This is a genomic window from Micromonospora sp. NPDC005172 (assembly GCF_040608555.1).
Classification (GTDB): domain Bacteria; phylum Actinomycetota; class Actinomycetes; order Mycobacteriales; family Micromonosporaceae; genus Micromonospora.
Genome location: NZ_JBEXIL010000047.1, coordinates 1 through 49,494, shown reverse-complemented (window position 1 = coordinate 49,494; position 49,494 = coordinate 1). Strand labels below are relative to the sequence as shown.

38 protein-coding genes are annotated in these 49,494 nt (G+C 72.7%); 23 read left to right on the top strand and 15 right to left on the bottom strand.

The genetic code is table 11. The features are described from left to right. Positions 1-123 precede the first annotated feature (123 nt). Both erpA and ABZV06_RS25790 read right to left on the bottom strand, forming a co-directional pair. Positions 124-492, bottom strand: a complete 369-nt coding sequence (gene erpA, locus ABZV06_RS25795; protein ID WP_355236393.1) for an iron-sulfur cluster insertion protein ErpA — start codon at positions 490-492, stop codon at positions 124-126. 159 nt (positions 493-651) lie between these two features. Beyond that, positions 652-1,791 carry a glycerate kinase gene (locus tag ABZV06_RS25790; protein WP_355624726.1) on the bottom strand — a complete coding sequence of 380 codons (1,140 nt, stop codon included), beginning with the start codon at positions 1,789-1,791 and terminating at the stop codon, positions 652-654. 68 nt (positions 1,792-1,859) lie between these two features. Between ABZV06_RS25790 and nadA the strand changes: the two genes are divergently transcribed. The 6 genes from nadA to ABZV06_RS25760 all read left to right on the top strand — a co-directional run bounded on the left by nadA (position 1,860) and on the right by ABZV06_RS25760 (position 12,196). Then, entirely contained in the window at positions 1,860-3,035 is a 1,176-nt protein-coding gene (gene nadA / locus ABZV06_RS25785) for a quinolinate synthase NadA (protein WP_355624724.1), read from the top strand. A gap of 212 nt (positions 3,036-3,247) precedes the next feature. Beyond that, a complete protein-coding gene (murA, locus tag ABZV06_RS25780) occupies positions 3,248-4,603 on the top strand; it encodes a UDP-N-acetylglucosamine 1-carboxyvinyltransferase (protein ID WP_124820727.1) in 1,356 nt (451 codons plus the stop codon). A 65-nt stretch (positions 4,604-4,668) separates the two neighbouring features. Beyond that, positions 4,669-5,313 (top strand): DUF3043 domain-containing protein, encoded by a 645-nt coding sequence (locus ABZV06_RS25775; protein WP_355236383.1) that lies wholly within the window; start codon positions 4,669-4,671, stop codon positions 5,311-5,313. 159 nt (positions 5,314-5,472) lie between these two features. After that, positions 5,473-6,033: an XRE family transcriptional regulator gene (locus tag ABZV06_RS25770; protein ID WP_355624722.1), complete on the top strand. Its 561-nt coding sequence runs from the start codon at positions 5,473-5,475 to the stop codon at positions 6,031-6,033. Between the two features lie 374 nt (positions 6,034-6,407). Then, on the top strand, positions 6,408-11,153 hold the full coding sequence (locus tag ABZV06_RS25765; protein WP_355624721.1) for a WG repeat-containing protein: 4,746 nt from the start codon (positions 6,408-6,410) through the stop codon (positions 11,151-11,153). Between the two features lie 44 nt (positions 11,154-11,197). Continuing rightward, complete coding sequence (locus ABZV06_RS25760; RefSeq protein ID WP_355236374.1) at positions 11,198-12,196, top strand: aldo/keto reductase family protein; 999 nt, start codon at positions 11,198-11,200, stop codon at positions 12,194-12,196. Positions 12,197-12,260: 64 nt separating this feature from the next. Here the strand turns inward: ABZV06_RS25760 and ABZV06_RS25755 are convergent, their stop codons facing one another. Together ABZV06_RS25755 and ABZV06_RS25750 are read right to left on the bottom strand one after the other, a co-directional pair. After that, entirely contained in the window at positions 12,261-13,058 is a 798-nt protein-coding gene (locus ABZV06_RS25755) for a site-2 protease family protein (RefSeq protein WP_355236371.1), read from the bottom strand. Beyond that, positions 13,058-13,258, bottom strand: coding sequence for a hypothetical protein (locus ABZV06_RS25750; protein ID WP_196918986.1), 201 nt, complete (start codon positions 13,256-13,258; stop codon positions 13,058-13,060). The genes ABZV06_RS25755 and ABZV06_RS25750 overlap by 1 nt, the downstream gene beginning before the upstream one ends. 189 nt (positions 13,259-13,447) lie before the next feature. Here ABZV06_RS25750 and ABZV06_RS25745 point away from each other — a divergent pair, with 189 nt between their 5' ends. From ABZV06_RS25745 to ABZV06_RS25735, 3 genes are all read left to right on the top strand, one after another. Beyond that, positions 13,448-15,409 (top strand): bifunctional adenosylcobinamide kinase/adenosylcobinamide-phosphate guanylyltransferase, encoded by a 1,962-nt coding sequence (locus ABZV06_RS25745; RefSeq protein ID WP_355624719.1) that lies wholly within the window; start codon positions 13,448-13,450, stop codon positions 15,407-15,409. After that, entirely contained in the window at positions 15,399-16,172 is a 774-nt protein-coding gene (locus tag ABZV06_RS25740) for an adenosylcobinamide-GDP ribazoletransferase (protein ID WP_355624717.1), read from the top strand. The genes ABZV06_RS25745 and ABZV06_RS25740 overlap by 11 nt, the downstream gene beginning before the upstream one ends. A gap of 67 nt (positions 16,173-16,239) precedes the next feature. Continuing rightward, positions 16,240-17,535 (top strand): DUF2314 domain-containing protein, encoded by a 1,296-nt coding sequence (locus ABZV06_RS25735; protein ID WP_355236361.1) that lies wholly within the window; start codon positions 16,240-16,242, stop codon positions 17,533-17,535. A 142-nt stretch (positions 17,536-17,677) separates the two neighbouring features. Here ABZV06_RS25735 and gcvT read toward each other — a convergent pair whose 3' ends face one another. Continuing rightward, the gene (gcvT, locus tag ABZV06_RS25730; RefSeq protein ID WP_355624715.1) at positions 17,678-18,820 is read right to left on the bottom strand and encodes a glycine cleavage system aminomethyltransferase GcvT; all 1,143 of its coding nucleotides are present in this window, start codon (positions 18,818-18,820) and stop codon (positions 17,678-17,680) included. Between the two features lie 162 nt (positions 18,821-18,982). On the opposite strand from gcvT, the gene ABZV06_RS25725 reads away from it, so the two are divergent. Further along, on the top strand, positions 18,983-20,557 hold the full coding sequence (locus tag ABZV06_RS25725; protein WP_355624713.1) for a leucyl aminopeptidase: 1,575 nt from the start codon (positions 18,983-18,985) through the stop codon (positions 20,555-20,557). A 45-nt stretch (positions 20,558-20,602) separates the two neighbouring features. Here the strand turns inward: ABZV06_RS25725 and ABZV06_RS25720 are convergent, their stop codons facing one another. Continuing rightward, positions 20,603-20,932 carry a hypothetical protein gene (locus ABZV06_RS25720; protein WP_355241531.1) on the bottom strand — a complete coding sequence of 110 codons (330 nt, stop codon included), beginning with the start codon at positions 20,930-20,932 and terminating at the stop codon, positions 20,603-20,605. A gap of 178 nt (positions 20,933-21,110) precedes the next feature. Here ABZV06_RS25720 and lpdA point away from each other — a divergent pair, with 178 nt between their 5' ends. Next, positions 21,111-22,502 carry a dihydrolipoyl dehydrogenase gene (lpdA, locus tag ABZV06_RS25715; RefSeq protein WP_355624711.1) on the top strand — a complete coding sequence of 464 codons (1,392 nt, stop codon included), beginning with the start codon at positions 21,111-21,113 and terminating at the stop codon, positions 22,500-22,502. Positions 22,503-22,568: 66 nt separating this feature from the next. Further along, the gene (gene sucB, locus ABZV06_RS25710; RefSeq protein WP_355624709.1) at positions 22,569-24,413 is read left to right on the top strand and encodes a 2-oxoglutarate dehydrogenase, E2 component, dihydrolipoamide succinyltransferase; all 1,845 of its coding nucleotides are present in this window, start codon (positions 22,569-22,571) and stop codon (positions 24,411-24,413) included. 67 nt (positions 24,414-24,480) lie between these two features. Here sucB and ABZV06_RS25705 read toward each other — a convergent pair whose 3' ends face one another. Continuing rightward, on the bottom strand, positions 24,481-25,416 hold the full coding sequence (locus ABZV06_RS25705; RefSeq protein WP_355624707.1) for an SDR family NAD(P)-dependent oxidoreductase: 936 nt from the start codon (positions 25,414-25,416) through the stop codon (positions 24,481-24,483). A gap of 106 nt (positions 25,417-25,522) precedes the next feature. Here ABZV06_RS25705 and ABZV06_RS25700 point away from each other — a divergent pair, with 106 nt between their 5' ends. The 3 genes from ABZV06_RS25700 (at position 25,523) to ABZV06_RS25690 (ending at position 28,084) form a co-directional block, all read left to right on the top strand. Next, on the top strand, positions 25,523-26,131 hold the full coding sequence (locus ABZV06_RS25700; RefSeq protein WP_355241521.1) for a helix-turn-helix domain-containing protein: 609 nt from the start codon (positions 25,523-25,525) through the stop codon (positions 26,129-26,131). Positions 26,132-26,176: 45 nt separating this feature from the next. Next, on the top strand, positions 26,177-27,514 hold the full coding sequence (locus tag ABZV06_RS25695) for a low temperature requirement protein A (RefSeq protein ID WP_355624705.1): 1,338 nt from the start codon (positions 26,177-26,179) through the stop codon (positions 27,512-27,514). Between the two features lie 84 nt (positions 27,515-27,598). Then, a complete protein-coding gene (locus ABZV06_RS25690) occupies positions 27,599-28,084 on the top strand; it encodes a hemerythrin domain-containing protein (RefSeq protein ID WP_355624703.1) in 486 nt (161 codons plus the stop codon). A gap of 99 nt (positions 28,085-28,183) precedes the next feature. Here the strand turns inward: ABZV06_RS25690 and ABZV06_RS25685 are convergent, their stop codons facing one another. Then, complete coding sequence (locus ABZV06_RS25685; RefSeq protein WP_355241512.1) at positions 28,184-28,570, bottom strand: MerR family transcriptional regulator; 387 nt, start codon at positions 28,568-28,570, stop codon at positions 28,184-28,186. Positions 28,571-28,629: 59 nt separating this feature from the next. On the opposite strand from ABZV06_RS25685, the gene ABZV06_RS25680 reads away from it, so the two are divergent. Continuing rightward, entirely contained in the window at positions 28,630-29,616 is a 987-nt protein-coding gene (locus ABZV06_RS25680) for an aldo/keto reductase (RefSeq protein WP_355624701.1), read from the top strand. A gap of 178 nt (positions 29,617-29,794) precedes the next feature. After that, positions 29,795-30,694 carry a TIGR01777 family oxidoreductase gene (locus ABZV06_RS25675; RefSeq protein ID WP_355624699.1) on the top strand — a complete coding sequence of 300 codons (900 nt, stop codon included), beginning with the start codon at positions 29,795-29,797 and terminating at the stop codon, positions 30,692-30,694. 162 nt (positions 30,695-30,856) lie between these two features. Here the strand turns inward: ABZV06_RS25675 and ABZV06_RS25670 are convergent, their stop codons facing one another. Continuing rightward, positions 30,857-32,104 carry a PHB depolymerase family esterase gene (locus tag ABZV06_RS25670; RefSeq protein ID WP_355624697.1) on the bottom strand — a complete coding sequence of 416 codons (1,248 nt, stop codon included), beginning with the start codon at positions 32,102-32,104 and terminating at the stop codon, positions 30,857-30,859. A 211-nt stretch (positions 32,105-32,315) separates the two neighbouring features. Between ABZV06_RS25670 and ABZV06_RS25665 the strand changes: the two genes are divergently transcribed. Further along, complete coding sequence (locus ABZV06_RS25665; protein ID WP_355624695.1) at positions 32,316-34,142, top strand: DUF2079 domain-containing protein; 1,827 nt, start codon at positions 32,316-32,318, stop codon at positions 34,140-34,142. Positions 34,143-34,204: 62 nt separating this feature from the next. After that, positions 34,205-34,846 (top strand): lipoyl(octanoyl) transferase LipB, encoded by a 642-nt coding sequence (gene lipB / locus ABZV06_RS25660; RefSeq protein ID WP_355241494.1) that lies wholly within the window; start codon positions 34,205-34,207, stop codon positions 34,844-34,846. Positions 34,847-34,890: 44 nt separating this feature from the next. Here lipB and aspS read toward each other — a convergent pair whose 3' ends face one another. Then, positions 34,891-36,177, bottom strand: a complete 1,287-nt coding sequence (aspS, locus tag ABZV06_RS25655) for an aspartate--tRNA(Asn) ligase (protein ID WP_355624694.1) — start codon at positions 36,175-36,177, stop codon at positions 34,891-34,893. A 444-nt stretch (positions 36,178-36,621) separates the two neighbouring features. Here aspS and lipA point away from each other — a divergent pair, with 444 nt between their 5' ends. Further along, positions 36,622-37,617: a lipoyl synthase gene (gene lipA / locus ABZV06_RS25650; protein WP_355241488.1), complete on the top strand. Its 996-nt coding sequence runs from the start codon at positions 36,622-36,624 to the stop codon at positions 37,615-37,617. A 233-nt stretch (positions 37,618-37,850) separates the two neighbouring features. Here the strand turns inward: lipA and ABZV06_RS25645 are convergent, their stop codons facing one another. After that, entirely contained in the window at positions 37,851-38,399 is a 549-nt protein-coding gene (locus tag ABZV06_RS25645; RefSeq protein WP_355624692.1) for a hypothetical protein, read from the bottom strand. A 456-nt stretch (positions 38,400-38,855) separates the two neighbouring features. On the opposite strand from ABZV06_RS25645, the gene ABZV06_RS25640 reads away from it, so the two are divergent. Next, entirely contained in the window at positions 38,856-39,539 is a 684-nt protein-coding gene (locus ABZV06_RS25640) for a DUF4191 domain-containing protein (RefSeq protein WP_355241481.1), read from the top strand. A gap of 61 nt (positions 39,540-39,600) precedes the next feature. Here the strand turns inward: ABZV06_RS25640 and ABZV06_RS25635 are convergent, their stop codons facing one another. Then, complete coding sequence (locus tag ABZV06_RS25635; RefSeq protein ID WP_355624690.1) at positions 39,601-39,999, bottom strand: RDD family protein; 399 nt, start codon at positions 39,997-39,999, stop codon at positions 39,601-39,603. Between the two features lie 260 nt (positions 40,000-40,259). On the opposite strand from ABZV06_RS25635, the gene glnA reads away from it, so the two are divergent. Then, the gene (gene glnA, locus ABZV06_RS25630) at positions 40,260-41,684 is read left to right on the top strand and encodes a type I glutamate--ammonia ligase (protein WP_355241476.1); all 1,425 of its coding nucleotides are present in this window, start codon (positions 40,260-40,262) and stop codon (positions 41,682-41,684) included. Positions 41,685-42,029: 345 nt separating this feature from the next. Here the strand turns inward: glnA and mptB (ABZV06_RS25625) are convergent, their stop codons facing one another. Both mptB (ABZV06_RS25625) and mptB (ABZV06_RS25620) read right to left on the bottom strand, forming a co-directional pair. Beyond that, positions 42,030-43,541: a polyprenol phosphomannose-dependent alpha 1,6 mannosyltransferase MptB gene (gene mptB, locus ABZV06_RS25625; RefSeq protein ID WP_355624688.1), complete on the bottom strand. Its 1,512-nt coding sequence runs from the start codon at positions 43,539-43,541 to the stop codon at positions 42,030-42,032. Positions 43,542-43,555: 14 nt separating this feature from the next. After that, entirely contained in the window at positions 43,556-44,956 is a 1,401-nt protein-coding gene (gene mptB, locus ABZV06_RS25620) for a polyprenol phosphomannose-dependent alpha 1,6 mannosyltransferase MptB (RefSeq protein ID WP_355241470.1), read from the bottom strand. Between the two features lie 44 nt (positions 44,957-45,000). On the opposite strand from mptB (ABZV06_RS25620), the gene ABZV06_RS25615 reads away from it, so the two are divergent. Beyond that, positions 45,001-46,608, top strand: coding sequence for a hypothetical protein (locus ABZV06_RS25615; RefSeq protein ID WP_355624686.1), 1,608 nt, complete (start codon positions 45,001-45,003; stop codon positions 46,606-46,608). Positions 46,609-46,613: 5 nt separating this feature from the next. Here ABZV06_RS25615 and ABZV06_RS25610 read toward each other — a convergent pair whose 3' ends face one another. Continuing rightward, positions 46,614-49,490, bottom strand: coding sequence for a bifunctional [glutamine synthetase] adenylyltransferase/[glutamine synthetase]-adenylyl-L-tyrosine phosphorylase (locus ABZV06_RS25610; RefSeq protein ID WP_355624728.1), 2,877 nt, complete (start codon positions 49,488-49,490; stop codon positions 46,614-46,616). Between the last annotated feature and the right edge of the window lie 4 nt (positions 49,491-49,494).

Below are 49,494 nucleotides of genomic sequence, written 5' to 3'. Positions count from 1 at the left end.
AAACCACAACCCGAAAAACGATATCATAATACGTGTTAGTGTTTTAAAGAGGTGTGCACTCCCGATGACGACGGGGCAGTCCCGTGGGACTGCCCCGTCGTCAGTGGTGCGTGGTGCGCGACCTTAGTTGAACGAGTCGCCGCAGGCGCAGGAGTTGCCCGCGTTGGGGTTGTCGATGGTGAAGCCCTGGGCGTCGATCCGGTCGGCGAAGTCGATCGTCGCGCCGGCCAAATAGGGGGCGCTCATCCGGTCGACGACGACCTCGACGCCACCGAAGTCGGTGACGACGTCACCGTCGAGCGAGCGCTCGTCGAAGAAGAGCTGGTACCGCAGGCCGGAGCAGCCGCCCGGCTGCACCGCGACCCGGAGCCGCAGGTCGTCGCGGCCCTCCTGCTCGATCAGGGCCTTGACCTTCTGCGCCGCGACGTCGGTGATGACGACGGAAGTAGGGGCCTGGGCCTCGGTCGACTCGGTCTGCGCTGGCGTGGTCACGTGGAAGTCTCCCTGCGCGGTCTTGGGTCCGGACGCACTGGCCAACGTCGCGCGCCGTCCAGTGATTCCCGGTTGTGGTCCAGTTCCGATCGTACGCCGCCCCGGCCGGACGTACCCGCGTGGCGGGACCCTCGCCCCAGGTGGGGCGGTGACGAGCGCTCAGCGGCTCCACTGCCGGGCCAGTCGGGCGCCCAGCTCGCGCAGCCCGTCCGCGGGACGGCTCAGCGCGGCGTCGAGCCCGCCGGCCGCCTCGCCGCCGAAGTGCTCCACCAGGCTGTACGCGTCGGTCACACCGGCCGAGGCAGCCTCCCGCCGGCCGGTGCTGACCTGGCCGGCGACCACCACGCAGGGCACCCCACGGTCCCGGGCGGCCCCGGCCACCCCGGCGACGACCTTGCCGCGCAGCGACTGGTGGTCGAAGGACCCCTCCCCGGTGATCACCAGATCGGCGGTGTCGAGGGCGGCGTCCAGCCGGACGGCACGGGTGACCAGACCGATGCCCGACTCGCAGGTGCCACCGAGCGCGAGGATGGCCGCGCCGAGTCCGCCGGCCGCCCCGCCGCCGGGCAGCGCGCCCAGCCCCTCCGGGCAGCCGGGCAGGTCCCGTTCCAGCACCGCCGCGAAGCGCTCCAGGGCGGCGTCGAGCAGCAGCACGTCGGCCCGGTCGGCGCCCTTCTGCGGGCCGAAGACGTTGCTCGCGCCGTGCAGGCCGAGCAGCGGGTTGTCCACGTCGGTGGCGGCGACCAGCCGGGCGTCCCGCAGCCGGGGTACGCCGTCCAGCGCGTCGACGGCGGCGAGCGCCGCGCCGCCGTACGGCAGGGCCGCGCCGGCGGTGTCGAGCGGTGTCACACCCAGGGCGGCCAGCATGCCGGCGCCGGCGTCGTTGGTCGCGGAGCCGCCCAGCCCGATCACCACCGTCCGGGCCCCGCTCTCCACGGCGGCGGCCACCAGCAGACCCAGGCCGTACGACGTGGTGGCCTTCGGGTCGCGCTCGGCGGCGGCGAGCAGGTGCAGTCCGCACGCCTGGGCGCTCTCCAGGTAGGCGGTCGCGCCGTCGGCCGTGAGCAGGATCTCACCGGCCGCCGGTCGGCCCAGCGGGTCGACCGTCGACACCGGCAGTCGCCGACCGCCGAGCGCCTCGGCGAGCACCTGGACGAAGCCCGGCCCGCCGTCGGCCAGCGGCCGGATCAGCAGATCGTCGCCGTCGGTCACGCTGCGCCAACCGGCGGCAACCGCGGCGGCGACCTCCGGTGCGGGCAGGGTGCCGGCGAACTTGTCCGGGCAGAGCAGCACGCGCATGCCGAGCAGTGTGGCAGCCCACACCGAGCGGAGCTGCGGCGCGCTCGCGCTGTGGGACCATGGGCTACGTGACTTCGACCTGGGTGGAACCCTCCAACACGGCGACGGCTCTGCTGCTGCTCGGTCGGGGCAGCGACCCCGACACCGAGCGCGGCGTCGAGTGTCCGGGCGACCTTCCGGCGCCCAGCGATCCCGACCTGGTGGCCCGCGCCACGGCGGCGAAGGCGGAGCTGGGCAGCAAGGTCTTCGTGCTGGGGCACCACTACCAGCGCGACGAGGTGATCCAGTTCGCCGACGTGACGGGTGACTCGTTCAAGCTCGCCCGCGAGGCGGCGGCCCGTCCGGAGGCGGAGTACATCGTCTTCTGCGGCGTGCACTTCATGGCCGAGAGCGCCGACATCCTCACCACGGACACCCAGCGGGTGATCCTGCCCGACCTGGCGGCCGGCTGTTCGATGGCGGACATGGCCGTGTTGGGCCAGGTCGAGGCCGCCTGGGACACGCTGACCGAGCTGGGCATCGCGGATGCGACCGTGCCGGTGACGTACATGAACTCGTCGGCGGACATCAAGGGTTTCGTGGGCCGCAACGGCGGCGTGGTCTGTACGTCGTCGAACGCCAAGCGTGCCCTGGACTGGGCGTTCGAGCAGGGCTCGAAGGTGCTGTTCCTGCCGGATCAGCACCTGGGCCGCAACACGGCGGTGCTGGAGATGGGCATGTCGTTGGACGACTGCGTGCTCTACGACCCGCACAAGCCCGGTGGCGGGCTCACCCCGGAGCAGCTGCGCGACGCCAGGATGATCCTCTGGCGGGGGCACTGTTCGGTGCACGGCCGGTTCACCCTGGAGAGCGTCAACGACGTACGGGAGCGGGTGCCCGGGGTCAACGTGCTGGTCCACCCGGAGTGCCGGCACGAGGTGGTCACGGCCTCCGACCACGTCGGCTCGACCGAGTACATCATCAAGACGATCGAGGCGGCGCCGGCCGGCTCGGCGTGGGCTCTGGGCACCGAGCTGAACCTGGTCCGCCGGCTGGCCCTGGCGCACCCGGACAAGCAGATCATGTTCCTCGACAAGGCGGTCTGCTACTGCTCGACGATGAACCGGATCGACCTGCCGCACCTGGTGTGGGCGCTGGAGGAGCTGGTCGCGGGCCGGGTGGCCAACCAGATCACGGTGGACGCCGACACGGCGCACCACGCGCGGGTGGCGCTGGACCAGATGCTCGCCCTCCCCGGAGCGTGATCACGATAAGTGACGTCACTGGTACACAAAAGTGCCGGATCACCGATTAATGCCACACACGCCGGTCTGACCGAGTCCTTTTTCGTCACCGAGGGCTATGCTGCCGAAGCGACGACGCGAGCGGGCCGTTTCGATATGGCCGCATCCGGGGTAGCGACAAGGTTCACGCTCCCCACCATCAACACAGCAGCACCGAAGCGCTGGAGGTTGCGTTGACCGACGACGTCCTGGTCGTGCACGGAGGTACTCCGCTCGAAGGGCGGATCCGCGTGCGCGGCGCGAAGAACCTGGTTTCGAAGGCGATGGTCGCCGCACTGCTGGGCGACAGCCCGAGCCGGCTGTTCGACGTGCCGAAGATCCGAGACGTCGAGGTGGTCCGGGGTCTGCTCGGTCTGCACGGCGTCAAGGTGACGGACGGTGCCGAGGACGGCGAGCTCGTCTTCGACCCGGCGAACGTGGAGAGCGCCAGCACGGACCAGATCAACGTGCACGCCGGTTCGAGCCGCATCCCGATCCTGTTCTGCGGGCCGCTGCTGCACCGGCTGGGGCACGCGTTCATCCCGGACCTGGGCGGCTGCCACATCGGCCCGCGTCCGATCGACTTCCACCTGCAGGCACTGCGGGAGTTCGGCGCGACGGTCGAGAAGCGGCCCGAGGGTCTGCACCTGTCCGCCCCGAACGGGTTGCACGGCACCAAGTTCGCCCTGCCCTACCCAAGTGTCGGGGCCACCGAGCAGGTGCTGCTGACCGCGGTCATGGCCGAGGGCGTCACCGAGCTGCGCAACGCCGCCGTGGAGCCGGAGATCATCGACCTGATCTGCATCCTGCAGAAGATGGGCGCGATCATCAAGGTCCACACGGACCGGGTGATCGAGATCCAGGGCGTACCGAAGCTGCACGGCTACACCCACCGGCCGATCCCGGACCGGATCGAGGCCGCGAGCTGGGCCGCCGCCGCGCTGGCCACCCGTGGTCACGTCGAGGTGCTCGGCGCGCAGCAGGCCGACATGATGACCTTCCTGAACATCTTCCGGTCCGTCGGCGGCGAGTACGAGGTCACCGACGCCCGCGCGCCGAAGCTGGGCGACCCGGGTCAGGAGGGTGGCATCCGCTTCTGGCACCCCGGCGGCGAGCTGAACGCCGTCGCGCTGGAGACCGACGTACACCCGGGCTTCATGACCGACTGGCAGCAGCCGCTGGTCGTGGCCCTGACCCAGGCCCGCGGCCTGTCGATCGTGCACGAGACGGTCTACGAGCAGCGGCTCGGCTACACCGAGGCGCTGAACTCGATGGGCGCCAACATCCAGGTCTACCGGGACTGCCTGGGCGGCACCCCGTGCCGCTTCGGCCGGCGCAACTTCAAGCACTCGGCAGTCATCGCCGGGCCGAGCAAGCTGCACGCCGCCGACCTGGTCATCCCGGACCTGCGGGCCGGTTTCAGCCACCTGATCGCGGCGCTCGCGGCCGAGGGCACCTCCCGGGTGTACGGCGTCGACCTGATCAACCGGGGCTACGAGGACTTCGAGGCGAAGCTCGCCGACCTGGGCGCGCACGCCGAGCGCCCGTAACCTCTCGCACCAATCGTTCGGCCCGACGGCTCCAGGTCCGCGTTGCGACCTGGAGCCGTCGCCCGATGCACCGCGATGTGCACCGGGCGCGGACCGTTGGCTACCCTTGCCCCGTGCCGTCGCTCTTTCGCCGCAAGTCCACCGACCTCGTCGACGAGGCCGTCTCCTCGGTGACCCCCGAGGAGACCGCCGCCGATCGTTCCCGCGGCTACACCCCGGCCAAGGGTCGGGAGACGCCGAAGCGGCCCACGGTCGGTCGACGACCGGCCGGCCCGAGCCGTCCCCTCACCAAGGAGGAGGAACGGGAGCGGCGTCGCCAACTGCGGGCGGAAGCCGCGGCGGATTTCCGCCGCGAGGGTGGCCCCCGCGACCGCGGCCCGGAGCGGCTGCTGGCCCGCAACGTGGTCGACTCCCGTCGTACCGTCGGCACCTGGTTCTTCGGCGGCGCGCTGATCGTGCTGATCGGCTCGAACGCGGCGATGCCGCCGGTGGTCCGGTTGATCTCCAACGTGCTCTGGGGCGCTCTCGCCCTGGGTGTGGTCGTCGACTCGCTGCTGATCTGTCGCAAGATCGGCAAGCTGGTCCGGGAGCGCTTCCCGAAGACCGACCAGCGGATGGGCTCGCTCTACCTGTACGCCGTGATGCGGTCGATCACCTTCCGGCGGATGCGCACTCCGGCGCCCGCGGTGAAGCTCGGCGACAAGGTCTGATCCCGGCGCGCCGGCGCGGCCCTGGCCGCGTTGGGGGCACAGGACGTCGGGAAACGTCCGGGCAGCGGCCGTTCGTTGTACCGTGCGCGTAGTCCAGCACTGTGCACAGGTCGCCCGTTGTTCGTGACCGCGAACGATGATCCAGTGGAGCGAACACGCATGCCCGGAGAACCGGCTGCCCCGTCGGCCAGCATCGCCGCCGCCCTGCGCCGCGAACGCGAGCGCAGCGGTGTCTCGCTGACCGAGTTGGCCGCTCGGGCGGGGGTCGCCGAGTCCACGCTCCTCGAACTGGAGGCGGGCTCCGGCAACCCGAGCGTGGAGACGCTGTGGGCGATCGGCGTGGCGCTGGGCGTACCGTTCAGCCGGCTCGTCGAGCCGACGGCCGACGACTTCCGGGTGATCCGTGCCGGCCAGGGGCCCCGGGTCGGCTCCGAGCAGGCCGACTTCACCGGAACGCTGCTCAGCGCCGGAACGTCGCAGGCCCGCCGGGACATCTACCTGATCGAGTTGGAGCCCGGCGCGGTCCGGGAGGCGGACGGACACACTCCGCACAGCGTCGAGCACGTGGTGGTGGCCGCCGGGCGGCTCCGGGTGGGACCTGAGACCGGCGTGGTCGACCTCGGTCCGGGTGACTACGCGACGTTCGCCGGCGACACCCCGCACCGGTACGAGGCGCTGGTCGCCGGGACCTTCGCCGTCCTCGTCATGGAGCATCCCTGACCCGATGCCCTGGTCCGTCCCGTCGGTGGGTGGGGTATCGTCGTAGCTCAGATTCGGTTATCGACCTAAATGTCCGGAACCATGGGATAACGTTTGCGCCCGTAGCCGGTGCCACAGTGGCGGTGAGCGAGTCCGCGCCGTTACCCTCCATCCGCAGCCACGCCCTGCCGGAACGGGCGACCCGACCGGCACGCGAGGCCCCAGCGCGACAATGTGCAACGAGGTGACAACGCCGTGAGCGAGCGGACGCGAGCCGGCCACCGGAGCGTGGCAGGCGGCGACCGGACGCCCAGGCGGCAGCAGGGCGGGAGCGCGGACACCTCACCGTCGACGGGGAGCGGCCGAGCGGTCGGGTGTGGCGACGGGCTCGCCGGATGAACGGCCGCTACACCGACCGGTGGCGGGACCCGAACGAACCGTCCTGGGTGGTCGAACCGACCACCGAATGGCAACCCCAGTTCCCCGGCCAGCGCTATCCCGGCGACATCGGCGCCACCCACCAGCCCCCACCGCCGCGCGGACGGGCGAGCGCGATCGGTCGTGCCGAGGTGCCGCCGCTCGCACCCACCCGTCCGGACGGCACCTACCTCGGCCGATCCTGGGCCGACGAGCCTCCGGCCGAGCCCGACGGCCGCTGGCGGGCGGACGACGAGCCGGGCGAGTCCTACGGCTGGCCACGTGGCGACGAGCGGACGACCGACGGCTCCCGCAACGGCCGCTCCGAGACCGCGTACTACGACCACGAGCCGTACCGCCGGCCACTTCCCGAGCCGCCCCGTCGGGAGGAGCGCCGCTCCTCCGAGTCGGACCGGCGTACCGCCTGGTCCGACCGACGCGCCGCCGACGACCGGGTGCCCGGCCGCGAGGCCGCCTGGCACCGCGAACAGCCCGCTTCCGAGGGGTACGACAGCCGCCGGCGCCGACCCGAGCCGGCCGACCGGGACCAGGCGTACCCGATGGCGCCGCCGGTCTCCCCCGGGCCGTACTCCCCGGCCGCGCGCAACGATCCCGGCTGGGTGACCGAGCCGGACGAGCCACCGCGCCGACGGGGCACGCCGGATCGACCGCCCGTCGGCCACGAGCGACAGCCGGGTGACGGGTACGGCTCCCGACCGGCCCGGAGCCACGACGGCCGCCAGACCGACGGCCGCCCCACCGACGGCCGCCCCACCGACGGCTGGGCCGCCGAGGGTGCCGGCCAGTGGGCGCCCATCGACAGCCGCTCCCGCTCCCGCTCCGACGGTCAGCCCGACCGCCGCCCCGACGACCTCCGCCGCTCGGAGCGCCGCTCCGACGACACCCGACAGCCGGAGCGCCGCTCCGACGACACCCGACAGCCGGAGCGGGTCGTCGCCGACGACGCCCGCCGCGCGGGACGCTGGGCCGACGAGGCTCGCCGGTCGGAGCGGGGCGTCACCGATGACCGGTCGCGGGTGGAGGGTGGTCCCGGTGCGCCCACCGACCGGCAGCGTCGGCCGGAGGACGGATTCGGGCCGCCCCAGACCTCCGAGGGCGGACGGCGACGCCGCCCCGAACCGGAGCCGCCGGAGCAGTCCCGCCGCGACGACGAGCGCCGCCGCCCCGACGTCGACCCGCACCGCCAGCAACCCCGCGAGGCGGCGGCCCGCGCCGAGGCGTACCCGGACCGTCGCCCGCGCGAGACCACGAGGCCGGAGCCGTACCGCGACGAGGCGTACCGCGAGGGCCGGCCGCAGCCCGACTCCCGCTCGGGTGGCGGTCTGCCCTGGCCGCCGCCCGGCCCGGTGCATCCCGACCGCACCCGGGAGCCGGGCTACCGGCCCGAGCCACACCGCGACCCCGAGCCGCGCGTCGGCTCGCGGCCCCCGGCCGGCCCCGCGCGGCCCCCGGCGGAACCGCCCCGGTACGACGAACGGCAGGCGCGCCCCGCCGCGAGCGCATCGCCCACCTACAGTCGGGCCACACCGGTCCCGCCCACACCTGTCTCCCCCGCCACGCCGGGCACCGGCCGGACGGCTCCGGTTCGCCCGGTGCCGCCGGAGCGCCCGGTGTCCCCCGCCGCTCCCGGACGGGACCGGCCCGTCTCGCCCGCCCCCGCCGACCACGAGCGGCGACCCTCGACGTCGTCCACGCGCTCCGAGCACGACTGGCCGGTGTCAGCCACACCGGTGTCCCCGGCGGCGGACGTTCCGGTCTCCGGGCCGCCCGCCGCCCGGCTGCGGGTGGAGTTCCTGCCCGCCCCGGTGGATCCCCCGTCGTCCGACGAACAGCAGGCGCCGCCGACCCGGCCCGAGCCTCGCAGGACGACCGAAGCAGCGTCGACGACGGACGCTCGGCCCACCACGCCACCGCGCTATCCCGGCCCGGACAGCCGTCCACCTGCCGCGCCGCCGCCCACGTGGCAGCGGCCGGACGAGCCCGCCGCGCGTCAGACGCCTACGTCGGCCGTACCCGACGTCGAGCCGGTGCTCCCGATCGCCCCGGGCGTGCCGCGTCGCTACGTGCCTCCGACGCCCTCCGAAGCGTCCGTGCCCAGCGCACCGGAGCCGACGGAGACGCCGGTCCGGGGGCCCGACGCCTGGTTCAGTTCCGCCGCGCAGCCGGTCGAGTCCGATCAGGACGCGACGTCGACGGACGACGCGACGGTTCCCGGGTCGACGGGGGATCGAACACCGCTCGACCGGCCGGCTGGGGCACCGCCGCAGACCGAGGACGCGCACGACGGTTCGGCCGAGCCGCCGGTCGACGGCCCTTCGGCCGAACAGCGGCCCGATGTCACCGTCGAGGCTGCCGCGACGTCGGTCTCCGCTCCGCCGGCCGACACGTCCTCGCCACCGTCGAACCGGCCGGTGTCCGCACCGCCAACCGACCAGACCGCCACACGGCCCGTCTCGGCACCACCGGTCTCGGCCCGGCCCGTCTCGGCACCGCCCGTCGACGCAGCGCCCGTCTCCGGACCGCCAGCGGCTCCGGCCCCGGTCGCACCGCACGCCTGGTCGGACGACCTGTTCGACGACGTGGACCACGAACGGACGACTACCGCCCCGGTATCCGACCAGGATGAGCGTCCGGGCTCCGGCGAGACGCCGGGGTGGCAGAGCGAGTCCACTGCGGACGACGGGTACGAGGTGGCCGGCCCGCCGGACGCACCGTCGACCGCCGCCACCAGCTCGGATTCGTCGAACCGGTCGGCGTCGGCGGTGCCCGGGCCGGCCGGCGCGTACCCGTCGAGCGGCACACCGGACACCGACTCCGAGCCCGAGCCGGTCACCGGGACGACCCACACGACGCCCGGGCCCCCGACGGAGGTGTCCGCCGGGGCAGAGCCCGTGGCGACATCCACGCCGCCCCCGCCCACCCCGTCGACGGCGGTCACACCGCCGACCGCGCCCGTGTCGGCACCGCCGGCCGAACCCGCGCCCGCCCTCGCGCCGTCCGCCACAGCCGACTCCACGCCGGATGCACCGGCCGAGACCGCCTCCACGCCAACCGCCACCCCCACGCCGACCGCCACCGAACCGACCTCCCCGTCGACCACGGCCGCCGAACGGCCCGCCGCCCCCGAACCCCCCGCCGCGGCGGAACCCGTCTCCGCGCTACCGGCCCAGGCCGGAGCTGTCTCCGCGCCAGCGGCCGAGGCCGTCGACTCGCCACCCGACGCGACCGAACCCGTCCCCGCGCCACCCGCCGCGGCGGAACCCGCCGCCGAACCCGTCTCCGGACCGCCAGCAACACCCACCCCCGTACCCGCCGCCGTCATCCCCGGGCCGCGTGAGGCGCCGTCCGAGACGGACGTGCCCGTGTCGGCGCCTCCGAGCACGGCTACGAAGCCGGCGCGGCCCTCGCTCGCCGACGAGGGCGACCCGGAGCAGGTCCTGGCCGCGTATCGCTGGCGGCTGGACCCGGTGACCCTGCGCGAGGAGCTGACCGAGCCGGACGGCATGCGCGCCATCCGCCGGCGGTTGACCGGGAAGTTGGGCACGGCCGTCGACAACCGGGCCCGGGCGCGCCTGCTCAGCCTGCGCGCGGTGGCCTCGCGGATCCTCGGCGACCTCGACGACGCGTTGGCCGACGGACGCCTCGCGCTCACGTACGCGGAGGCCACCGGTGAGCTGCGCCGAACCGCGCTGGCACAGGCGCGACTGGCTCACGTCCTACGGTGGCGAGGTGACTTCGCCGAGGCCGACCAGCTCTTCGCGGAGGCCAACTCGATCGAGCTGCCCGACCGGTTGCGCGCCGCCCTGCACGAGCACGCCGGGCGGTCCTGCTATGACCAGGGCCGGCTGATGGAGGCCTGCCACCACTTCGAGCGGGCGCTCGACCTGCGCGGCGCCGCCGACGCCGAGCTGCTGGACCGGGTGCGGGTGGCCCTCGACGCGGTCACCGTGCGGGCATCGGCGGACGGCTTCGGGCCGTACCTCCGGAGCCGGGACGAGGTGCTCGACCGTGACCGTCCCCCGCAGCCGGACCGCGACGGACCGCTGTGGGGCTACACCGACCAGGCCGGCGAGGTGGTCGTCCCCGCCCGGTACGCGGAGGCGCAGCCGTTCCACGACGGGCTGGCCTGGGTCCGGCGGCCGGACACCGACCGGTGGTCGCTGATCAACATGTTGGGTACGACGGTGATCCCGCCGTCGTTCCGGGCGGTGCGCCCGTTCAGCGACGGCCTGGCCTGGGTGGTCACCGACGGCGGCTGGACGGCGATCGACCCGACCGGCGCGGTGCAGGTCCCGCCGAACTTCGCCGACGTACGGCCGTTCCGCCGCGGCCTGGCCGCGGTGAAGCGCGAGGGCTGGGGGGCTGTCGACCGGACCGGACGGATCGTGGTGCCGACCCGCTACCACGCCTTCGTCACCGAGTTGACCGACGCGGGGCCGGTCGACGGTTTCACCGACGAGGGTCTCGCGGTCGTCGACGTGGCCGGCCGGCGCGGTGTGGTGGATCGCACGGGCACGGTGCTGGTGCCACCGTCGTACCCGGTGGTGGTCATCCACCCGGTGGCGTTCCTCGTCAGCGGCGGCGGTCGGTGGGGCGCTCTCGACCGTCGGGGCGCGTCACTGATCGACCTGGTGCATCCCGATCGCGGGGCGGTGCTGGAGGAGATCGACCGGCTGCTGACCGACGCCAATCCCGTGCTCTGAGTCGCCGCTCGGCGATCGTGATCCACCGGAGTTAGGGTCGGGACATGGAATTCCGACACCTGGGCCGTTCCGGCCTGCTCGTCAGTGAGATCTCGTACGGCAACTGGATCACCCACGGTTCCCAGGTCGAGGAGGACGCGGCGTTCGCATGTGTGCGGGCCGCCCTCGACGCGGGGATCACCACCTTCGACACCGCCGACGTGTACGCCGGCACCCGGGCCGAGGACGTGCTCGGCCGGGCGCTGGAGAGCGAGCGTCGCGAGGGCCTGGAGATCTTCACCAAGGTCTACTGGCCGACCGGGCCGGGTCGCAACGACCGTGGCCTGTCCCGCAAGCACATCATGGAGTCGATCAACGGCTCGCTGCGCCGGCTGCGTACCGACTACGTGGACCTCTACCAGGCCCACCGGTACGACTACAGCACGCCGCTGGAGGAGACGATGGAGGCGTTCGCCGACGTCGTGCACTCCGGCAAGGCGCACTACATCGGCGTCTCCGAGTGGACCGCCGAGCAGCTGCGCGCCGCCCACCCGCTCGCCCGTGAGCTGCACGTCCCGCTGGTCTCCAACCAGCCTCAGTATTCGTTGCTGTGGCGGGTCATCGAGGCCGAGGTCGTACCGGCCAGCGAGGAGCTGGGCATCGGGCAGATCGTCTGGTCGCCGATGGCGCAGGGCGTGCTCTCCGGCAAGTACCTGCCGGGGCAGCCGCCGCCGGCCGGTTCCCGCGCCACCGACGAGAAGTCCGGCGCGAACTTCATCGCCCGGTTCATGAACGACGACGTGCTCACCCGGGTGCAGCGGCTCAAGCCGCTCGCCGAGCAGGCCGGCCTGAGCATGGCCCAGCTCGCCGTGGCGTGGGTTCTGCAGAACCCGAACGTCTCGTCGGCGATCATCGGCGCGTCCCGGCCCGAGCAGGTGCACGACAACGTCAAGGCGGCCGGGGTCACGCTCGACGCCGAGCTGCTCAAGGCCATCGACGAGATCGTCGAGCCGGTCGTCGAGCGGGACCCGGCCAAGACCGAGTCTCCCGCGCAGCGACCCTGACCCAAGGACCGGTCCGGTCGGCGCGCCCGCGCCGGCCGGACCGGACACCTCAGGTCAGCTCGACTCAGCTCTGCCAGAAGCGGATCAGGTCCAGGCCGGCGGCGTACAGCCAGGACGGCAGACCGAGCAGGTCACCGACCGCGAAGACCGCGTCGAAGAACCAGCCGCCGATACGCGGGTTCCACAGCAGTGCGAAGAGCAGAAGAAAGCCGTACGGGGCGAACAGGTCGTACATCCTGCGCCACTGCGGGTTGAGCCACGGCTGGATCATGTTGCCGCCGTCGAGACCGGGCACCGGCAGCAGGTTGAGCACGCTCGCGGTGAGTTGCAGGAACGCCAGCAGCGCCACACCGGCCCAGAACTCGACCGGGCCTCCCGAGGTGGTACCGATTCGTACCGCGAGCACGAGCAGCAACGTGAACAGCACGTTGGTCGCCGGACCGGCGAGGCTCACCAGGGTGTGCCGCAGCCGTCCCGGGATGGCGTGCCGGTCCACCCACACCGCGCCGCCGGGCAGGCCGATGCCGCCGAGCAGCACGACCACCACCGGCAGCACGATCGACAGCAGCGGGTGGGTGTACTTGAACGGGTTGAGCGTCAGGTAGCCACGGTGGGCGATGTCCCGGTCGCCGGCGCGGTAGGCGACGACCGCGTGGGCGTACTCGTGCAGGCAGAGCGACACCAGCCAGCCGGAGACGACGAACAGGAACACGTCGAAGCGGACGCTGCCGTAGCCGTTCCAGGCCAGCACTCCGCTGACCGCGAAGAGCGCGACCAGGCCGAGGAAGACCGGACTGGGCCGGAACGCCGCCCTCGGCACGCCGAGCACCAGTTTGTCGGCGCCCGGCCGGTCGTACGCCATCACTCGGCCGTGGGCAGCAGGCTCATCCGGTACTCCACCCGGTCGTCCTCCACGAGCGCGACCGAGGTGACGCCGGACGCCGCGAGTTCACGCCAGGTCTGACCGATCCAGGATTCGGCGTCGGCCTGGCTGCTGAACGACTCCGCCGGTCCCTCGACCGTCTGGCCGTCCGTGCCCTCGTACCGCCAGCTCCACGCCATGCCGCGTCTCCCCTCGCCGCTGAAGTCCCGGTGGGACGAACCCCCGCCAGCGTAGTCGGCCCGGCGCGCAACGGCCCCTCGCCCACCTCCGGGGCCGTCGGAGTCCGCCGAGCGTCGGGATCGGGACGGCCTTCGCGCGAGCGCCGGGCCGGCAGGCAGAGCGACCCCGGGCGGCCTTAAGGTACGGGCATGTCCGTTGACGGGTGGAACACGGTCCTGGTGCTCGGCGGTATCCGGTCCGGCAAATCCGAGTTCGCCGAGTCCCTGGTCGCCGACGCGCCGATGGTGCGCTACGTCGCCACCGCGCCGCAGGGCGACCCGGAGGACACCGAGTGGGCGACCCGACTGGCGACGCACCGCGCCCGCCGGCCGGGTAGCTGGACCACCGAGGAGACCGCCGGGGAGCCGCGCCGGCTGGCGGACGTGCTCGCGTCCGCCGAGCCCAACGAGACGCTTCTCGTGGACGACCTGGGTGGCTGGGTGACAGTGCTGCTCGACCCGGAGTACCAGCCCGCCGACGACGTGGCGACGATCGCCGAGCTGGCCGAGGCGATCCGCTCCTGCGCGGCGCGGGTGGTGCTGGTCAGCCCCGAGGTGGGGCTGTCGCTGGTGCCGACCACCCCGCTGGGGCGGGCGTTCACCGACGCGCTCGGCGCGGCCAACCGCGCGGTCGCGGACGCCTGCGACGCCGTGGTGCTGGTGGTCGCCGGCCAGCCCGCCTGGTTGAAGCCGGCCACCCCGGCCACCCCGGCCACCCCGGCCACCGCGCCGACCGGGTCCGCCTCGGTCGGCTCGGTGCGTACGGCCGCGCGGCACGCCGCCCCGAGCCAGGGCGCCCCGGGTCGGGCTGACGCGGCCCTCGGCGACGCGGAGCCCACGCCCGAGGTACAGCTCCCCGAGGTCCTGACGCACACCCCGCCGGTCGCGCCGAACCAGGAGCCGGGCATCCCCTGGGCCGCGCCGACCATGGCGCTGCCGATGGTGGCCACCGGGCTGGTCATCCAGCCGGGCATGGAGCTGCCGATGCCCGACGAGTACGCGGGCCCGCAGGCGGTGGACCGGCTGGCGACGCTGGACGTGCCGGGCGCGGGGCTGGGTGTCCTGGACCGGGTGGTCGGCTTCGCCGCCGCCACCCAGGGCACCTCGTCGCCGGTCGCCTGGGGTTCGGTGCGGGTGCTGCTGCTCAACGGCGACCACGCGGGCGGCGCCTCCGCCGGCACCGTCGCCGGCGAGTCGGCTCGGCGCGCCGCGCAGGCCCGCGCCGGCCGGGGCGCACTGGCCCGGCTGGCCGCCGAGGCCGGCGCGAGCCTCCAGGTCGTGGACACTCCCGCCGCCGCCCCGATGGAGACCCAGCCCGCGCTCGCCGGCGAGCAGGTCGAGTCGGCGCTGCGCTACGGCTGGCGGCTGGCCGAGCAGGCGGCCGACGCGGGCGTACAACTGCTGGTCCTGGGTGCGTGCGGGGCGGGCACCGAGGCGGCGGCGGCGGCCGTGCTGGCGGCCACCGCCGGCGCGGAACCGCCCTCCGTGCTGGGTCGGGTGATCACCGAGTCCGGTGAGATCGACGACGCGGCCTGGATGGTCCGCTGCGCGGCCGTGCGGGATGCCCTGCATCGCACCCGCCGCTCGCCACGCAGTGCCAAGGACGTGCTGGCCGAGCTGGGTGGCGGCGACGTGGCCGTGGCGACCGGCGTGCTGCTGGGCGCGACCGCCCGCCGGGTGCCGGTGCTGCTGGACGGGCCGGTCGGGTTGGCGGCCGGGATGGTCAGTCGTGACCTCGCCGGGCAGGCGCGGCACTGGTGCCTGCTGGCCGACCACGGCCAGCACCCCGCGGTGCGGTTGGCCGCCGACGTGCTCGGCCTCACGCCCCTGCTCGACCTCCGGCTGGACCTCGGCGAAGGTGCGAACGCCCTGGTCGCGCTGCCGATGCTGCGCTCGGTGCTGGCGCTGGCCGCCGCACTGCCGGTCCACCCGTCGCTCACCGGCGACGCCGACCCGGACGGGCCCGACGAGCCGGAACCCGAGTACGACGACGAGCCCGCGTACACCGGGCCCGACTACACCGACCCGGAGTTCGTCGAGCCGGAGCCGGCCGGGCCGGGCCCCACCCGCACCGGGGCCGACGAGCCGGCGTCGGGCTGGCGTGCCGGCTGAGTCGCGGTTCGTCGCGGGCGTCCGGCTCGCCGTCACCACCTTCAGCACGCTGCCGGTACACGCCGGGCGGATCGACCGCCCGGTGGCGGGTACGGCGATGGCGCTCGCCCCGGCCGTCGGCGCGCTGCTCGGCGTACTCCTGGGTGGTGTCCTGCTCCTGACCGGTCTGCTCGCGCCCCCGCTGGTGGCCGCCGGCGTCACGGTGGGCATCGCCGCCGTGCTGACGCGGGGGCTGCACCTGGACGGGCTGGCCGACACGGTGGACGCGCTCGGCTCGTACCGCCGGGGCGCCGCCGCCCTGGAGATCATGAAGAAGCCGGACGTCGGGCCGTTCGGCGTCGTGGCGCTGGTGGTCGTACTCCTGGTGCAGGCCGCCGCACTCGCCGACCTGGCCGGGCGGTCGTGGCCGGCGTGCCTCGCGGCGGTGGTCGCGGCGACCGCCGCCGGCCGCCTCGGCGTCACGGTGGCGTGTCGGCGCGGCGTGCCCGCGGCCCGGCCGGACGGCCTGGGCGCCATGGTGGCCGGCACGGTCGGCCCGGCGGCCCTGACCGTCGGCGCGGTCGCCGTCCTGCTGCTGGCGGTGCCCGCGGTGCCGGGCCGCCCGTGGCAGGGGCCACTCGCCGTCGTGGCCGCGCTGGCCGTCGCGGTGCCACTGCTGAACCACGTGGTACGCCGGCTCGGCGGCATCACCGGCGACGTGCTCGGCGCGACCGTCGAGGTGGTCACCACGCTGGTCTACCTGGGTGTGGTGCTGTCCGGCTGAAGCCGGCACGCGCGGCCGGGTAGCGTTCGGCTCGACAACACCGGCGCGGCCACCGGGGGAAACGAACATGCTCATCACGGACGACTTCCTGCCCGTCCCGGTGCCGGAGTCGCTCAGCGCGACCTACCTGGTGCCGATGGCAGGGCTACCGAAGGTCAGCGCGAAGACGGCGGTGGCGGCGCTGACCGGCCGGCTGGCCGAACCTGTGCACGGGCTCGCCCGGCAGATGCTGGACAGCCCGCTGATGAGCGTGGACACCCGGCCGATCGCCGAATTCCCGGCGCTGCCGCCGGACCTGCTCACCGCGTTCGGCGCCACCGAGGAGCAGTTGGCCCGGCTGGCGGCGGCGACACACCTGGTGGTGGTGCAGGCCGAGTACCGGCCCGGTTGGCCGCCGGCACACGAGTGGGCGGCACGGGCGGTGGCGGCGGCGGTCGCCGAGTCCGTCGACAGCGACGTGGTGGACGTCTTCGGCCTCCAGTTCCTCGACCCGGCGACCGCGCTGCGCTCGCTCCCCGACGAGCAGGGCCGCATCCGACTGGTCGACTGGGTGCTGGTGCCGTACTCGTCCGACGCCGAGGGGCTGTGGTTCACCACGAAGGGGCTGCGTCGCTTCGGGCTGCTGGAGTTGCAGACCCAGGGTGTGCCCGACCACCTCACCCGCGCCTGGGGTGCGGTGATGACCGGGGCGGCCCGTCGGCTGCTGCGGGACTGGACCGACGGCCTCAACGGCGAGGAGGTGCCGGCCTTCGTGCAACTGCCGGTGCTCGCCACCGTCACCGGGCACGACATCGCCGTGGCGTACGGCAACCCGGAGCAGCACGGCGCGACGGCCCCGGTGCTGCTGCGCCTGGAACTGGACCCGGCGACCGACCCGGAGGCCGACTCGTTCCTGAGCCTGCGCCCGCCGGCCGGGCACCCCGGCCCGGACGGGCGCTACTACGCCGCCGCCTGCGCGACCCTGTTCTCCGGCATCCAGCCGGACGTGCGCTACGCCCGCTCGGGTGACGCGATGAGCCGTGCGGTAGCCACCGCCCGCGCCGCGCTGGGCGACGCCCGGGCCCGCTTCGTCGCCGGCCACCTGCCGGCCGAGTCGCAACTGGTGGTCAAGTACGGCCTGCCGGGTGACGACGGCCCGGAGTACGTCTGGGCGGGCGTGACGTCGTGGGAGACCCCGGAGCGGATCGTCGGCGTCAGCGCCAGCGACGCGGCGACCGACGAGAGCGTACGGATCGGCGCCCCGGTGGTGGTCGAGTCGACCGACGTCGTCGACTGGGCGGTCCTGGACGCGACCGGAGTCATCGAAGGCGGCTGGACCCAAGCAGTCCTAGATTCCGGCGAACCCCCCACCCCAACCCCCTAACCCCCCCGGCCCCCCGGCCCCCCGGCCCCCCGGCCCCCGCCCCGAGCGCGTTGATCATGAAGTTATTGCCACCGCTGTCGGCGTGTCCTGGCAATAACTTCATGATCAACCGGGTGGGGGCCGGGGGCCGGGGGGCGGGGGGTTAGTGGGTTGAGGGGGTTACGAAGGGGGGCTTTGTCAGGGTTACCGGGGCTCGGCGGCCTCGGATGTCGAGCTCGACCTCGGTGCCGTCGGTCAGGTTGGCGTCCGTGTCCACCAGGGCCAGGGCGATGCCCTGCTTCCTCGTGGGGCTGAAGGTGCCGCTCGTCACCACGCCTACCTGCTCGTCACCCACGTGCACGGTCATGCCGGGGCGCGGGATGGCGCGGTCGACGGCCACCAGGCCGCGCAGCGTACGACGGGGGCCGGCGGCCTTCTCGGCGAGCAGCGCGTCGCGGCCCCAGAACGCCGGCTTGTCCCAGCCGACCGCCCAGCCGGAACGGGCCTGCACCGGGGTGATGTCCAGCGAGAGATCCTGCCCGTGCAGCGGGTAGCCCATCTCGGTGCGCAGCGTGTCCCGGGCGGCCAGGCCGCAGGCGCGCAGCTCGAACGCCGCACCGGCGGCGAAGAGCGCGTCCCACACGGTCACCGCGTGCTCCGCCGGCACCACCAGCTCGTAGCCCAGCTCGCCGGTGTAGCCGGTACGGCAGACCGTCAACTCCACCTCGGCGAGGCCGTCGGTGAGGCCGGCGGCATCGAAGCTCATGTAGCCGTGCTCGGTGGGCAGGGCGAGGGCGGCGAGCAGGTCGCCCGAGCGGGGGCCCTGCACGGCCAGGACCGCGTACGCCTCGTGCTCGTCGGTGACCGTGATCCGCTCCGGTGCGGCGGCGCGCAACCGGCGTACGACCTCGGCGGTGTTCGCCGCGTTCGGGATGAGGAAGACGTGGTCCTCGGCGTACAGGTAGGCGATGATGTCGTCCACCACACCGCCGGTGGCGTCGTCGCAGCACAGCGTGTACTGCGCGCGGCCGGGCCCGATCCGGCCCAGGTCGTTGCTGAGGCAGGAGTTGACGAAGTCGGCCGCGCCGGGGCCGGTCACCCGGACCTTGCCCAGGTGCGACACGTCGAAGACGCCCACCGCCGTACGCACCGCCGTGTGCTCCTTGAGCACCCCGCCGCCGGCGTACTCCAGCGGCATTTCCCAGCCCCCGAAGGGGGCGAACTTGGCGCCGGCGGCGGTGTGCCGCTCGTGCAGCGGGGAACGGCGCAGCCGGGTCGCGGCGGCGGCGGAGGTCACGTCGGTCATGGGTGGCAACTTACCGGGGGTTACGCCGCTGGTTAGCATCGGCGGGACCCCGTTGGTGTGATCGACGGGACAGCCCTGACGTCCGGCGGGTAGGTTCCGCCGGAGACCTTCACCGCTGGTACGCGACGACGCGACCGGCCCGGCCCGCCCGGAGTAGCTTCAGTGACATCCCCCCGCACAACCACCCTGAGCCTGGTCGACACCGACCCGGCGGAGCTCGCCGTCGACGCGATCGTGATCGGCGTGCACAGCCAGACCGGAGAGCAGGACGCCACCAGCGGCCTCGCCGGCACCCTGCTGCTCGGCAGCGGTGCGGAGAGCATCGCCGTGGCGTTCGACGGCAAGCTGACCGAGACGCTGGCGCTGCTCGGCGCGACCGGTGGCCCCGGCGAGGTGATCAAGCTGGCCACGCTGGGTACCGTCACGGCTCCGCTGGTCGTCGCGGTCGGGCTCGGCCCGGAGCCGACGGGTGCCGCTCCGGCGCCGGAGACGCTGCGTCGCGCGGCTGGCGCGGCCGTGCGAGCCCTGGCGGGCGCGCCGAAGGTGGCGCTCAACCTGCCACTGCCCGACGACGCCGACGCGCCGGCCGCGCTGCGGGCGGTCGCCGAGGGCGCGCTGCTCGGCGGCTACCGCTTCGCCGGCTACAAGACCCGGCCGCAGCCGACCCGCCGGGAGCCGGTGGCCGAGGTGCTGATCGCCGTGCCGGACGCCGCCGACGCGGGTGCCCAGGCGGAGATCACCCGCGCGCAGGCCGTCGCCGGCGCGGTCCGGCTCAGCCGGGACTGGGTGAACACCGCCCCGAACGAGCTGCGTCCGCCGTCGTTCGCCGACGCCGTGGCCGCCGCCGCCCGGAACGCCGGCCTCGGCGTCGAGGTGCTGGACGAGGCGGAGCTGGCCGCCGGCGGGTACGGCGGCATCATCGCGGTCGGGCAGGGTTCGGAGGCCCCGCCGCGGTTGGTGAAGCTCACCTACACCCCGCAGGACGCCGGCAACGGCAAGCGGGTCGCGCTGGTCGGCAAGGGCATCACCTTCGACACCGGCGGCATCTCGATCAAGCCGGCGCAGGGCATGTGGGAGATGAAGTCCGACATGGCGGGCGCCGCGGCGGTGGGCGCGGCGATGCTGGCGATCGCCGCGCTGAAGCCGGCCGTGGCGGTCAGCGCGTACCTGCCGATGGCCGAGAACATGCCGTCGGGCACCAGCTACCGTCCGGGCGACGTGATCAGCATGTTCAGCGGCAAGAAGGTGGAGGTGCTCAACACCGACGCCGAGGGCCGGATGGTCCTGGCCGACGCGATTGCCCGGGCCTGCGCCGACGGCACGGACTACCTGTTCGAGACGTCCACCCTGACCGGCGGTCAGGTGATCGCGCTGGGCAAGCGGGTCGCCGGTGTGATGGGTACGCCCGAGCTGTGCGACCGGGTCAAGGTGGCCGGTGACACGGTCGGCGAGCCGGCCTGGCCGATGCCGCTGCCGGACGACGTGCGCAAGGGCATGGACTCCGACGTGGCGGACATCTCGCAGGTCAACGCCGGCATGGACCGGGCCGGGCACATGCTCCAGGGCGGCGTGTTCCTGCGTGAGTTCGTGGCGGACGACGTGTCGTGGGCGCACATCGACATCGCCGGCCCGGGCTACCACTCGGGCGAGCCGACCGGCTACTGGACCAAGGGGGGCACCGGCGTGCCGGTCCGTACCCTCGTGCAGCTGGTCGAGGACGTCGCGGCCAACGGCTGACAGCGTGCGAAGAGAGGGGCTCCCGGCTACCGGGAGCCCCTCCTTTCAGTACTGGTCGGGGCGGCGCTTGCGACGCTCGTTGAAGTCGCGCATCCGCTGCGGGTATCCCATCAGCCGGACGTCGTACACCGGGATGCCCATCCGGTACGCGAAGCGGCGCGCGCCGTCCGGGCCGTCGATCCGGCGGCGGGTCCACTCCCCGTCGTCGGCGATCAGGATGACGGTGGTCTCGGTGACCGTCGTCCGGGGCTCGATGAACGCCTCGACGCCTCGCCGGCTCCGGATGAAGTTCTCCAGATGGGTCAGATCGCCACGATCCGCCGCTCGGTCGTGGCTCAGCACACGCGCCTGCTTCCGGCGCCGGAACAACCCCACCGAACCTCTCCCCCACCTGACGTCATCGACAACGGTGCCAAGGGTACGTGTCGATGACGTGTCGTTGGGCACCTCACTACGCACCCCGTGCCCGGTGGTGACAAGATGACCGAGGTGGGGTGTGCCCGTCTGACCCCTCCGTGACCCCCGATGCAGTGACGCGACCTGGGAGTTGAGCGTGAGCGAGCCGAACGACGCAACCTTCGACATTGTCATCCTCGGAGGTGGCAGCGGCGGCTACGCGGCGGCGCTGCGCGCCGCCCAGCTCGACCTCTCCGTCGCGCTGATCGAAAAGGGCAAGCTCGGCGGCACCTGCCTGCACAACGGCTGCATCCCGACGAAGGCGCTGCTGCACGCGGCCGAGGTCGCCGACCAGACCCGCGAGTCGGAGCAGTTCGGCGTGAAGGCCGAGCTGGTCGGCGTCGACATGGCCGGGGTCAACTCGTACAAGGACGGGGTCATCTCCCGCCTGTACAAGGGCCTCCAGGGCCTGGTGGGCGGCTCGAAGAACATCACCTTCGTCGCGGGCACCGGCAAGCTGGTCGACAAGAACGTCGTCGAGGTGGACGGTAAGCGCTACACCGGCCGCAACATCGTCCTGGCCTCCGGCTCGTATGCGAAGAGCCTGCCCGGCCTGGAGGTCGACGGTGAGCGGATCATCACGAGCGACCACGCGCTGACCCTGGACCGGGTTCCGTCGTCGGTGATCGTGCTCGGTGGCGGCGTGATCGGCGTCGAGTTCGCCAGCGTGTGGAAGTCCTTCGGCGCGGACGTGACGATCGTCGAGGCGCTGCCCCGGCTGGTCGCCGCCGAGGACGAGGAGTCGTCGAAGGCGCTGGAGCGGGCGTTCCGTAAGCGGAAGATCAACTTCAAGGTCGGCAAGCCGTTCGAGAAGGTCGAGAAGACCGACAACGGCGTCAAGCTGACCATTCAGGGCGGCGAGACCGTCGAGGCCGAGCTGCTGCTGGTCGCCGTCGGTCGCGGCCCGAGCACCGCCAACCTCGGGTACGAGGAGCAGGGCGTCACGTTGGACCGCGGCTACGTGGTGACCGACGAGCGGCTGCGCACCAGCGTGCCGAACATCTACGCGGTCGGCGACATCGTGCCCGGCCTCCAGCTCGCGCACCGCGGCTTCCAGCAGGGCATCTTCGTCGCCGAGGAGATCGCCGGGCAGACCCCGTCCGTGATCGACGAGGTCGGCATCCCGCGCGTCACCTACTGCGACCCGGAGTTGGCGTCGGTGGGCCTGACCGAGGCGAAGGCCAAGGAGCAGTACGGCGCCGACAAGGTCAAGACCTTCAACTTCAACCTGGGCGGCAACGGCAAGAGCCAGATCCTCAAGACGACCGGCTTCGTGAAGCTGGTCCGGGTGGAGGACGGCCCGGTCGTCGGTGTCCACATGATCGGCGCCCGGGTGGGTGAGCTGATCGGTGAGGCGCAGCTCATCTACAACTGGGAGGCCTACCCGGCCGAGGTCGCCCAGCTCGTGCACGCCCACCCGACCCAGAACGAGGCATTGGGCGAGGCGCACCTGGCCCTCGCCGGTAAGCCGCTGCACGTACACGCCTGATCACCCACATCGCGGCGTCCGGCGACGGGCGAAGATCCCCCAGGGGAATGAAGGAGTCTGGAGAACATGCCGGTATCGGTCACCATGCCCCGGCTCGGTGAGAGCGTCACCGAGGGCACCGTCACGCGCTGGCTCAAGCAGGAGGGCGACACGGTCGAGGTCGACGAGCCCCTGCTCGAGGTCTCGACCGACAAGGTCGACACCGAGATCCCGTCGCCTGCGGCGGGCGTGCTGAGCCGCATCGTGGTCGGCGAGGACGAGACCGCCGAGGTCGGCAGCGAGCTGGCCGTCATCGCCGGTGAGGGCGAGTCGACCGGCGGCGGCGAGGCCGCGCCGCAGGAGCAGCAGGCCCCGGCCGAGTCGGTCGAGCCGGCCGCCGAGCCGACCGCCGCCGCCGAGGGCACCGCCGACGAGGTGGCGCAGGACGAGGCCCCGGCCGAGACGCCGGCTCCGGCCGCCGCGCCGTCGGGCGAGGGCACCGCGGTCAAGATGCCGGCCCTGGGCGAGAGCGTCACCGAGGGTACGGTCACCCGCTGGCTCAAGCAGGTCGGCGACACCGTCGAGGTGGACGAGGCGCTGCTGGAGGTCTCCACCGACAAGGTCGACACCGAGATCCCGTCGCCGGTCGCCGGTACCGTGCTGGAGATCAAGGTCGCCGAGGACGAGACCGCCGCGGTCGGCGCCGACCTCGTGGTCATCGGCGTGGCCGGCGGTGCCCCCGCCCAGGCCAAGCCCGAGCCGAAGCCCGAGCCCAAGGCGGAGGCCGCGCCGGCGCCCAAGGCCGAGCCGAAGCCGGCGCCCAAGGTCGAGGAGCCGACCCCGGGCATGTCGTACAACGAGCCGTCCGCCGAGGCGGAGACCTCGGCGCAACCGGCGAAGGCCGAGCAGGCGGCCCAGCCGTCCGCGCCGACGGCCGCGCCGCAGCGCCCGTCCGCCCCCGCGCAGGGCGGCGGCGAGGAGGCAGCCGGGTACGTCACGCCGCTGGTGCGCAAGCTGGCCAGCGAGCACGGCGTGGACCTGGCCGCGCTCAACGGCACCGGTGTGGGTGGCCGGATCCGCAAGCAGGACGTCCTCGACGCGGCCGAGAAGGCCAAGGCCGCCAAGGCTGCGCCGGCTCCGGCGGCACAGCCGGCCGCCAGCGCGGCGACCCCGGCCAAGCCGGCCGCGAAGCCGCAGCCGAGCGGCAAGCGGGGCACCACCGAGAAGCTCCCCCGGATCCGCAAGGCGATCGCCAACCGGATGCAGGAGTCGCTGCACGAGATGGCGCAGCTCACCACGGTGGTCGAGGTGGACGTCACCCGGGTCGCGAAGTTGCGGGCGCAGGCGAAGGACTCGTTCGTGCAGCGGCACGGCGTCAAGCTGTCCTTCCTGCCGTTCTTCGCCCTCGCCGCCATCGAGGCGTTGCAGACGTACCCGATCGTCAACGCCCAGTTGGATCTGGACGGCGGCACGATCACCTACCCGGCGGCGGAGCACCTCGGCATCGCCGTGGACACCGAGCGGGGTCTGCTGGTGCCGGTCATCCACAACGCCGGTGACCTCAACCTCGGTGGCATCGCGAAGCGGGTGGCCGACCTGGCCGAGCGGACCCGGACCAACAAGGTCAGCCCGGACGAGCTGGCCGGGGCGACCTTCACGCTCACCAACACGGGCAGCCGGGGCGCGCTCTTCGACACCCCGATCGTGCCGAAGCCGCAGTCGGCGATGCTCGGCACGGGTGCCGTGGTCAAGCGGCCGGTCGTGGTCAACGACCCGGACCTGGGCGAGGTCGTCGCGGTCCGGTCGATGGTCTACCTGGCCATGTCGTACGACCACCGGCTGATCGACGGCGCCGACGCGGCCCGCTTCCTGAGCGCGGTCAAGGAGCGGCTGGAGGCCGGCAACTTCGAGTCGGAGCTGGGCCTGGCCTGATCCACCTCGCAACACGAAAGGGCGCCCCGGTCGAGATGACCGGGGCGCCCTTCGCGGTTGTGACGGGTCAGCCCTTGAGCAGGTCGGTCGAGACCTTCCAGAGCCGCTCGGCCGCCTCCGGGTCCAGCGCGTAGTCCGCGACGCCAGTCCGCGTGCCGGGCCGGGCGGGCGCGGCCTGCTGGCAGTCCTCGAAGTAACGTCCGCCGACACCGTCGAGCAACGGGGACGCGGCCACCAGCACCGACGTGGCGGCGCCCTGCTCGACGGTCTTCCACGCCGCCGCATTGCCGGAACGCAGGCGGTTCAGCTCCTCCTCGCTGACGTAGCGCTGGAGGTTGGTACGGATCGCGCCGGGCATCAGCGAGTTGGTGAAGATGCCGTCGTCGGCCCAGCGGCGGCTCGCCTCCACGGCGAAGAGCACGTTGGCCGTCTTCGACTGCCCGTACGCCTGCCACGGCTCGTACTCGCGGCGGTCGTACTGGATGTCCTCGAAGACCACCGGCGAGCGCAGGTGGGCGGCGGAGCTGACCGAGACGATCCGGGCCCCGTCGGCGGCGGCGAGCGCCGGGCGCAGCCCGGTGGCGAGCGCGAAGTGCCCGAGGTGGTTGGTGGCGAACTGCATCTCCCAGCCCTGCGGGGTGCGGCTCAGGGGCGCGGCCATGATGCCGGCGTTGTTGACCAGGATGTGCAGTGGGCCGTCCCAGTTGGCGACGAAGTCGGCGACCGAACCCTGGTCGGCGAGGTCGAGCGGGGCGACCAGGACGTGGTCGTTGCCGGTGGTGCCGGTGATGTCGTCGGCGGCCTTCTGGCCGGCGTCCGGGTTGCGGACGGCCAGGGTGACCTCCGCGCCGGCGCTGGCCAGGGCACGGGCGGTCTCCACGCCGATGCCGGACGACCCGCCGGTGACGATCGCCCGCCGGCCGACCAGGTCCACGCCCCGGATCACGTCCATCGCGGTGGAGTCGTGGGCGAACGACGTGGTGATCGGGTTGCTCGTCGTCATGATCCATCCTTGTCCAGGCTGGGGCGGGCCGGTCGGCCCGCCGGTACGATGGAAGCGGAGGATCCTCCGCTGCGGTCGAGACTAACCGGAGTTCCCTCCGCTTGCCATGTCCTGTCCGTGGCACCTGCCCGGCGAGGAGGAGACGTTGCCGGAGACCAACCCCCGCCCGCTGCGGGCGGACGCGCTGCGCAACCGCGAACGGCTGCTGCAGACCGCGGTGCAGGCGTTTTCCCGCCCCGGGCCGGAGGTAACGCTCGACGCCATCGCCCGCGCGGCAGGGGTGGGCATCGGCACCCTCTACCGCCACTTCCCCACCCGCGAGGCGCTGGTCGAGGCGGCATACCGCAACGAGTTGGCTCGGCTCTGCGACGCCGCGCCGCAACTGCTGGACCGGTTGCCGCCCGAGCGGGCGCTACGGGAGTGGATGTCGCGTTTCACGGACTACCTCGCCACCAAGCGGGGCATGGCGGACGCGCTGCGCCTCGTCATCGCAACCGGCGCCAACCCGTACGCCCAGAGCCGGGACCTGCTACTGGCCGCGCTCGGCCGGTTGCTGGGCGCGGGCGCGGCGGCGGGCAGCGTCCGGGGCGACGTCGCCGCCGGTGACGTCCTGGCCGGCCTCAGCGGGATCTCCCTGGCCGCCGGAGAGCGCGCCCAGGCCGACCGGCTGCTCGACCTGCTGATGGACGGCCTGCGGCCACCGGACGCGGGCTGACCCGTTCCGTCCTCCCACCAGGCCACACGCTGCCAGAGTGGGACCGTGGGCGGCTACCGGGGGCGTGGACAACTGGGACCGGCCGTCCCCATCGCGCCCGGTGCCCGGGTGGACAAGTTCGAGGTCTTCTTCGACCTGGTCTTCGTCTTCTCCTTCTTCATCATCACCCGCGCGACCGCCGCGAACATCTCCGGCCGCCAACTGCTGCACGCCGCCCTGGTGCTCGCCGTGCTCTGGTGGATCTGGGTGGTGCACAGCCTGGTCGCCACCCGGGTACGGCTCGGCGAGGGCTACGTACCGGCGCTGATGGTCGTCTCGATGGTCGCGCTGTTCGCGTTCGCGCTGGGGCTGCCGCAGGCGTTCAGCGACCCGAAGGGCAGCGCCGCCGGCCCGATGCTGGTGGCCATCAGCTACGTCGTGGTCCGGGCCGTGCACATGTTCCTGTACCAGCACGTGGTGCGGGACAGCCCGCAGGAGCGACGCCAGCTCCGACGGTTCGCCCCGGAGCTGGCGGTGAGCATCGTGCTGCTGCTGGCCGCCGCGCTGATTCCGCCGGAGATCACCGATCCCGACCGAGCCGCCCTGGTCCGCGACGGGCTGTGGATCGCCGTGGTGGTGGTGCAGTACGCCACCGGCTTCATCGTCGGCACCTGGGGCTGGGGGGTAACCAGCGCGGAGCACTGGACCGAGCGCTACGACCTCATCCTGATCATCGCGCTCGGCGAGTCGATCATCTCCACCGGAGTGGGCGGCAACCTGCTCGGCAAGCCTGTCACCTGGCCGGCGGTGGCCGCCGCCGCGCTCGGCATCGTGATCACCGCCGCTCTCTGGTGGGCGCACTTCGACTTCGTCGGGCCGGCCGCCCGGATCGCCCTGCACGCGGCGGAGGGCGCTCCCCGGGTGGCGATGGCCCGCGACGCGTACGCGTACCTCTACCTGCCGATGATCGCCGGGGTGATCCTCTTCTCCATCGGCAACGAGGAGATCCTGCACAAGATCACCGACCCGGCCGGCGGTATCGCGGAGAAGATCGAAGGGCCGGCGGTGCCGATGCTCTTCGGCGGTCTGATCACCTACTTCGCCGTCAACATGCTGTTCCAGTTGCGGACCCTGCACACCGTCACCTGGACCCGCGTGGGCGTCATCCTGACGCTCACGGCGGCCCTGCCGATCGGCCTGCACCTGCCGGCGCTGGGAGTTCTCACCCTGGCCACCGTGATCTGCGTCGGGCTGGTGGCCGTCGAGGTGCTGACGATGTCGGGCTCCCGGCACGCGTTGCGGGCCGCGGTCTTCCACGAACGGACGACGCACGAGGCGCACGAGGCGGCGTGGCGTGCCCGCTGGCACGACGTCCGGGAGCCCGACGAGCCGACCACGCCCTGACGACGTCGATCTAGACTGCGGACAGCGTCGCGGTGTACCCGGCACGATGGCCGCCGAGGGCATGGAGGCGCGGGACAGCATGGGATGTACGTGCACCCGACGAATTCACCTGCCGACCGGCTCGCCGCCGTCGGCAATCAGATGATCGAGATCCACCTCTGGCTCCGCGCGGAACTGGCCCGCCTCCGGGCCGACCTCGACACCCCCTCGCGGGACCTACGGGCCCACTGCCTGAGCTTCTGCGCCGCGCTCGGCCGCCACCACACCGGTGAGGACGCGGGCGCGTTCCGGGTCCTCGCCGACGAGGTGCCCGAGCTACGCCCGGTCCTGGCCAACCTGATCGTCGACCACGAGGTGGTGGCGGGGATCCTCGCGCGGGTCGAGGAGTTGCTCGGCGACGACCGGCCGCTGCCGACCGCTCAGGTACGCGCCGAGCTGGACGGGTTGGCCGCCCTGCTGGAAACACACTTCCGCTACGAGGAGAAGCGGCTGGTCAGCGCGTTGAACGCGCTCGCCGGCCGGCCCGGGACAGCCAAGCAGCTGCTCGGCCTGACCGCGCCGGCCGACTGAGCCGGGATGCCTCCCGGTCGCCGATGTGGCGGCGTCGCCCGCCGGGGAGACCCCCACATCGGCGCAACGGAGCGAATCCCGCGCCGGGTCGGCCCGCGATCACCGGCCCTCGTCGGGAGCGGGCGCGCCCGGCAACCGCTCGTAGAAGCGGATCTTCTCCCGCAGATGGTCGTACTGGCGCTGGAGCAGGCGCATCTGCTCCTCGACCTGCGCCGCGTGCAGTTGCAGCAACTCGCGCCGCTCGTCGACGGTGTGCTCACCGGCGCGGGCCAGCGACGCGTACCGGCACATCTGGGCGATCGGCATGCCGGTGTCCCGCAGGCAGCGGAACAGCAACAGCCAGCTCAGGTCGTCGTCGGTGAAGACCCGCCGGCCGCCCGACGTGCGACCCACGTCGGCCAGCAGGCCGATCTTCTCGTAGTACCGCAGCGTGTCCAGACTGAAGCCGCTGCGCCGGGCGGCCTCGGCAGGGGCGTAACCGGTCATGCCCCGGATGCTAGCCAGCCCTTGACCTGGAGCGCACTCCAGATTGGAGGCTGGTCCGCATGACGACGACACGCACGCTGGGACGCAGCGGCATCGAGGTGAGCGCGATCGGGATGGGATGCTGGGCGATCGGCGGTCCGCTCTGGGGTGACGGCGGACAGCCGTTCGGTTGGGGCGAGGTCGACGACGACGAGTCGATCCGGACGATCCACCGGGCTCTCGATCTCGGGGTGACCCTGTTCGACACGGCCAGCAACTATGGCGCCGGGCACAGCGAGCGCGTCCTCGGCCGGGCCCTCGCGGGCCGACGGTCCGCAGCGGTGATCGCCACCAAGTTCGGCAACGTCAGCGACGAGGCCACCCGGCGGTGGCTCGGCACCGACGCCAGCCCGGCCGCCGCCGTCCGCAGCCTGGAGGACTCGCTGCGCCGGCTCGACACCGACCACGTCGACCTCTACCAACTGCACATCAACGAACTGCCGGCGCCCGCCGCGCTCGACCTGATCGACACCCTGGAAGGCCTCGTCGACCAGGGCAAGATCCGGGCGTACGGCTGGAGCACCGACGACCCTGCCTCGGCGGACGCGTTCGCGGCGGCCGGCAGGAGCTGTGCCGCCATCCAGCACGACGAGTCGGTGCTGAACGACAACGCGGCGGTCCTCGACGTCTGCGACCGGCACGACCTGGCGAGCCTCAACCGGGGGCCGCTGGCGATGGGGCTGCTCACCGGTTCGACACGCACCCTCGGCGCGGACGACGTCCGCGGCCGGGCACCCGAGTGGTTGCGGTGGTACACCGACGGCCGTCCGACGCCGGAGTGGGCGGCGCGGGTCGAGCAGGTCCGGGCGGCGCTGACCTCCGACGGCCGAACCCTGGCGCAGGGCGCGCTGGGCTGGCTGCTCGCCCGCAGTCCGCGTACGGTGCCGATCCCCGGCCTACGCACCGTGGCCCAGGCCGAGGAGAACCTAACCACCCTGGAGCAAGGCCCCCTCCCCGCCGACGCGTACGCCGAGGTGGAGCGCTTCCTCAAGGACCTACGCCCCTGACCTCACCGGACCCACGCCCCTGACCTCGCCGGACCTACGCCCCTGACCTCGCCGATCTTGCACTTACTGTCGCGGCGAAACGGGCCATGCCCGGCATAACGGCGACACAAAGTGCAAGATCGGCGAGGAGTGGAGCCGGGGCGCGTCCACGGGTGGGGTTTTCGGCGAAGATGAGGGCATGCGGATCCTCATGGCCGGCGCGTCCGGCTTCCTCGGCACCCGGCTGGGCGACCGGCTCACCGCCGACGGGCACCAGGTCACCCGGCTCGTACGCCGCGCGCCGCGCGACCCCCGGGAGCGGCAGTGGGACCCGACGGCCAGCCAGCTCGACCCGACCGTGGTCGCCGAGGCGGACGCGGTGATCAACCTGGCCGGCGCGGGCGTCGGCGACAAGCGCTGGAACGACGACTACCGACGGTTGATCCGCACCAGCCGGGTGGACAGCACGACCACGCTCGCGACGACGATCGCCGGTCTCCCGGCCGACGACCGACCCCGGGCGCTGCTCAACTCGTCGGCCGTCGGCTGGTACGGCAACACGGGCGACCGGGTGGTCGAGGAGGACGCGCCCGCCGGCGAGGGCTTCCTGGCCGACGTCTGCCGGGTGTGGGAGGCCGCGACCCGGCCAGCGGAGGACGCCGGGGTACGCGTGGTGCGGCTGCGCACCGGCCTGCCCCTGCACCGCGACGGTGGACTGCTCAAGCCGCAGCTGCTGCCGTTCAAGCTGGGCATCGCCGGGCGCCTGGGCAGTGGCCGGCAGTGGCTGCCGTGGATCTCGATGCGGGACTGGCTGGACGCCGTCGACTTCCTGCTGACCCACGACGAGATCGCCGGCCCGGTCAACGTGGTGAGCCCGAACCCGGTGACGAACGCCGACTTCACCCGCGAGTTGGCCCGGCAGTTGCACCGACCGGCGATCATCCCGATCCCCGCCCTGGCCCTCAAAGTAGCGCTCGGCGGCTTCTCCCACGAGGCCCTGACCAGTACCCGAGTGCTCCCCGGCGTGCTGTCGAACGCCGGCTACCCCTACCACCACCCCACCCTCCCCGAGGCCCTGAAGGCAGCCCTCCAGGACTGAAACGGCGCGGAGGCCGTGCCGGCCAGCACGACCACGCCGCGTTGATCATGAAGTTATTGCCCGCCTCGTCGGCGTGTCGCGGCAATAACTTCATGATCAACGGGGGTCAGCGGTAGGGGGTTAGCGCTAGGGGGTCGGCGGCGGGGGGTTAGCGGTAGGGGGTTAGCAGCCGATTACCCAGTGGTTGGGGGCGGTCTGCTTGAGGGTGCTCGTGTAGAAGGTGTTGTAGAGGCCCATGCGCTGGTTCGAGCCGTTCGCGTAGGCGTAGCCGCCGGACTGGTACGCCCGGCCGGCCGTCACGTGGGCGTAGTTGGTCGCCGTCACGCAGGTCGCCGGCGTGCTCGGGGTCGGGCTCGCCGTCGGCGTCGCGGTGGGGGTGGGGGTCGGGCTCGCCGGCGGGGTCGCGGTCGGGGTGGGGGTCGGGGTGGTGCCGCCGTTGTTCAGGCCGAAGAAGAGCGCGTCACGGTACGTCGAGCAGATGGTGTCCAGGAAGTACGCGGCGGCGGTGCCGCACTGGTCCGCACCGGGACCCGGGTCGACAGGCGTCCCGTGGCCCATCCCGGAGACCCGGTACAGGCGTACCTCGTCGTTGCCGTACACCTCGAGGCTGGTGTTGCCCGGCAGCGACGACGTGCTGGTCGGCGTCTGCGAGATCCCCCGCACGTTGGTCCACTGGTCGCGGGACTCGGTGCCGTTGAGCGGCGTCACAGTGGTGTCCGACGTGCCGTGCCAGATGGCGACGCGGGGGCGCGGGCCGGTGTAGCCGGAGTAGGCCCCACGGACCAGGTCTCCCCAGGCCGCCGGCGTCTTGTCCGTACCCGGGTTCATGCAGCTGAACGCGTTGACCATGCTGGTGGCGCAGCGGTACGGGATGCCCGCGATGATCGATCCGGCGGCGAAGACGTCCGGGTAGGTGGCCAGCATGACCGCGCTCATCGCCCCGCCCGCCGACAGGCCGCTGACGTAGACCCGGGAGCCGTCGACCGCGTAGGTCGCCTTGGCGTGGTCGACCATCTGCTTGATCGACAGCGCCTCGCCCTGACCTCGGGCGGTGTCGCCGGCCTCGAAGAAGTTGAAGCAGGAGTTGGCGTTGTTGCCGGAGGGCTGCTGGGCGACGATCAGGGTGAACTTCCACAGGTCGGCGTACTTTTGCCAACCCGAGTTGGTGAAGTAGCCGGAGGCGTTCTGGACGCACCCGTGCAGCAGCACCACGGCCGGGGAGTTGGCCGGCAGGTTGTCCGGCCGGTAGGCGTACATGGCGAGGTTGCCCGGGTTGGAACCGAACCCGGTGACCTGGGTGAGGCTGGCGGCCTGGGCGGGCGTGGCGAGGGTGATCGCGCCCGCCACGGCGAGGACGAGCCCGGCGACCGCGCCGATCAGCCGGTTGAGGGTGGACGAGGAGCGGCGCACGGTGGCCTCCTGACGGGGCAGACTGTGAACTGGGTCACGGTCAAGTTGCCGAGACGTTACGACGATGTGTCACCGCCTCGACATAGGGCACACCAACACATTCACGACAGCCGTTGTGTACGCCGAACTACCCCCGCCATCGCGGCACGGGAACCGACGACTACCGCCGGTCTGACCGGCTCGTCCAGGTCCGATTGGTAACGTCCGCTGCGTGCCGTCCTCCCCGTCGCTGGCCACCGGGCCCGCACCAGCGTCGTCGCCGCGTACCCTCCGGGGCCGCCGGGCCGACCTGATCGTCGCGCTGGTGGCGCTCGCGCTCGCCGTCTGGGTGACCAGTGGGCTGTGGCGGGACCCGAACGTCCGCACGATCACCGTCAACTCCAGCGACCAGGCGCTCTTCGAGTGGCTGCTGGCCTTCGGCGGGCACGCGGTCACCCACGGCGAGAACCCCTTCTTCACCTATCTGATCAACGTCCCGGACGGCGTGAACCTCGCGGTCAACACCTCGATCACCGTGTACGCGGTGGTCTTCGCCCCGCTCACGTACCTCGTCGGACCGCCGGCGACGTTTCTCGTGATCCTCACCCTGAACCTGTTCGCCACCGCGCTGGCCTGGTACTGGCTGCTCTCGCGGCACCTGGTGCGCAGCCGCCTCGCCGCCGGCGTGGGTGGCCTCTTCATCGCCTACTCCCCCGGCATGGTCTCGCACGCCAACGCCCACCTGAACTGGACCGCAGGGTGGTTGGTGCCGCTGCTGATCTGGCGGCTGTTCGCGCTGCGCCGCCCCGGGCACTGGCTGCGCGACGGGGTGATCCTCGGCGTGCTCGTCGCGGTGGCCTTCTCGATCGCCGCCGAGGGGCTGTTCTTCGCCGCCCTCGCGCTCGGCGTGTTCGTCGCCGTCTGGGCGCTGCACCCCGCCCACCGTGCCGAGGCACGCGCCGCGCTGCCCACCTTCCTGCGCGGGCTCGGCGTGACCGCCGTGGTGGCCGGCGTGCTGCTGTCGTACCCGCTGTGGTTGCACTTCGCGGGACCGCAACGGTTCCACGGCACCGGCTTCGACCCGGTCATCCACTCCGAGGACATCGCCGCCTTCGCCGCGTTCCCGCGCCGCTCGCTGGCCGGGGAGGCCGGGCTCGGCACCGCGCTGGCGCCGAACCCCACCGAGGAGAACTCGTTCTTCGGCGTCCCCCTGCTCGTGCTCACCGTCGTATGCTTCGTCGCGCTCTGGCGACGCGCCGACCCCGGCCGCCGGGCCGCGCTCTGGGCGCTGGGCATCGTCGCGGTGATCTTCGCGTTGCTGTCCTTCGGGCCGGTGGCGAAGGTCGACGGACGGCGCACCGACCTGCTCATGCCGTTCGACGTCCTCGGCCAGTTGCCGGTGGTGAACGCCGCGCTGCCCGCCCGGCTGGCCCTGGTGGTGGCGCCGGTGATCGGGGTGCTGCTGGCGTACACCGTCGAGCAGTTGCGCACCTCCCCACCCCGGCACCGCTCGACGGAGCTGGCCTGGGCGATCGGGTTCGCGGTGGCCCTGCTGCCGCTGCTGCCCACCCCACTGCTGACCGACGAGCGGGAGCCGATCCCCCGCTTCATCACCTCCGGCACCTGGCGCGACTACGTCTCCGACGGCAACACGTTGACCCCGGCGCCGCTGACCGTCGACATCTACCCCGACGGTCAGCGCTGGCAGGCGTACGCCCTGTCGCACCGGCAGGGCGAGTTCGCCATCCCCGGCGGCTTCTTCCTCGGCCCGGGCGGGCCCGACGGTCGGGGCCGGATCGGTCCGGTGCCCCGCACCCTGAGCGCGCTGATGGACCAGGCAGGCCGCACCGGGCTGGTGCCGATCATCACCGACGGCACCCGGACGGAGGTCCGCTCCGACCTGCGGCACTGGCGGATCGAGACGGTCGTCCTCGCCGACGCGGTGCACGGCGCGAAGTTCGAGGTCGACGAGGCGGCGGTCCGCCGTACCGCCACCGCCCTGTTCGGCGAGCCGCAACGGGTCGACGACGTCTGGCTCTGGCGCGTCTCATCGCCCTGACCGGTCCCTCGTGAGACGTCTCACCAGGGATTCGAACCGTGCGCGGGACTAGGCTGGATGCCGTGACGACGACGACCCCCGGCCTGACGGCCGTCCGCGCCGGCCTGCTCGACTACCAGGCTGCCTGGGACGAGCAGCGGCGCCTGCACGAGTCGGTGGTGGCCGGCGAGCGCGGCGACACCGTGCTGCTCCTGGAGCACCCGAGCGTCTACACCGCCGGAAAGCGCACCGAGCCGTGGGACCGTCCCATGGACGGCACGCCCGTCGTCGACGTCGACCGTGGCGGCAAGATCACTTGGCACGGCCCGGGTCAGCTCGTCGGCTACCCGATCCTGCGGCTGCCCGACCCGGTGGACGTCGTCGCCTACGTCCGCCGGACGGAAGACCTGCTCATCGGCGTGTGCGACGAGTTCGGGCTGACCGCCGGCCGGGTCGAGGGGCGCAGCGGCGTCTGGGTGCCCGAGGACGACCGGGGGCCGGCCCGCAAGGTCGCCGCCATCGGCATCCGCGTCGCCCGGGGCGTCACCCTGCACGGCTTCTCGATCAACTGCGACTGCGACCTGGCGTACTTCGACCGGATCGTGCCCTGCGGCATCCGCGACGCCGGCGTCACGTCGCTCACCGCCGAACTGGGCCGCCCGATCACCGTCGCCGACGTGCTCCCCGTGGTCGAGCGCCGCCTCGCCACCCTCGTCGAGGTCTGAGCCCGCACGGGCCGGCGTCACCGGACGCCGACCCGTGCCCCCGCTCACGGCGTCAGGCGGTGCAGGTCCCGTGGGAACGCGGTGATCTCCCGGACGTTGGCCGCGCCGACCAGCCGGGCCACGAACCGTTCCAGACCGATGGCGAACCCGCCGTGCGGCGGCATGCCGTGCCGGAACGCGTCCAGGTAGCCGGCGTAGGGCTCGACCGGCTCACCCCGGGCCGCCAGCGCCGCCAGGTAGTCGGCGTGCCGGTGCAGCCGCTGTCCCCCGGTGACCAGCTCCACGCCGCGAAAGAGCAGGTCGAAACCGTTCGAGTACGCGGGCTGCGCCGGGTCCGGGTGGGTGTAGAAGGGCCGTTTCGCCATCGGGTAGCCGGTGACGAAGAGGAAGTCGGACCCGTGTTCGCGCAGCGCCCACTCGCCGAGTGCCCGTTCGTGGGCGGGCGCGAGGTCCGGCTCGTCGGCGGGCGCGCCGGCGATCGTCAACGCCTCGGTGAAGTGCACGGCCGGGATCTCCGCCGGCACCTGCGGCGGCGTGACGCCGAGCGCGGCCAGCGCGCCGCCGGCCCGCTCGCCCGTCGTGCCCAGCATCTGCGCCACGGTGTCACGCAGGACGCGCATCACGTCCCGGTGGTCGGTCACGAAGCCCAGCTCCGCGTCGAGCGACGTGTACTGCGCGAGGTGCCGCACGGTGTCGTGCGGCTCGGCCCGGAAGACCGGTCCCACCTCGTAGACGCGCTCGAAGACGCCGACCATCAGTTGCTTGTAGAACTGCGGCGACTGGGCCAGGTACGCGGGCCGGCCGAACCAGTCCAGCGCGAACACGTTCGCCCCGCTCTCCGTGCTGGCGCTGACCACCTTCGGAGTGTGGATCTCCACGAAGTCGCGCGCGTCGAGCGCGGCCCGGAACCCGGCCACCGCCGCCGCCGAGATCCGCAACGCGGCCGACCGGGTGGGGTGCCGCAGCGCGGTCGGCGCGTTGTCCAGCTGGGTGGGCAGACTCGCGGTGAGCGCCGGCCGGTACAGGTCGAACGGCGGTGGCACGGCGGGCGGCCCGAGTGGACGTACCGTCGGGTCGGTCAGCTCGACCCCGGCGGGTGCCGTGGTGTTCGACGTGGCCGTGCCGACGACCTCGACGACCGTCTCCTCGGTCAGTCTCTCCAACTCGGCGCGGACGGCCGGGTCGGTGACGACCACCTGGGCCAGGCCGGCCGCGTCGCGCACGATCAGGAAGGCCACCGACTTGAGCAGTCGGCGTCGGTGCACCCAGCCGGCGATACGCACGGTCGAGCCGATCTGGGCGGCCAGGTGGTGGGACAGGGTTCGTCGCATGGCGTGCTGCTCCTCGGTCAATCGCCACGCTTCACCGCCCTGGGTGGCGAAGCGTCGCGTCAGCCCCAGGGAGGTGTGGGCGAGCGGGAACCTCGCGGTGCCACCACACCTTCACCCCCGCCGGAGCGGGGGCCTCGTTCGTCACCTGGTGACCGGGGCCAGCCGGGCGGGCTCTACTAGGCGTCGCCGCCGTTCTGCCCGCAGCTCGGGAGGGTCTTCACGCCCCGGCGCCAGACCGCCTCTCAGCACCGGCGGCTCTCTGCACTGGCGGGGTCGGGGTGCTACTCGGCTCCGTCGTCGCTGTTGCCGGCGACGCTAACACCCCCACCGCCGGCGTGTGACGCCATTTTTCGGCTCACCGGTGTTCGGCGTCACAACATCAGCGGCGTGACGCCGGTCGCCTGACGTACATAGACGGCCACCATCCGGCGTAGGCTCGTTTTTGTGACGATCGAGCACTCCGCGCCGACGACCGGCCAGGCAGCGCGCACCGCGACGGCCGCCCCCGAGGGGCGTCGCCTGCTGCGTATCGAGGCGCGCAACGCCGAGACGCCGATCGAGCGCAAACCCCCGTGGATCAAGGTCAAGGCCAAGATGGGCCCGGAGTACACCCAGCTGCGCGGGCTCGTGTCGCGCGAGGGGCTGCACACCGTCTGCCAGGAGGCCGGCTGCCCCAACATCTACGAGTGTTGGGAGGACCGGGAGGCCACCTTCCTCATCGGCGGCGACCAGTGCACCCGGCGTTGCGACTTCTGCCAGATCGACACCGGCAAGCCGGCCGAATTCGACGCCGACGAGCCGCGTCGCGTCGCCGAGTCGGTGGTCTCGATGGGTCTGCGGTACGCCACCATCACCGGCGTCGCCCGCGACGACCTGCCCGACGGTGGGGCCTGGCTGTACGCCGAGACGGTCCGACAGATCCACGCCCTGCAGCCCGGCTGCGGCGTCGAGCTGCTGATCCCCGACTTCAACGCGGTCCCCGAGCAGTTGGCCGAGGTCTTCGGCTCCCGTCCCGAGGTGCTGGCGCACAACGTGGAGACCGTGCCGCGCATCTTCAAGCGCATCCGGCCAGCGTTCCGCTACGACCGCTCGCTGGACGTGATCCGCCAGGCCCGCGCCGACAGCCTGGTCACCAAGAGCAACCTCATCCTGGGCATGGGCGAGGAGCGGGCCGAGATCTCGCAGGCGCTGCGCGACCTGCACGAGGCGGGCTGCGAGCTGATCACCATCACGCAGTACCTGCGCCCCTCCCCCCGGCACCACCCGGTGACCCGCTGGGTCAAGCCGGAGGAGTTCGTGGAGCTGCGCGAGGAGGCCGAGGAGATCGGCTTCGCCGGGGTGATGAGCGGTCCGTTGGTGCGCTCGTCGTACCGTGCCGGCCGGCTCTACCAGCAGGCGCTCGACGCCCGCGCCGCCACCACGGTGACCACCGCCGGCTGACCCGCCGACAGCGCCGCACGGACCGTGCGGCGCCCGGGTGTCATGATCGTGCGATGACCGCCGGGGTACGCGACCAGCCGCGCGGCGCGGACCGACCGCGCGGCTGGTCGCTGATGGTCCTGACCTGAAGGCCAGTGCGGCGGGAGCGCGTCGAAGGGAGCGCTCTCGCCGCACCTTTCCGCCTCGGCGCTAACTGTCGATCAGCGCCGCCGAGCCGCTGAGGAGCGGAATAGCTAAGGCTGACGCGTCACGTCACCGGCGTTGTCGTCATTGTCGCCATACCAGACGTTCATGCACTGCAAGGCACCTGAGTGACGCAGGCAGACTCGCACGTACCGATGCGCTCCGTCAATTCGCTTCGAGGTCAACGTGCCACTCGAACTGGCCTGAGTCTCGCAATAATCCCAGGTTCCCAATGCTTGAATCTGAGTCGTCGACTTGAAGTAATGCTCGGCACTACCAGTCACCGAGAAGTTAGAGCGATCTATGGAAATCACATCACCCGAAGATGCGCCCTCAGCCTTCGCGATTACGGATGCGTTTGCGTGGTTGCTGTAAAGGCGAATGGTCTTACCGTGAAGGGATCCAGGGTACCGAGTGTCACCAGTGGAACCGGTCTTTAGGACTTCACCGTCACCAAGCGCGTTCCAGGCACCTGACACGCATCGGTTCGCCGCCTGCGCTGGTGCGCTTGTGCCGAACTGCACTGCTGCCACACCTGCGGCAGCCAAGACAAAAGCCATCAGCCCTTTGCCAGAATTCTTGAGCACTTTGCTATACAACAAGACCTCCCCCGTTCGATGCATTGATGTTGAACATCAGATCATGCAAAGCGTGAAACGGCAAGAGTGCGATAAGTAAGCGGCGATTGTCACCAATTTTACGAACTGTCCATATTAAGTCATCATCTCCTGCCGTGCGATTCGGTGTGGCGCGGGACGGAGATGGCTTGACGATCGCGCGGTGGGCGCGTATCTCCGCATCAGCCCGAGTTCACGGCCTTATGCCTGCGTGACAGCTTTGGCCGGACGCTGCAGCCGGGTCGCCGTCAGCGTTCACCTCAGCCAGACCGCACCGGTCAGGATGATCGCCTGGCTGTAATCACCTGCAGGAACGCCGATTCGACGGCCTGCCGAGCAGCGCCAGCTGGCCTACGCTAGGCCGGTCAGCAGCGGCGCGGACGGGCGGCACCCGGACGCGGATCAACGCGGGCGACTGGGCCCACTAGACTCTGCGACATGGCAAAGCCCCAGGAGAAGGTCTCGTTCGGCCAACGGCTGAAGCAGATCGGGATGGTGTTCCAGTTCACCGCCAAGCAGGACCGGTGGTTCGCGCCGCTGGTCGCCGCGGCGGTGCTCATCCCGCTCGCGCTCACCGTGGTCGCGGTGATCCTCTGGAGCTGGATCTGGCTGCCACTGGGCATCCTGTTCGCCCTGCTCGCGGTCCTGATCGTGCTCAACCTGCGGTCCAATGCGGCGATGATGAACGCCGCCGAGGGGCAGCCCGGGGCGGCGGCGCAGATCATGGACAACATGCGCGGCGACTGGCGGGTCACCCCGGCCGTCAGCTCCACCACCCAGATGGACATGGTCCACCTGGTGATCGGCCGGCCGGGCGTGATCCTGCTGGCCGAGGGCAACCCCCAGCGCGTACGCGGTCTGCTCGGGCAGGAGAAGCGCCGACTCGCCAAGGTCATCGGCTCCGCCCCGCTGCACGACTACGTGATCGGCCAGCAGGAGGGCGAGCTGCCGATCCGCAAGCTGCGCACGACGCTGCTGCGGCTGCCCCGCGCGCTCAGCGGCAAGGACGTCAACTCGCTGGACAAGCGCCTCAAGGCGCTCACCGCCCGTCCGCAGATGCCCAAGGGCGCGATCCCGAAGAACATGCGGCCGCCGGGCGGCGCCCGTCAGCCGCGACGCTGACGCGTACACCGCAGAGGAGCCGGACCCCCGCGGGTCCGGCTCTTTTCGGTGCAGCCTGGCTTCAGGCGCGGGGGGCGTCGACGACGACCGAGTCGACGAGGCGGTCGTGCACCCCACGGCGGTGCTCGTCCATGATCAGCGCAGGTACGACGAGCGCCAGCAGCACGCCCCGGGCCAGCGCGCGGAGCAGGCCGATCCGGCCCCCGTCGTGCCAGTTCACGCAGCGGACCTTGGTGATGTACATGCCCGGGGTCTGCGCGAACAGGCCGAGGAAGATGCCGTACTCCAGGATCAGCACGAGCACCGGCGCCCAGCCGTCGCGTACCGGGTCGGCGAAGATGTTGGCCACCAGCAGGCAGAGCACCCAGTCGATGATCAGCGCTCCGAAGCGCCGCCCCAGGCTCGGCGGGGTGAAGGTGGGGTCGCTGGCCGGCGCTGCCGGGACGTGCGGGTTGGTCACAGCGATCAAGGGTATCCGCGACCCGATCGGCCCCTCGGAGTGCCGTCACCACTGCGTGCCGATTCGGGCCAATGACCTCAAGTGTCACTACACTGACCCAGCCGGTACGCCGTTCCCGCAGGTTGAGCGCCCGGACAGGAGCATCCTGACGCTCCGCGAGGGACGTAACACGGCAGAAACACTGAAGACATGGCCGGGCAACTCCCCGGCCCTAGCGTCGCCAGAAGCCTAGCCACCCCGTGGACGTGCCAGGAGGATGTGTGTTCGCCAATCCCGAGGAACTCCTGCGATACCTCAAGAACGAGGACGTGAAGTTCGTCGACGTTCGTTTCTGTGACCTGCCCGGTGTGATGCAGCACTTCAACCTGCCGGTCGAGTCCGTCAACGACGACCTCTTCACCGACGGCCTCGCGTTCGACGGCTCGTCGATCCGCGGTTTCCAGGCGATCCACGAGTCGGACATGCTCCTGCTCCCGGACGTCGCGACCGCGTTCATCGACCCGTTCCGCGCGCAGAAGACGCTCGCGCTGAACTTCTTCATCCACGACCCGTTCACCCGCGAGGCCTACAGCCGCGACCCGCGCAACGTCGCGAAGAAGGCCGAGGCGTACCTGGCGGCGAGCGGCATCGCCGACACCGCCTACTTCGGCGCCGAGGCGGAGTTCTACATCTTCGACTCGATCCGCCACGAGACCTCGGCGCACCAGTCGTTCTACTACATCGACTCGATCGAGGGCGCCTGGAACACCGGCCGCGAAGAGTCGGGCGGCAACCTCGGCTACAAGACCGCCTACAAGGGCGGCTACTTCCCGGTGCCGCCGGTCGACCACTACGCCGACCTGCGTGACTCGATCGTGCGTCGCCTGGTCGACACCGGCTTCACCGTGGAGCGCTCGCACCACGAGGTGGGCACCGCCGGCCAGTCCGAGATCAACTACAAGTTCTCGACGCTGCTGCACGCCGGTGACCAGCTCCAGCTCTTCAAGTACATCGTGAAGAACGAGGCCTGGGCCAACGGCAAGACCGCCACGTTCATGCCCAAGCCGCTCTTCGGTGACAACGGCTCCGGCATGCACACCCACCAGAGCCTCTGGCTCAACGGTGAGCCGCTGTTCTACGACGAGACCGGCTACGCCGGCCTGTCCGACATGGCTCGCTGGTACATCGGCGGTCTGCTGCACCACGCGCCGTCGCTGCTGGCGTTCACCAACCCGACGGTCAACTCGTACCGTCGCCTGGTCCCCGGCTACGAGGCCCCGGTCAACCTGGTCTACTCGCAGCGCAACCGCTCCGCCTGCACCCGCATCCCGGTGACCGGCAGCAACCCGAAGGCCAAGCGCGTCGAGTTCCGCGTGCCGGACCCGTCGGCGAACGTCTACCTGGCCTTCTCGGCCATGATGATGGCCGGCCTGGACGGCATCAAGAGCAAGATCGAGCCGCCGACGCCGATCGACAAGGACCTCTACGACCTCCCGCCGGAGGAGTGGGGCGACGTCAAGCAGGTCCCGGGCTCGCTGCCGGCCGTGCTCGACTCGCTCGAGGCCGACCACGACTACCTGCTCGAGGGCGGCGTCTTCACCCCCGACCTGATCTCCACCTGGGTCGACTGGAAGCGCGCCAACGAGGTCGACCCGGTGCGTCTGCGCCCGACCCCGCACGAGTTCGCCATGTACTACGACTGCTGAGCAGTCACACCGCACCACCGTCTGGGCCGGCTCCGCGATTCGCGGGGCCGGCCCAGACGCATTGGCACGCTCCCGCTTCGCCAGGTCGGGTCGGGTCGGGTCGCGCTCGGCGCGACCAGCGAGCGGAGTGCCCCGGGCTGCCTCCTCCGAGGAGGGTCGGCCTGTGTCCCAGTCGTCCTTTGCTCTGCTTCAGCTGAGGAAACACCTGGACGTCCGATAATCGGGCACCTGGTGTTGCCTCCGCTGAAGCAGAGCAAAGGACGTGCCTCGACAGGTGCCTCCTCCACCCCAACGGGTGCGGGGACAGCACCCGGGCATCGACACGCCCGGCCCGCCCGGCCCGCCCTAACGCCGCAGCCTCGGCACCCATCTTCCAGGGGTGTCGGCGTCGCTGCGGCGCAGCAGCAGGGCCCGCGGCAGGGCCAGGACCAACAGGGCCAGGACCAACACGGTCATGACCAACACGGTCATGACCACCGCGCCGGGGGCCTTGGTGAAGCGGGCCAGGTTGGTGCCGTCGGGCAGCGCCAGGAAGGCCGCCAGCGCCGCCGGCAGCGCGAACCAGGCCGTCCGGGCTGCGGTCAACGCGAGCAGCGCCAGCGGCCAGGTCGCGTACCAGGGGTGGAAGACCGGGGACAGGACGACCGTGGCGACAAGTGCCAGGCCGGCACCGCGCAGCGCCACCCGGCAGCGGTCCGAGACCGGTCCACCCGAGGCCCGCAGCCTGCTCCAGGTCCGCCACCAGAGCGCCACCAGCAGGACCGCGAGCAGCAGCAACGCCACCGTCCGGGCCACCGGAACCGCCTGCGGGTCGCGCCCGGCCAGCGCACCCGCGTAGTCCACCACCATGCCGACGGCGGTGGGCGGCGACGTCCACTGCTCGGAGTCCCCGCTGCGGGTCAGTCCGCCCACCCACCCGAACCCGAGTCCGGACAGCGCCGAGGTGACCAGCAGCGCGGCGACGAGGCCGCCGCCCAGCCACACGCCGCTCCGGAACACCGTGCGGCCCGACGCTCCCGCCAGCACGGCGAACGGCACCACCACGACGGCGCTGGCCTTCACGGTCACCGCCAGCCCGAGTAGCACCCCGGCCAGCAGCAGGGCGACGGCCCGGCCCGGCCGACGGACCACCACCAACAGCCCGCACAGCAGCAGCCCGAGCATCACGGCGTCGTTGTGGGCCCCGGCCACCAGGTGCACGCCGACCAGCGGCGCGGCCAGCGCCAACCAGCCCGCCCGTCGGGTCGGCACGCCGGCCGCCCGCGCCAGGGGAGGCAGGCAGGACGCCGCCAGCACCAGCCCGGCCACCGCGATCACCCGCAGCGCCACGACCGTGCCCGTGAGCCCGCCGCCGACGCCCACCGCGAGCGCGGCGAGCAGGACGAACACCGGCCCGTACGGTGCCGGTGTGTCCCGCCAGATCGGCGCCACCGTCTCCACCCACGGGCAACCTGCTGCGGCCACCCCCACGGCGTACGGGTCGGCACCGTGCGCGTACGTCCAGCCCTGGCAGGCGTACGAGTAGACGTCCCGGCTGCCCAGGGGCGGCGCGATCAGCAGCGGCAGGACCCAGAGCACGGCGGTGACGTACGCCCAGCGGCCCGACGGCGCACCGGCACGCAACGACCACCAGGCGCCGACGAGCAGCGCGCTGCCGACGAACCAGCAGGTCAGCGTCGCCGGCCCGCCCGGTGCCTGCCAAATCGACTGCGGCGTCGCGCCGAGCGGGGCGTCGGGCAGCGCCCCGCCGAGATACCCGGCGACGGCGAGCAGGATCGCGCCGACCAGGCCGGCGTACCGGGCAGACCGGGCGGTCGACGGGCCGGGGATCGGCGGCGGTGCGCCGGGAGTGGTCACCGGCACACCGTCCCTCAGTCGGCGGCGACCGGTTGGCGGGCCGCCCGAGCCGACCGTACCAACCGGATGACCAGCACGATCACCAACAGCGTCATCAGCGGCGCCCCGACCGTCTTGGTGTACCGGGGCAGTCCGGTGCCGTCCGGCAGCACCAGGAACGACGCGACCAGCGCGACGACGACGAACCATCCGGTACGCCGGGCGGTGGCCGCCAGAACGGCGAGGGGCCAGACCCAGTACCAGGGGTGGAAGAGTGGCGCGAGGGCGACCGTGGCGGTCAACGCCACGGCGGCGTACCACAGCGGCTCCCGCGTTCGGGCCCGCCACCACAGCCACACCAGCAGCACCGCCAGCACCGCGACGCCGATCCCCCGGGTGACTGCGAGCGCGTCGACGTGCCCGCCGAAGGGCACCGCCAGGTAGCCGATGGTCTGCCCGAACGCCGTGGACGGTGACGTCCAGGCGATCACGTCACCGCCCCGGGCCAGCCCGCCGACCCAGCCGAAGTCCAGTCCGGCTGCGAAGGTCACCCCGACCACGACGGCGACCGCGCCGCCGACCACCCAACCGCCGTGGCGGATCAACGCGCGGATCGAGTACCCGCCGACGATCGCTGCCAGCGCGGCGAACGGCACCACGACCAGCGCCGTCACCTTGATGCCGGCGGCGAGACCGAGCAGCGCGCCACCGGCGAGCAGCGGACCGGGGCGACCGGGCCGGGAGGCGACGACGGCCAGCCCGGCGACCAGCAGACCGACCATCAGGGCGTCGTTGTGCGCGCCGGAGACCAGGTGCACGGCGACCAGCGGGCAGGCGAGGGTCAGCCAGACCGCCCGGGAGGCTGGTACGCCCACCCGTCGGGCCAGCACCGGCAGGCTGACCGCCATCAGCGCGACCCCCGCCACGGCGATCAGCCGGAACACCACGATCGCGCCGGTCAGCGAGCCGGTGGCCTTGACCACCGCGCCGGACAGCACGACGAACAGCGGCCCGTACGGCGCGGGGGTGTCCCGCCAGATGTACGAGATGGTGTCCAGCCAGGGGCAGGGCAGCGCGGAGACACCCTGCTCGTAGGGGTTGATCCCGGCGGCGTAGCTGGCCCCCTGGCAGGCGTACGCGTAGACGTCCCGGCTGGCCAGCGGCGGCGCGATCAGCAGCGGCAGCAGCCAGAGCCCGATGGTGACCAACGCCCAGCGGGTCGACGGCACACTGTCGCGCAGCGACCACCAGGCGTACGCGAGAAGCGCGGTGCCGACCAGCCAGGCGGCGAGCACCAGCGGCCCGTTCGGCGCCTGCCAGATGCTGACCGGGTTGCTGCGCAGGGGTGAGTCGGGCAGGGCGCCGCCGAGGAACGCGGCGACGGCGAGCAAGGCCGATCCCGCCAGTCCGGTCCAGCGCGCGAGGTGGTGGGGCACGCCGGACATGCTGCCAGTACGGTTGTCGCGGTACGGAGGTGGGCATGCGGCACAGTCGGGTGGTGGCGGTGGCCGCCGGTTGCTCCGTCGTGCTCGCCGCGCTCTGGTTGGCGCTGCCGCTGATGGGCTCGGACCTGTCCGCGCAGGTCGCCCGCGCTGACTTCTTCGCCGCCCACGGTCTCACTCCGGTGGATCTGCGCTGGTACGCCGGGGTGCAGCAGTTCGGCTACAGCCTCGTGTCGCAGCCGGTGATGGCGGTGCTCGGCGTGCGGGTGACCGGTGCGCTGGCGCTGGTGGCGTCGGCCACGGCGCTGGCCGCGCTGCTGGTCCGCAGCCCGGTGCCCCGGCCGCTGCTGGGCAGCCTGATCGGCGTGGTCACGCTGGCCGGCAACCTGGTGTCGGGACGGGTGACGTACGCCCTGGGTGTCGCGTTCGGGCTGGCGGCACTGGTAGCGCTGACTCGGCGCGTACCCCCGGGTTGGCGTCTCGCGCTGGCTGCGGCCGGCGCGCTGCTGGCCTCGGCGACGAGCCCGGTTGCCGGTCTGTTCGTCGGCCTGGCGGGCGTGGCGCTGCTGCTCGCCCGCCGGTACGCCGACGGTCTGGCGCTCGGCGTCGCGGCGGCCGTGCCGCTGGCCGCGACCGCTCTCCTCTTCGGCGACGGCGGCTGGATGAACATCAGCCGGACCGACACCCTGCGCGCGGTGGTGACGAGCCTGGTGGTGGCGGCGCTGGTGGCCTACCGGCCGGTGCGGTTCGGCGCGCTGCTGGCCGCCGCCGGGGTGCTGGCCGCCGCTGCGGTGCACACGCCGGTGGGGTTGAACGCGACCCGGCTGGCGACGATGTTCGCGCTGCCGGTGCTGGCCGCCGCCGCCCGTCCGCCGGCCTGGCTGTCGGCCCGGCTGGCCCGCCGGCACACCGATCGGCCCGCCGACGCCCCGGCTGGCAGCGCGACGCCCCGGCTGCTGGGTGGGATCGGCCTGGCCGTCCTGTTGGCGGCCGTCTGCTTCTGGCAGCCGCCGGTGGTCCCCGCCGACCTGCGGGGCATCGGCGACCCGACAAGCGCGCCCGGCTACCACGCGCCGCTGCGCGCGTTCCTGGCCGGCCAACGGCTCACCGGCCGGGTGGAGGTGCCGCCGACGCGCAACTACTGGGAGGCGGCCCGCCTCGGCGAGGTGCCGCTGGCCCGGGGCTGGCTGCGGCAGGCCGACATCGACCGCAACCCGCTGTTCTTCACCACGGTGCCCGGCGCGACCGGCACCGGCGTTCCGCTGACGCCGGCCAGCTACCGGGCCTGGCTGACCGAGAACGCCGTGCAGTACGTGGCGGTGCCGGACGCCCCGCTGTCCTGGGTGGGTCGCGCCGAGGCGGAACTGGTCGAGGGCGGCCTGCCGTACCTGACGCCGGCGTGGTCCGGCCCGCACTGGCGGGTCTGGGCGGTGACCGACCCGACGCCGCTGGTCGCCGCGCCCGCCGAGCTGGTCCGCGCCGACGGCGCGGCGGTGACCTTCCGGGCCCCGACCGCCGGCCCGGTGGCCATCCGCGTCCGGCACAGCCGCTGGCTGGCCGCCTCCGGCGGTGCCACCGTCGCCGCCGACGGCGACTGGACCACCGTCACCGTCCCCCGCGCCGGCGAATACACCCTCGGCGGCTGAGCGCGCTACGCCTCCAGCACACGCTGGGCGGCGGCGCGGGAGCGACGGCCGGTGCGCAGGTACTCGTCGAGGAACTCCCCCGGGTCGTCGCGGCCGAGCAGCCGCACCACCCCGGCCAACTCCACCCCGTGCCGGGGCAACTGGTCGCCGGCCCGGCCCCGGACCAGCATCAACGCGTTGCGGACCTGCGCGGCCAGGGACCAGCCGGCGGCCATCTCCGCGGCGTCCGCCGGGTCGACCAGGCCGGCCCGCTCGGCCGCCGCGAGGGCATCGAGGGTACGCGTGCCACGCAGTTCCGGGACCGCGCCCGCGTGTCGGAGCTGGACGAGCTGGACGGCCCACTCCACGTCGGCCAGCCCGCCCCGGCCCAGCTTCGTGTGGGTGGCCGGGTCGGCGCCGCGCGGCAGCCGTTCGGTCTCCACCCGGGCCTTGATCCGGCGGATCTCGACGACCTGCTCGCGGGTCAGCCCGTCGGCCGGGTACCGCACCGGCTCGATCATCGCCTCGAACTCGGTGCCCAGGTCGGCGTCACCGCAGACGAACCGGGCGCGCAGCAGCGCCTGGGCCTCCCACACCCGCGACCAGCGGGCGTAGTACTGGGCGTACGCGGCGAGGCTGCGGACCAGCGGACCCTGGCGGCCCTCGGGGCGCAGGTCGGCGTCGACACCGAGGGGCGGGTCGGGGGCGGGCATGCCGAGCAGTCGACGCAGTTCCTCCGCGACGGCGTGCGCGGCGGCGCTGGCCGCGCTCTCGCTGCTGCCGGCGGGCGGGTCGTAGACGAAGAGCACGTCGGCGTCGGAGAGGTAGTTCGACTCGTACCCGCCGAGCCGGCCCATCCCGATCACCGCGAACCGCAGCCCTTCCGGGGCCGGTTGGCTGGCCCGGGCGGCCCGCAGCGCGGCGGCGAGGGTGGCGTCGGTGACGTCGGCGAGGGCCGTACCGACCTCGGTGATGTCGGCCAGCCCCGGCGACGGCCGCGTGCCGCCGTCCGCCCGGGTCGGGGTGGGTGCCAGTGCGCCGGCCCGGCAGAGCACGTCGGCGCAGGCCACCCGGACCAGCTCCCGGCGGCGCGACGCACGCACGGCGCGGGTCGCCTCGACCGGATCGGTGTGCCGGGCAGCCGCTGCCAGGAAGCCCTCCCGCAGCACCGGACGCGGACGCGGTGCCAACTCGTTCTCCTCGGCCAGCAGACGCAGCGCCTCCGGATCGCGGGCGAGCAGGTCGGCGACGTACCGGGACAGGGCCAGGACCCGGGCCAGCCGACGGGCGACGGGACCGCCGTCCCGCAGCAGCCGCAGGTACCAGGGGGTGCTGCCCAGCTTGTCGGACACCTTGCGGTAGTTGAGCAGCCCCCGGTCCGGCTCCGGCGCGTCGGCGAACTCGCTCAGCAGCACCGGCAGCAGGGTCCGCTGGATGGCTGCCGTGCGACTCACCCCGCCGGTCAGCGCCTGGAGGTGACGCAGCGCCCCGGCCGGGTCGGCGAAACCGAGGATCTCCAGCCGGTGCCGGGCCGCCTCCGGGGTGAGCCGGAGCCCGTCGGCGGGCACCCGGGCCACCGACTCCAGCAGCGGCCGGTAGAGCAGTTTGGCGTGCAGTCGGCGTACCTCGGTGGCGTGGGTGACCCAGTCGGCCCGGAAGCTCTCGACGGCGCTGCGGCCCGGCACGGCCGTGAAGCCCAGCGCGGCGGCCAACCAGCGCAGCGCGCCCGGCTCGGTGGGCACGGTGTGCGTGCGGCGCAGGGCCTGGAGTTGAAGCCGGTGCTCGACGGCGCGCAGGAAGCGATAGCCGCGCAGCAGCGACTCGCCGTCGGCGCGGCCGACGTAGCCGCCAGCGACGAGCGCGCGCAGCGCCGGGATGGTGCCGGGCGCGCGCAGCGTCTCGTCGCCACGGCCGTGTACGAGTTGCAGGAGCTGGACGGCGAACTCGATGTCGCGCAGCCCGCCGGGACCACGCTTGATCTCGCGTTCCAGCTCCTTCGGCGGGACGTTGTCGATGATCCGGCGGCGCATCGCGCGGACGTCCTCGACCGCCTCGGGTCGTTCGGCGGCCCGCCACACCAGCGGCGCGAGCTGGTCGACCCACTCCTTCGCCAGTGGCAGGTCACCGGCGGCCGGGCGGGCCTTGAGCAACGCCTGGAACTCCCAGGTACGCGCCCACCGGCGGTAGTAGGCGAGGTGGCTGGCGAGGGTACGCACCAGCGGGCCACGGCTGCCCTCGGGTCGCAGGGCGGCGTCCACCGGCCAGGCGACCATTCCGCAGACGGAGATCAGTCGGGTCGCCACCTGGGTCGCGGCGGGCAGGTCGGCGTCCTCGGCGGCCACGAAGATCACGTCCACGTCGGAGACGTAGTTCAGCTCGCCGCCGCCGCACTTGCCCATCGCCACCACGGCCAGCCGGGGCCGCTCGGTGCCGGCCGCCAACTCGTCGACGGCGATCTCGTACGCGGCGGCCAGGGTCGCGTCGGCCAGCGCGGACAGCGCCGCCATGGTCTGCTCCAGGGCACGGCCGCCGGTGAGGTCGGCCGCCGCGATCCGCAGCAGGGCCAGCCGGTACGCGCTGCGCAGCACCGCCACCGGATTGCCGTCACCGACCAGTTCCAGTCGACCCTCGGCGATCGGCGCGAGCCCGTCCGACGCGGTGCGCAGCGCCAGGCAGTGCTCGGGGTTCGCCACCAGATGGTCGCCGAGCGCCGACGACGCCCCGAGGACGGCGATCAGTCGACGCCGCAGCCCGGGATCGGCGTGCAGTTCCGCGAGCAGTGGCGAGCCGGTGCCGCTGCCGGCGGCGCTGATGCCGGCGGCGCTGATGCCGGCGGCGCTGATGCCGGCGGCGCTGATGCCGGCGGCGCTGATGCCGGCGGCGCTGATGCCGGCGGCGCTGATGCCG

Bases quoted from the DNA above. Each gene is read 5' to 3' on its own strand.
- ABZV06_RS25790 (WP_355624726.1), bottom strand. From the start codon at position 1,791: ATGCGCGTGCTGCTCTGCCCGGACAAGTTCGCCGGCACCCTGCCCGCA.
- ABZV06_RS25775 (WP_355236383.1), top strand. From the start codon at position 4,669: ATGCACCGCGATGTGCACCGGGCGCGGACCGTTGGCTACCCTTGCCCC.
- ABZV06_RS25770 (WP_355624722.1), top strand. From the start codon at position 5,473: ATGCCCGGAGAACCGGCTGCCCCGTCGGCCAGCATCGCCGCCGCCCTG.
- ABZV06_RS25765 (WP_355624721.1), top strand. From the start codon at position 6,408: ATGAACGGCCGCTACACCGACCGGTGGCGGGACCCGAACGAACCGTCC.
- ABZV06_RS25760 (WP_355236374.1), top strand. From the start codon at position 11,198: ATGGAATTCCGACACCTGGGCCGTTCCGGCCTGCTCGTCAGTGAGATC.
- ABZV06_RS25755 (WP_355236371.1), bottom strand. From the start codon at position 13,058: ATGGCGTACGACCGGCCGGGCGCCGACAAACTGGTGCTCGGCGTGCCG.
- ABZV06_RS25750 (WP_196918986.1), bottom strand. From the start codon at position 13,258: ATGGCGTGGAGCTGGCGGTACGAGGGCACGGACGGCCAGACGGTCGAG.
- ABZV06_RS25745 (WP_355624719.1), top strand. From the start codon at position 13,448: ATGTCCGTTGACGGGTGGAACACGGTCCTGGTGCTCGGCGGTATCCGG.
- ABZV06_RS25735 (WP_355236361.1), top strand. From the start codon at position 16,240: ATGCTCATCACGGACGACTTCCTGCCCGTCCCGGTGCCGGAGTCGCTC.
- gcvT (WP_355624715.1), bottom strand. From the start codon at position 18,820: ATGACCGACGTGACCTCCGCCGCCGCCGCGACCCGGCTGCGCCGTTCC.
- sucB (WP_355624709.1), top strand. From the start codon at position 22,569: ATGCCGGTATCGGTCACCATGCCCCGGCTCGGTGAGAGCGTCACCGAG.
- ABZV06_RS25705 (WP_355624707.1), bottom strand. From the start codon at position 25,416: ATGACGACGAGCAACCCGATCACCACGTCGTTCGCCCACGACTCCACC.
- ABZV06_RS25700 (WP_355241521.1), top strand. From the start codon at position 25,523: ATGTCCTGTCCGTGGCACCTGCCCGGCGAGGAGGAGACGTTGCCGGAG.
- ABZV06_RS25690 (WP_355624703.1), top strand. From the start codon at position 27,599: ATGTACGTGCACCCGACGAATTCACCTGCCGACCGGCTCGCCGCCGTC.
- ABZV06_RS25685 (WP_355241512.1), bottom strand. From the start codon at position 28,570: ATGACCGGTTACGCCCCTGCCGAGGCCGCCCGGCGCAGCGGCTTCAGT.
- ABZV06_RS25680 (WP_355624701.1), top strand. From the start codon at position 28,630: ATGACGACGACACGCACGCTGGGACGCAGCGGCATCGAGGTGAGCGCG.
- ABZV06_RS25675 (WP_355624699.1), top strand. From the start codon at position 29,795: ATGCGGATCCTCATGGCCGGCGCGTCCGGCTTCCTCGGCACCCGGCTG.
- aspS (WP_355624694.1), bottom strand. From the start codon at position 36,177: ATGCGACGAACCCTGTCCCACCACCTGGCCGCCCAGATCGGCTCGACC.
- ABZV06_RS25640 (WP_355241481.1), top strand. From the start codon at position 38,856: ATGGCAAAGCCCCAGGAGAAGGTCTCGTTCGGCCAACGGCTGAAGCAG.
- ABZV06_RS25615 (WP_355624686.1), top strand. From the start codon at position 45,001: ATGCGGCACAGTCGGGTGGTGGCGGTGGCCGCCGGTTGCTCCGTCGTG.